This is a genomic window from Streptomyces sp. NPDC048434, assembly GCF_043200375.1.
Lineage (GTDB): Bacteria > Actinomycetota > Actinomycetes > Streptomycetales > Streptomycetaceae > Streptomyces.
The window spans coordinates 115,344-173,014 of the sequence record NZ_JBICXQ010000001.1 but is presented as its reverse complement, the minus strand read 5'-3'; the positions used below and the strand labels follow the sequence as shown (position 1 = coordinate 173,014).

The following is a 57,671-nucleotide window of genomic DNA, read 5'->3' as shown; positions in this document are numbered from 1 at the left end:
CCGCATGGGCCGTCGGCAGCTGGAGCAGTGGCAGGCCGCCGTCGACCGCGCCCGCGCGCTGGCCGAGAGCGAGCTGCCGCAGCCCGGCCAGCCGCTCAACGGCCCGCCGCCGCCCCGCGCTTGGGCCGACAAGGACCCGGACGCCGCGGCCCGGCTGTCGGCCGCCCGCGCGGCGGTCACCGCGCTCGCCGAGAACCTGAATCTCCCGCAGGAGAACTTGATCACCCCGGACACGGTGCGCCGGCTGTGCTGGGAGCCGCCGGCCGAGCCGACCCTGGAATCGGTCGCCCAGGTGCTGACGGGTCACGGCGCCCGCCCCTGGCAGATCGAGCAGGTCGCGCCGATCCTCACCGAGGCGCTGCGGACCGACGCCGGCTGACACCGGCGGCGCGGGTTCCGTACGCCGCGCCGCCCGCCCCGTCCCCTCCGCGCACCCGTGTCGCGGCAAGCGACCGCCGTGGCGGCGGGATGCGTTTCCCGCCGCCACGGCGCGGCACGAACAGGGCACGGAGCGGTGCCCTGCCCGGGGGTGGACGGCCGGTACGGCCCGTAAGTCGGGCCCCGGGGCGCGCCTTGTGGATCAGCCCTGACTGACGTGCATCCAAAGGATCTTGCGGTTGGTCGCGTCGATCTCGTACAGCGTCTGTTGCCAGTTGTCGGTGGTCACGACGCCTACGGTCCAGGCCACCGTGTCGCCCGCGTGGTCGGCGTTGCCCAGTCCGATGGTGGTGACGGTGCCCTTCGTCTTGTCGGTGGCCGTCTGTGCGGCCTGCTGGGCCGTGACCTTGGCCTTGGACAGCCGGGCGGCCAGCTCCTGTTTGTCGTTGGGGTCGTCGGACTCGGTGTGCGGCTGCTCCGCCTTTCCGGAGACCGCGTCGACGCGGACGGCATGCACCGTCCCGTCGGACGTGGCGACCGCGGTGTTCCAGTAGGGGCTGTCGGGCGAGCCCTTGAGCTCCGCGGCGATCGCCTCGGAGGAGGGGACGGCCGCGACCGCCGCCTTCAGCGCCTGCTCATAGCCCACCTTGGCCTTGGGGATCAGGGCCTTTCGCTGGGCCTGGTCCGCGCTGAGCGAGCTGCTCGGGGAGGCGGGGGCGGAGGCGGGCACCGCCCGCGGGGGGCTCTTCTTCTGGGCGCCGGCCGTGTCGCTGTTCCCGCAGCCCGACAACAGCGCACCCGCTGCGGCGACGGCGCAGACCAGACCGATCGCGCGCGGCCCCGCCGGACGCCCGTACCGGGTCACGACACCACTCCTATTCATATCCATATGGGCACTTTAAGTGTGTGATGGGATGAATTGCGCCAAGACCCGACGGCATTCGGTCGTTTTCGATCCGCTGTTTCCGTCGCTTGCCGGGTAGTCGCCCGGCGAGCGACCCCTCCGCCCGGTGTGACGTTCACCGCTCCGGGCGGTGGGGGTGTGCAGCTTGGTTACCCGTAAGTAGCATGTCGGTGTGAAGCGTCCCCCGGGGCGCCCCGCAGCAGTGCCATCCCGCACATGGAGGAGAGCCAACGTGCCTCGTACCGCTAGGGACGTCGTCTTCGTCGACGGCGTCCGCACCCCGTTCGGCAAGGCGGGCCCGAAGGGCATCTACCACGAGACCCGCGCCGACGATCTCGTCGTGAAGGCCATCCGGGAGCTGCTGCGCCGCAACCCGGCCCTGGACCCCGCGAAGATCGACGAGGTCGCCATCGCCGCCACCACCCAGATCGGTGACCAGGGTCTGACCCTCGGCCGGACCGCCGGCATCCTCGCCGGCCTCCCGCAGTCCGTGCCGGGTTACTCCATCGACCGCATGTGCGCCGGTGCGCTGACCGCCGTGACCGCCACCGCCGGCTCCATCGCCTTCGGTGCGTACGACGCCGTCATCGCCGGCGGTGTCGAGCACATGGGGCGCCACCCCATGGGCGAGGCCGTCGACCCCAACCCGCGTTTCGTGAGCGAGAAGCTCGTCGACGAGTCCGCCCTGTTCATGGGCATGACCGCGGAGAACCTGCACGACCGCTACCCGCACATCACCAAGCAGCGCGCCGACGAGTACGCCGTGCGCTCGCAGGAGAAGGCGGCGAAGGCGTACGCGAACGGCAAGATCCAGCAGGATCTGGTGCCGATCTCGGTGCGCAACACCAACGCGGAGGTCGGCGAGACCGGCTGGGGCCTGGTGACCGCCGACGAGCCGATGCGCCCGGGGACGACCCTGGAGAGCCTCGCCGGCCTGAAGACGCCGTTCCGTACGCACGGCCGCGTCACCGCCGGCAACGCCGCGGGGCTCAACGACGGCGCCACCGCCTCGCTCATCGCCTCCGAGGACTTCGCCCGGGAGCACGACCTCCCGGTCAAGATGCGCCTGGTCTCCTACGCCTTCGCGGGCGTCGAGCCCGAGGTCATGGGTTACGGCCCGATCCCGGCCACCGAGAAGGCCCTTGCCAAGGCGGGCCTCGGCATCGGTGACATCGACCTGTTCGAGGTCAACGAGGCGTTCGCCGTGCAGGTGCTCGCCTTCCTCGACCACTACGGCATCGCCGACGACGACGCGCGCGTCAACCAGTACGGCGGCGCCATCGCCTTCGGCCACCCGCTGGCCTCCTCCGGCGTCCGGCTGATGACCCAGCTGGCCCGGCAGTTCGAGGAGCAGCCGCAGGTCCGCTACGGCCTGACCACCATGTGCGTCGGCTTCGGCATGGGCGCGACGGTCATCTGGGAGAACCCGCACTTCGAGTCCGACGGAGGCAGCAAGTGAGCACCACCACCACCGCCGAGCTTCTGAAGGGTGCGGCCGAGCTGTTCCCGGACGAGGTCGTCACCCAGGCGCACGTCCGCCACCTCGATCTGCCGTACGGCGCGGGCAAGTTCGCGCTGATCACGCTGGACAACGGCTTCGACCACACCAAGCCGACCACCTTCGGTCCCGGCTCGCTCGCGAATCTCAGCGCCGCGATCGACCAGGTCGAGAAGGAGGCCGCGGACGGCGGCATCGTCGGCGTCGGCATCACCGGCAAGCCGTTCATCTTCGCCGTCGGCGCCGACCTCAAGGGCGTCGAGCTGCTCAAGCAGCACGAGGACGCGCTGGCCATCGGCAAGGGCGGCCACGAGGTCTTCAAGCGGCTCTCGGAGCTCGCCGTACCGACCTTCGCGTACTACAACGGTGCCGCGATGGGCGGTGGCGTCGAGGTCGGTCTGCACTGCTCCTACCGCACCGTCTCCAAGGCGCTCCCGGCCTTCTCGCTGCCCGAGGTCTTCCTCGGTCTCGTCCCGGGCTGGGGCGGCTGTGCGCTGCTGCCGAACCTCATCGGCGCGGACAAGGCCGTCTCGGTCATCATCGAGAACTCGCTCAACCAGAACAAGCAGCTCAAGGGCAAGCAGGTCTTCGACCTCGGCATCGCGGACGCGATCTTCGAGGGCGCGGACTTCCTGGAGCAGTCGCTGATCTGGACCGCGAACGTCCTCAAGGGCGACGTGACCGTCGAGCGCGCCGAGATCGACCGCGGTGAGGCCTGGGACCAGGCCGTCGCCAAGGGCAAGTTCATCGCCGACGGCAAGGTGCACGGCGCCGCCCCGGCCGCCTACCGGGCGCTGGAGATCATCGCCGCGGCCAAGAGCGGCGACCTGCAGGCCGGTTTCGACGCCGAGGACCAGGCGCTCGCCGACCTGATCATGGGCAGCGAACTCCGCGCCGGCATCTACTCGTTCAACCTGGTGCAGAAGCGTGCCAAGCGGCCCGCCGGTGCGCCGGACAAGAACCTGGCGCGTCCGGTCAGCAAGGTCGGCGTCGTCGGCGCCGGTCTGATGGCCTCGCAGCTGGCTCTGCTGTTCCTGCGCCGTCTGGAGGTGCCGGTCGTGCTGACCGACATCGACCAGGAGCGCGTCGACAAGGGTGTGGGCTACGTCCAGGCCGAGATCGACAAGCTGCTCGGCAAGGGCCGGATCAACCAGGACAAGGCCAACCGCCTCAAGGCCCTGGTCTCCGGTGTCCTCGACAAGGCCGAGGGCTTCTCCGACGCCGACTTCATCATCGAGGCCGTCTTCGAGGAGATCGGCGTCAAGCAGCAGGTGTTCGCGGAGGTGGAGGCCGTCGCTCCGGCGCACGCGATCCTCGCCACCAACACCTCCTCGCTGTCCGTCTCCGAGATGGCGTCGAAGCTCAAGCACCCCGAGCGGGTCGTCGGCTTCCACTTCTTCAACCCGGTCGCGATCCTGCCGCTGCTGGAGATCGTCCGCGGCGAGAAGACCGACGACGCCTCGCTGGCCACGGCCTTCGGTGTCGCCAAGAAGCTGAAGAAGACCGCGGTGCTGGTGAAGGACGCCCCGGCGTTCGTCGTCAACCGCATCCTGACCCGCTTCATGGGCGAGATCCAGAACGTCATCGACGAGGGCACCCCGGTCGAGACCGCCGAGAAGGCCATCGAGCCGCTCGGGCTGCCGATGTCGCCGCTGGTGCTGCTGGAGCTGGTCGGCCCGGCGATCGGTCTGCATGTCTCCGAGACCCTCAACGGCGCCTTCCCGGACCGCTTCAAGGTCTCCCCGAACCTCAAGGCCGTCGTCGAGGCCGGCAAGCGCGGCTTCTACGTCTACGACTCCGGCAAGCCGGAGCTGGACCCCGAGGTCGCCGCGCTCCTCAAGCAGGGCGACTCGGTGCTGACGGAGGAGCAGGTCCGCGACCGCGTCCTGGACGCGGTGGCGCAGGAGATCGGCCTGATGCTGGACGAGGGTGTGGTCGCCGAGGCGCAGGACATCGACCTGTGCCTGATCACCGGCGCCGGCTGGCCCTTCCACCTGGGCGGCATCACGCCGTACCTGGACCGTGCGGGTGTCTCCGAGCGCGTGACCGGCAAGAAGTTCCTGGCTCCGGGCATCGCGAGCGTGCCCGCGTAAGGGGTGCACCACTGATATGGAAGGCGCGGGCCGGCTCGGCGGAGCCGGCCCGCGCCTTCGTGTGCCGGGAGCTGTCCCGTCCGTGGGACAGTGGCGGCATGGACTCCATGGTCATTGTCGATGCCGCCAATGTCGTCGGCTCGGTGCCCGACGGCTGGTGGCGGGACCGGCACGGCGCGGCGGAGCGGTTGCGCGACGCCCTGTCCGAGTACACCGACAAGGGGCTGCCGGGGCTGGTCGAGCCGCCCGTGGAGCTGGTCCTGGTGGTAGAGGGCGCGGCGCGCGGGGTCGAGCCCGTCGAGGGCGTACGGGTGGTGCCGGCGAGCGGCAGCGGCGACGACCGGATCGTGCAGCTGGTGGCGGAGGAGTGCGGCGACCGGGACTGCCTGGTGGTCACCGCGGACCGCGAGCTGCGCGAACGGGTCCAGGCGCTGGGGGCCCGGGTGACGGGGCCGCGGGCGGTGCGGGGCCGGGGACGCGGCGAGGCATAGCCGGGTCCTCGGCGGCAAGGACAAGCCCCGTACACCGCGGCGAGGCGGCATACGAGGCTGTCGGCCCGGACCGGGGCGGACGTGCGGCCGGGCGTCAGCCCTTGCCGGACTGCCGGTTGCGGATGCCGAGGCGGCTGTGCGACCGCCCGTACAGGAAGTAGACGCCGAACCCGACGACCATCCAGATCGCGAACCGGACCCAGGTCTCCGCGGGCAGATTGAGCATCAGCCACAGCGAGGCGAGCACCGACAGCACCGGCACCACCGGCACCCACGGGGTACGGAAGGAGCGGTGCAGATCGGGCCGGGAGCGGCGGAGCAGAACGACGCCGATGGCGACCACGACGAACGCGAACAGGGTGCCGATGTTGACCAGTTCGGCGAGTTCGTCGATCGAGGTGAAGCCGGAGACGACGGCGACGACGACGCCCAGCAGGATGGTGGCCCGGTAGGGGGTACCGAAGCGGGGGTGGGCCAGGGAGAAGACCCGCGGCAGCAGCCCGTCCCGGCTCATCGCGAAGAACACCCGGCTCTGGCCGAGCAGCAGGATCATGCTGACCGAGGTCAGGCCCACGGCGGCGCCGAAGCTGATCACGTCGGCGAAGAAGGGGTGTCCGAGGTCCTTGAAGGCATCGGCGAGCGGGGCGTCGGTGGAGAGCTTGCTGTACTTCTCCATGCCGGTGACGACGACCGACACGGCCACGTAGAGGACCGTGCAGATGGCCAGCGAGCCGAGGATGCCGCGGGGCACGTCGCGCTGCGGGTTGCGGGTCTCCTCGGCGGCGGTGGCCACGATGTCGAAGCCGATGAAGGCGAAGAAGACCACGGCCGCCGCGGCGAAGATCCCCATCACCCCGAAGTTGGTCGGGGCGAATCCGAACAGCAGCTGCGCCAGCGGCTCGCCCAGTCCGACGCCGGTCTCGCTGGGCTTGCTGGGCGGGATGAACGGCGTGTAGTTGGCGCCGCTGATGAGGAAGGCTCCGGCGATGATGACCAGCAGGACGACGGTGACCTTGATCCCGACGACCACCACCGTCACCCGCGAGGACAGCTTCATTCCGAGCACCAGGATGCCGGTCAGCACCAGCACGAGAATCGTGGCGAGCAGATCGAAGCCGAAGTGCCCCTCATGGGTGCCGGAGAGCCCCGGGGGCAGATGCAGTCCGACGCTGTCCAGCAGGGAGCGCACATAGCCGGACCAGCCGACGGCGACCACCGCACAGCCCAGGGCGAGTTCCAGGATCAGGTCCCAGCCGATGATCCAGGCCGGCAGCTCGCCGAGTGAGGCGTAGGAGAAGGTGTAGGCCGAGCCGGCGACCGGCACGGTGGAGGCGAACTCCGCGTAACACAGCGCCGCCAGCGCACAGACCACGCCCGCGACGACAAAAGACAGTGCCACGGCAGGCCCGGCCTGCTCCTTGGCGATTTTTCCGGTCAGGACGAAAATGCCGGTGCCGATGACGACACCGACACCGAAGACGGTCAGATCGAGCGCCGACAGGGACTTTTTGAGCGTGTGCTCCGGCTCCTCGGTGTCCAGGATCGACTGCTCTACAGTCTTCGTCCGGAACATGCCGCGATTGCGGCGCGAATCGTGTGGTGTGCCGTGCTGTGTGCTCATGGGCGAACCTCCGCCTGGACGACCCTCGCAACTCTCCTGAACTGACCGAGTCTCCGCAATGACGGGAAGCAGTCAGCTTCGGCGGGCCCCCGGACGGCCGGGATTCACCCGATGGAGTGTTACTGCGCCCATGCCGATGGGCCGGGCGGAACATCCGTACGGATGACCGGCCGGCCCATCGCTGGCGGCTGCGGAATCAGTCGCGGGCGGCCTCGGCCCGCTCGGCCATGCCGTTGGCCCCCGCGGACCCGGCGTCGTCGATGGCGGTCTCCCCGGTCGCAGGCAGCTGAGACTGGGGGAGGCCGTCAATCTTGGAGACCAGACCGGTCACCTGGCGGGCGATGTCCGGCGCGGTGAGCCCGATCTCCGCCATGACCTCCTTGCGGGAGGCGTGGTCGAGGAACCGCTCGGGGATGCCGAAGTCGCGCAGCGGGACGTCCACACCGGCGTCCCGCATGGCCTGGGCAACGGCCGAACCGACGCCGCCGGAGCGGACGTTGTCCTCGACGGTGACCACGACCCGGTGCCGGGCGGCGAGACCCGGCAGCGCCTCGTCGACCGGCTTGACCCAGCGCGGGTCGACGACGGTGGTGGAGATGCCCTGCTTGTCGAGGAGGTCGGCGATCTCCAGGCACATCGGGGCGAGCGCGCCCACGGAGACCAGCAGGACATCCGGGCGCTTGACCGCCTCGGCGGGCTTGCGCAGCACGTCCATGCCGCCCACCCGGCCGATGGCCTCGACGGCCGGGCCGACCGCGCCCTTGGAGTAACGCACCACGGTGGGCGCGTCATCGACCTCGACGGCCTCGCGCAGCTGGGCGCGCACCTGGTCGGCGTCGCGCGGCGCGGCGATCCGCAGACCGGGGACGACCTGCAGGATCGACATGTCCCACATGCCGTTGTGCGAGGCGCCGTCGGTGCCGGTGACACCGGCCCGGTCCAGCACGAAGGTGACGCCGCACTTGTGCAGCGCCACATCCATCAGCACCTGGTCGAAGGCCCGGTTGAGGAAGGTGGCGTAGACCGCGAAGACCGGGTGCAGGCCACCGGTGGCCATGCCCGCCGCGGAGACCGCGGCGTGCTGCTCGGCGATGCCGACGTCGTAGACGCGGTCGGGGAAGGCCTTGGCGAACTTCTCCAGTCCGACGGGCTGGAGCATGGCCGCCGTGATGGCGACGATGTCCCCCCGCTCCTTGCCGAGCTCGACCATCTCGTCGCCGAAGACGGACGTCCAGTCCTTGCCGCCCGAAGAGATGGGCAGGCCGGTGTCGGGGTGGATCTTGCCGACGGCGTGGAAGCGGTCCGCCTCGTCCTGGAGGGCGGGCTGGTAGCCGCGGCCCTTCTCGGTGAGGCAGTGGACGATGACCGGACCGCCGAAGCGCTTGGCGCGCGTCAGGGCCGATTCCAGCGCCTCGATGTCATGACCGTCGATCGGGCCTACGTACTTGAGCCCCAGGTCCTCGAACATGCCCTGCGGGGCGATGAAGTCCTTCAGGCCCTTCTTGGCGCCGTGCAGGGTCTCGTAGAGCGGCCTGCCGACGACCGGCGTCCGCTCCAGCAGGTCCTTGCCGCGGGCCAGGAAACGCTCGTAGCCGTCCGTGGTGCGCAGCGTCGCCAGGTGATTGGCGAGGCCGCCGATGGTCGGCGCGTAGGAGCGCTCGTTGTCGTTGACGACGATGACGAGCGGGCGGTCCTTGGCGGCGGCGATGTTGTTGAGCGCCTCCCAGGCCATGCCACCGGTCAGCGCGCCGTCACCGATGACCGCGGCGACCCGGTTGTCCGATCCGCGTACCTCGTTGGCCTTGGCGATGCCCTCGGCCCAGCCCAGGACCGTGGAGGCGTGGCTGTTCTCGATGACGTCGTGCTCGGACTCGGCGCGGGAGGGGTAGCCGGACAGGCCGCCCTTCGCCTTGAGCTTGGTGAAGTCCTGACGGCCGGTGAGCAGCTTGTGGACGTAGGACTGGTGCCCGGTGTCGAAGAGGACCTTGTCCTTCGGGGAGTGGAAGACACGGTGCAGGGCGATGGTCAGCTCGACCACGCCGAGGTTCGGCCCGAGGTGGCCACCGGTCTTGGACACCGCGTCGACAAGGAAGGTACGGATCTCCCCCGCCAGCTGCTCGAGCTGCTCCGGGCCCAGTCGGTCCAGATCGCGCGGTCCCCTGATACGGGAAAGCAACGCCACCCCTGCCTCCTTGCTGCTTGCTGCCGTGGATCGAGCTTGCCGATCAGATGAGTCTAATGTCGCGTCCGCCGGGCCGACGCCCGGGCCTTGCGATGTATGTCACTCGGGTGAAACGGACTTCGGCGCGCCGCATGGGGTGCGGCGCCGCACGCGGAACGGCCCCCACCGGATCATGCCCGGTGGGGGCCGGTGCCGCCGTGCGACAGGCGCGGTCAGGTGCGTCCGGCTGTCTTCTGCGTCCGACGGGAGACCGAGTCGATCACCACGGCGGCGAGCAGCACCGCGCCGGTGATCATGTACTGGATCTCACTCGCCATGCCCAGCAGGTTCAGGCCCTGCTGGATCGACTGGATGACCAGCATGCCCAGCAGCGCGGACCAGATCTTGCCACGGCCGCCGAAGAGGCTGGTGCCGCCGATGACGGCCGCCGCGATGACGTTCATCAGGGTGTTGCCGGAGCCCAGGTTCTTGGTGGCACCACCGGAGAGGCTGGCGATGAACAGTCCGCCGAAGGCCGCGAGCATGCCGGAGATGGCGAAGACGCTGATCCGGATCTTGTTCACATTGATGCCGGCCCGGCGCGCCGCCTCGGCGTTGCCGCCGACCGCGAAGATCTGCCGTCCGTAGGGGGTGCGGCGCACCACGAAGTCGGCGATGACCAGGACCGCGAGGAACAGCACCAGGGCCAGCGGCAGACCGCGGGCGCCGGCCGGCTCGTTCAGGACATAGGCGACGACGAAGGCGATCACCGCGACCACGCCCGTGCGCAGCAGGATCTCGCTGAGCGGCCGGGAGGGCAGCGCGGCGGCCTTGCGGCGCTTGCTGTCCAGCAGCAGCGATCCGGCGTAGGCGAGGACCGCGATCAGCGCGAGACCGTAGGCCGCGCCCTTGTCCTCGAAGTAGTAACCGGTGAGGTTCTCCACCACGCTGCCGCTCGGCGTGTTGATGGAGCCTTCCTTGCCCATCATCCAGATCTGCAGCCCGCTCCAGCCGAGGAAACCGGCCAGGGTGACGACGAAGGCCGGCACGCCGATCTTGGCGAAAAAGAACCCGTGCAGGGCGCCGATGACCACACCGGCCACGACGGCGATCAGGACGGCGAGCCAGTCGTTGACACCGTGGGTGACGCTCAGCACGGCCCATACGGCCGCGCCGACGCCCGCCACCGAGCCGACGGACAGATCGATCTCGCCGAGCAGCAGCACGAAGACGATGCCGACGGCCATGATGCCGAGGCCGGAGGTGTAGACACCGATGTTCGCGAGGCTGTCGGCGGACAGGAAGCTGCTGTTCTTGAGCTGGAAGACGACCGCAATGACGACCAGGCCGATGACGACCGGCAGTGAGCCCAGCTCACCACCGCGCACCCGGCGCTTGAAGTCGTTGAGGTAGCCGGCGAAGCCCTGCTCGCGGACGAGCAGGCGGGGGTCGATGGCGGCCGGCTGGGGGGTGTCGACGGCCGGGGCGGCCGCGGTCGCCTCGTCCTCACCCGCGGCAGGCTGCTTGGTGAGATCACTCATGCGCCGACCTCCTTCTTCACCTGGTCCGTACGCGCCTTACGGCGGGTCACGGCGTTGTCCGAGGCGCCGGTGATGGCGGCGATGATCTCTTCGTGGGAGGTGCCCTCGACATCGAAGACCCCGTTGTTGCGCCCCAGCCGAAGCACCGCGACCCGGTCCGCGACGGCCTGCACATCGGCCATGTTGTGGCTGATGAGGATGACGCCGAGCTCGCGCTCGCGCAGCCGCTCGACGAGGTCGAGGACCTGGGCGGTCTGCTCGACACCGAGGGCGGCGGTGGGCTCGTCGAGGATGACGACCTTCGGGTCGCCGATCAGCGCGCGGGCGATCGCGACGACCTGCCGCTGACCGCCGGAGAGCGCGGCGACGGGGATGCGGACGCTCGGGATGCGGATGGACAGGGTGTCCAGCAGCTCCTTGGCGCGCTTCTCCATCGCGATCTCGTCGAGGACACCTACGGTGCGGATCTCGTTGCCGAGGTAGAGGTTGGCGACCACATCGAGGTTGTCGCAGAGCGCGAGGTCCTGGTAGACGGTGGCGACGCCGAGTTCCTGGGCGTCGTGCGGCTTGTTGATGCGTACCGCCTTGCCCTCCCATTCGATGGCGCCGTCGTCGACCGGGTGGACGCCCGAGATGGTCTTGACGAGGGTGGACTTGCCGGCGCCGTTGTCGCCGACAAGGGCGACCACCTCACCGGGGTGGATCTCCAGGGTGACGTCCGTGAGTGCTTGGACGGCGCCGAACCGCTTGGAGACTCCGCGCAACGCCAGCACAGGCGTAGCGGACACGTGAATCATCTCCTTCGCCGCCGTCACAACGGCGGGGATGGTGGTGCGTGGAGCGGGGGGGCTTGCGAGGAACGGTCCGGCGTCCGCGCCCGGGACGGGATGTCGCCGGGCGGGGTACGGACCGGGTCGGGGGCCGCGGGCGGTGCCGCGCGGCCCCGCCTGACCGGGGGCCCGGGGCCCGAGGGCCCCGGGGTGGAGAGGTGTGCCGGTGGGCGTGGCCGGGGAGCCGTGGCCGACGGGCCGGGGCCTACTTGATGCCGGCCGCCTCGCAGGCTTTCTTGACGTCGCCGGTGCAGATCTGGCTCGCCTTGTAGACCTTGTCCTTGATGATCGTGGAGGCGATGTTGTCCTTGGTCACGATCTGCGCGTCGTACAGCTTGGCCGGGATGCCCTTGACCTCGCCGCTGAGGCTGTCGACCTTGGTGTCCGTCAGGGAGCCGATCTTGCCGCCCTTGAGCAGCTTGACCGCGATCTCGGCGGTGGAGTCCGCCTGCGGCTTGATCTGCTTGTAGATCGTGAAGGCCTGCTCGCCCTTGAGGATCCGCTGCAGACCCGCGAGCTCGGCGTCCTGGCCGCCGACCGGGACCTTGACGCCCTTCTGCTTGAGGGCGGTGATGATGCCGCCGGCCATGCCGTCGTTGCCGGAGTAGACGCCCTGGAAGCCGTCCTTGCCGAGCGAGTCGAGGGCCGCGCCCATCTTCTTGTTGGCCTCGTCGGGCGACCAGTCGGGGATGTCCTGCTCGTACGCGACCTTCTTGACCTGCTTGTCGAGGACGCTGTGGGCGCCCTTCTTGAAGAACGGCATGTTCGGGTCGGTCGGCGAGCCGTTGATCATGACGACATTGCTGTCCTTGGCCTTGCCGCCGAGCGCCTTGACCAGCGCCTGGCCCTGCAGGCGGCCGATCTTCTCGTTGTCGTAGGACACGTAGGCGGAGAGCTTGCCCTCGGCCAGCCGGTCGTAGGCGACGACCTTGACACCCTTCTTGGCGGCCTGGTTCACCCAGGACTTGGTCGCCTTGTAGTCGACGGAGTCCAGAATGATCACCTTGACGCCCTGGGTGATCAGCGCGTCGAACTGCTTCTTCTGGTTCTCGGTCTCCTGCGCCGCGTTGTTGTACTTGACCGTGCAGTCGCTGCACAGTTTGTGGATCTTCGCCTCGATCAGCGGACGGTCGAAGGTCTCGTAACGCGTGGTCTTGTTCTCCGGCAGGAGAAGACCGATGGTCTTGTTGTCGCCACCGCCACCCTTGGCGTTGTCGCCGGCCTTACCGCACGCGGCCACGGAGAGCGCCATCGAGACGGCGGCGGTGCCTATGACGACGCGACGCGTCCAAACGTTCATTGGGGTTGCCTCCCTGACGAGGCCGCGTCGTTGCGGCCGAGGTGGCTGGAAGTCAACTCGGCCGCCAGCCGACCGTCAAGGAGTAAATCCTTAACGAGATGACAACGGTGCCATGCGTTAGCTGTGTGAACTCAGCGCTTTCACGCTAGGGCCGGCGCGCCCGCGGGCTGCGCGCCGTCGAGCAGGGTCGAATCGCCCATCTCGCTCAGCACCAGCGCCAGCGCGCCCAGTACCTCCGCACGGCCCCCGAGCGTGCCGGGGACGATCCCCAACTGCCGTGCGGCACTGGGGATCGCGTACCGCGACACCGATTCACGGATTGGCGCCAGGACCAGCTCACCGGCCTCGGCGAGATCACCGCCGAGCACCACCCTGCTGGGATTGAGCAGATTGCACAGGTTCGCCACACCACTCCCGATATGACGGCCTACGTCCGCAATCACCCGCCGGCAGCCCGGGTCGCCCTCGCGGGCCAGCTGCACCACCCGCGCCATGGTCAGATCGAGGCCGTGGCTCGGCTGCAGCAGCGGGAGGACGTAGCGGGCCGCGGTGAAGGTCTCCAGGCAGCCGCGGTTGCCGCAGCGGCACACCGGGCCGGACTCGTCCAGCGTGATGTGCCCGATCTCGCCCGCCGTGCCGCCCGGCCCCCGGTAGATCTGCCCGCTGATCACCAGGCCGGCGCCGACACCGCTGGCGACCTTGATGTACGCCAGATCGGTGGCCCCCCGGCCGCCGCCCCACACCAGCTCGCCCAGCGCGCCGAGGTTGGCGTCGTTGTCGACGTAGACGGGCACGCCGAGACGCCCGGACAGCTCCTGGCTGGGGTTGGTCCCCGACCAGCCCGGCAGGATCGCCGTCGAGCCCAGCGTCCCGGACTCGACGTCGATGGGTCCCGGTACGCCCAGGCCGACGCCGATGACCTTGCCCGCGTCGAGTCCGGTGGCCGTGATCAGCCGGTTGACCAGCTCTTCCGCCCGGTCGAAGCCCTCGGCAGCGGATGCGTCCACATCGATCGGCTCGGCCTCCTCGGCAAGCACCTGGTGGGCGAGGTTGCCGACCGCCACCCGCAGATGGGAATGCCCGAAATCGACCCCTACGACGATGCCCGCATCGCCGGAGAGGGAGACGCTGCGCGCCCGCCGCCCGCCCGCCGAGGTCGGGGTCACCTCAACGGTCCCGCCGTCCTTCAACTCACGAACGATGTTGGAAACGGTGGCCGCGGACAGCCCCGTGCTCCGGGCGATCTCCGCCTGCGTGAGTGAGCCCGCCATACGCACCGCGCGTACGACCCGCTCCAGATTGGCCCGGTGCAGCGAGGACTGCGACCCCGGAGTCTCCATCGAGTCATCCACTCCCGTCTGGGGCCGGGGGTACCTCCCAGTGGTGACTGGGGGAGGTACATCGACCACCCGCCGGCCGAACCCACACCCTTGTGGGACGGCCCTCGATTCAACATGTGAACTCTAAGCAGAACTCCAGCCGGGAAGTCCCGTCAAGGCGTTGAGCCCACACATGATCAGGGGCGGTCCCTCCGGGAAGCCCGCGAGGGCGGCTCCGCCGCGGCGGAGCCGCCCCGGAGCGCGCACCCGGCGGTGCGCAAACCTGGCGCAAATCCATCGCCACCCGTCGGCGGCGTACCGCTCCCCGGCCCGCTCCCCTACTTCAGTGCGCCCGCGGTCAGACCGGCCACCACCTGCCGCTGGAAGATGATGTACGCGGCGAGCACCGGCAGCATCGCGATCGTCAGCCCCGCGAACAGACCGGACCAGTCCCCCTTGTAGCCCTGGCTCACCGCCAGCGCCACCAGTCCCTGGGTCAGCATCTTCTTGTCCGGATCCCCGACGTTGAGCACCGTCGGCAGCAGGTACTGATTCCACTGCCCGAGGAAGTTGAAGATCCCGACGCTGATCAGGCCGGGCTTGGCCATCGGCAGCATCACCTGGAAGAAGGTGCGGGTGTGCGAGGCGCCGTCGATGAGCGCCGCCTCGGCCACCGAGGTGGGCAGCGTCCTGAAGAATCCGCTGAGGAAGAAGACCGTGAACGGCAGTGAGTAGGCGATATAGACCAGGATCAGACCTTGGTAGGTGTCCAGCAGCGCCATGTTCTTCATGACGAAGAACAGCGGGACCAGCGCCAGGATGACCGGGAAGCCCATCCCGCCCACGAACAGGAAGTACACGAAGCGGTTGCCCGGGAAGTCGAAACGGGCCAGCACATACGCCGCCATCGCCCCCAGCAGCATCGTGCCGATCAGCGAACCGCCCACGACGATCAGCGAGTTGAGGAAGTACTGGCCCATGTTCGCCTTGTCCCAGGCGCGTGACCAGTTGTCGAAGTGCAGGACCGAGGGCAGCCCCCAGGGCGAGCCGAAGATCTCGGTGTCGTCCTTGAAGGAGCTCACCACCGCCCACAGCAGCGGCATGGTGACCAAGAGGCCCCAGATCACCAGGACTCCGTGCGAGAAGACGTTGAGGACCTTGCCCTCTCTTCTCCCGCCACCGGAGCGGGCGCCGCCCTTCCCGCCCTGACCATCGCGCGGCCCGGGCAGTCGCGAGGTACCCGGCTGCGGTTCCTGCTCCTTCGTCACACCGGGGAGGTCCGCCGGATCCGTCTGCGCACTCATCAGAACTCCAGTCGCTCGCGTCGTCCCAGCCGCATCACGATGGCCGAGAAGATGAGGGTCACGATCAGCAGGGAAACGCCGATGGCCGTCGCATATCCGGCCTGACCGTCGCGGAAGGTCTTCTGGTACACGTACAGCGGAAGGACCTCGGTCGAATAGTCGGGACCGCCCGGACCGACACTCATGATCTGCACGAACGCGAAGGCCGAAACATCCAGGGCGAGGATGCCCATATAGATCCAGCCGGTCTGGACCGTGTCCCACAGCAGCGGCAGGGTGATCCGGAAGAACGTGTTGAAGCGGTTCGCGCCGTCCAGCAGCGCGGCCTCGTAGAAGTCCTTCGGAATGGAGCTCATACCGGCGGAGAAGAGCACCACATAGAAGCCGACATTGGCCCATACCATCGCGGCCATGACGCACCACAGCGCGATCTGCGGATCGCCCAGCCAGTCCGGCTGCAGATTGTCGAGCCCGATCGCCTGGAAGAAGGCGTTGAGCGCACCGCTCTCCGGGTTGTAGGCGAACTGGAACAGCAGCGCGACGATCGGGACCGACAGCACCTGCGGGAAGAAGTAGAGAATTTTGTAGGTGCCCGAGCCGCGCACACCGCCGATGACCGCCTTCTTCCGGCGGCGGCCACCGACGTTGAGCATAAAGGCGAAGAAGAGCCCGAGCGAGAGCGTCACCACCGGCAGGAGCAGCAACAACGTCACGCTGTTGCCCACGGCGGACCAGAAGACATCGTCCGTGAAGAGGCGCGCATAGTTGTCGAAGCCGACCATCTTCATGTCCGGACTCAGTCCGGTCCAGTCCGTGAAGGAGTAGTAGATGGCCTGCACGAACGGCGAGATCACGAAGATCGCGTAAATCGCCAGCGGGAGGACCAAGAACCCCGCGATGAAACGGTACTTACCGTGTTTCATGACTACCGATCCCGTTCTCTCCCTGCGTTTGCCGCCTCCGGTGACGCGCCCTCAGCTCACGCTGGGCGGTGCCCCCACACGCTTGTCGGTCAGCGCTTGTACTTCTTGACGCTGGAGTCGTCGCGGGTGTCATCCGCGTACTTCTGGATCTTCTTGATGGCCTCGTCGGGCGTCATCCGGCCGGCCATCATCTCGCCCAGCGCACCGACACCGATCCGCTCCTTCTGGAGCGCCACATACCAGTCCTGCAACCGCGGATTGACGATGTTCTGGCCGGCCTTCTGCAGTGCGGCCTGCGCCGATGCCAGACCGGGCGGGAGCGTCAGCCCCTCGGTGCCGCCGTTGAGCGAGGTGAGCGAGGAGACCTGCTTGATGAAGTTCTGCGAGGACTTCTTGCTGAGCATGATGCGCAGCAGCTCCATACCGCCCTCGGCGTTGCGGGCCTTCCGCGGAACGATGTACGGCTCGCCGCCGGAGGCCCAGAGGGTGCCGTACGGCATCTTGTCCGAGGTGGACAGGCTGGACGGGGCGCCGACCGCGAGATCGAAGTGCGGGTTCTTCGCGATCTGTTTGGCCGACTCGTTCTCCACCCAGGAACCGTTGGGGATGAACAGCGCCTTCCCCTCGGCCCACGCCTTCTGCGACTGCAGGTGGTCCAGGCCGGGCGAGCCCTTGAGGACATAGCCCTTCTTGTAGAGCTCGTAATAGGCGTCGAAGGCCGCCTTGACCGCCGGGTCCTTCCAGGCGTTCGGCTCCAGGTTGTCGATCTTCCGCAGGACCTCTTCACCGCCGATCTTGGCGATGAACGGGTAGAGGCTGAAGGGGAAGTAGTACGGGTATTTGCCCGGGTAGGTCCAGCCCGCGACACCCTTCTTCTTGGCCTTCGCGCACAGGGCCAGCATGTCGTCCCAGGTCTCCGGGTATTCCGCGTCCAGCTTCTGCAGATTGCCCTTGGAGTACCAGACGCCGTAGACCGTGTACGCGTAGTAGAGGATCCAGGTTTCCTTGCCGCCGAACTGGCCCATTTCGACGACACCGGGGCGCAGCGTGTCGCGCACCTTCTTGTTCGGATCGTCGAAGGAGGGGGCGTCGAGGAGGGCCGTGAGGTCGGTCAGCTGGTCCTTGGCCACCAGCGTGCCGAAATCCATCTGTTCCGCACCCGAGTTGTCCACGAGGTCCGGAGGGTTTCCGCCGTTGAAGCGCGGCTGCAGCGTCGACTGGATCTTCTGGGTCGACGAGAGCTTGACCTTGCCATCGGCCTTCGGGAAGGACTTGACGTACTCGCCCTGTGCGTCCTTGGCGTACTTGTCGCCGAAACCGCCGTCGAAGATGACCACATCGAGGCCGGCCGACTCATTGACCGCGAGCGGATTCTTGGCCGACTTCTTGCCCTTTTCGACCTTGTTATCTTCCTCGCCACCGCTGCCGGCGCACGCCGACAGCACTCCCATGGACGGTACGGCGATGATCCCCAGGGCCGCGGCTCGCTTGACCAGATCGCGACGGTTGAATTCAGAGGTGGATCCCATGCTCAAGTCCTCGCCTTCTTCAGGACTCAGGCGGTGTACCGGAGCCACCCCGGCACCGCGGGTCAGATGAAGCTGAGTTGTACGGGATGTGCACCGGGCGCGCTAGAGAAATGCGGGGCAGTCATCCGTTCCCGCCTTCCCCCCGGATCCACGGCCGTGGTCGTACGGCCGGTCGGACGCCGACAGGTATAGTCCACTTCCGGCCGCAGGGGCAAGATCGAATGCAGGGTTGGACGGCAGTCTTTCCCTAGTTGAGACCTCCCCGACATGCACGGGATTCGCCCGGACATCACTCTGCCGGACCGCTCGGCGACCGAGCGGCCCACCGATCTCAGCAACACCCTTGACACCAAAGTCCCCACGCACCTTACTTATCTCTGTTTATCTTGGCGTCATGTAACTGACAACGATGTCAATCTCGTTGAGAGGGCTCGCGTGCGGCTCAGATACCGGCACCGTCCACTGCGGGGGATCGCCCGCCCCGCCGCCCTCGCGGCGGCCGCTCTACTCGTCATCACCGTGCACGGCCCGGCTCAGGCCGCGCCGCCCCGAAAGCCCCAGGGGGCAACGGAGTTCCGCTCCTCCTTCGAACCCGGCGAACCGCAGCCGGACTGGACCGACAGCGTCGACACCGGCCCCGACGGAAAACCCAGGGCCTCCGGCGTCAGCCCGCAGACCGCCCCCGCGGCGCCCGGCATGAACACCGGGACCGACACCGGACCCGGCGACTCCCCCACCGCCAAGACGCACGCCGGCTTCAGCGGCACCCATGCGCTGCGCTACTCCGGCACCCACACCGCCGACGGCCGTGGCTACGCGTACAACAAGATCTTTGACGTCGATCTCCCCGTCACCGCGGCCACTTCGCTCTCGTACAAGCTCTTTCCCGAGATGGCGAAGAGCGATCCGGCCTATCCGGCGACCCACACCGCCGTGGATCTGGCCTTCACCGACGGCACCTACCTCAGCGATCTGGCCACCGTCGACCAGCACGGCGCGCCGCTGACGCCGCAGGGCCAGGCGGCCTCCAAGACGCTCTACGTCAACCAGTGGAACAACCGGGAGTCGCGGATCGGCGCGGTCGCCGCCGGCAAGACCGTCGACCGGATCCTGGTCGGCTACGACGCGCCCGAGGCACCCCGGACCGCACCGGCCTTCCGCGGCTGGGTCGATGACCTCACCCTCGGCCCCAAAGCCGCGGAGAAGCCGCTCGCGCACCTCTCCGACTACGCCGTCACCACCCGCGGCACGCTCTCCAGCGGCAGCTTCTCGCGCGGCAACACCTTCCCCGCCACGGCCGTCCCCAACGGGTTCAACTTCTGGACCCCGGTCACCAACGCGGGCTCCGCGGACTGGCTCTACGAATACGCGCGGAAGAACAACGCCGACAACCTCCCCACCCTCCAGGGCTTCAGCGCCAGCCATGAGCCGAGCCCGTGGATGGGAGACCGGCAGACGTTCCAGGTCATGCCGTCCGCCGTGGCCGGCACCCCGGATGCCTCGCGCAGCGGCCGTGCGCTGCCGTTCCACCACTCCAACGAGACCGCGAAGCCGCACTACTACGGCGTGACCTTCGACAACGGTCTCAAGACGGAGATCACCCCGACCGACCACGCCGCGCTGATGCGCTTCACCTTCCCCGGCGACCGGGCGAGCCTGATCTTCGACAACGTCAACAACAAGGGCGGGCTGAGCCTGGACACCGAGCGCGGGATCGTCACCGGCTTCTCGGACGTCAGGAGCGGACTGTCCGTCGGCGCCACCCGGCTCTTCGTCTACGGCGTCTTCGACGCCCCGGTCACCGGCGGCGGCAAGCTCGACGGCGGGGGCGGCAAGGACGTCACCGGCTACCTCCGCTTCCAGCCCGGGGCGGACCGCACCGTGACCATGCGGATCGCCACCTCGCTGATCAGCGTGGACCAGGCGAAGGCGAATCTGACCCGGGAGATCCCGGCCGACGCGACCTTCGCCGGCGTTAAGGACCGGGCGCAGTCGCAGTGGGACGACCTCCTCGGCCGGATCGAGGTCCAGGGCGCGAGCCGCGACCAGCTCACCACCCTCTACTCCAACCTCTACCGGCTGTACCTCTACCCCAACTCCGGCTTCGAGACGGTCGGTTCACGCAGCCGCTACGCCAGCCCCTTCTCGCCGCAGACCGGGCCGGACACCCCGACCCATACCGGCTCGAAGATCGTCGACGGTGAGGTGTACGTCAACAACGGCTTCTGGGACACCTACCGGACCACCTGGCCCGCCTACTCCCTGCTCACCCCGAAACGGGCCGGGAAAATGGTCGACGGCTTCGTCCAGCAGTTCAAGGACGGCGGCTGGATCTCCCGCTGGTCCTCGCCCGGCTATGCGGACCTGATGACCGGTACGAGTTCCGATGTGGCCTTCGCCGACGCCTACGCCAAGGGGGTGAAATTCGACGCCGAGGCGGCCTATGCCGCGGCCGTCAAGAATGCCACCGTCGCCCCGCCGGACCCCGGCGTCGGCCGTAAGGGCATGAACACCGCGCCCTTCCTGGGCTACACCAGCACCGACACCCGCGAGGGCATGTCCTGGGCGCTGGAGGGCTATCTCAACGACTTCGGCATCGCCCGTATGGGCAAGGCGCTGTACGAGAAGACCAAGAAACCCCGCTACAAGGAAGAATCCGCCTATTTCCTGGGCCGCGCCCAGAACTACGTCAAGCTCTTCGACGACAAGGTCGGCTTCTTCCAGGGCAAGGACGCCCAGGGCAACTGGCGGCTGCCGCCGGGCACGTTCGACCCCCGGGTCTGGGGCAACGACTACACCGAGACCAACGCCTGGACCTTCGCCTTCACCGCGCCGCAGGACACCCGGGGCCTGGCCAACCTCTACGGCGGCCGCTCCGGCCTGGCCAAGAAGCTGGATGCCTACTTCTCCACCCCGGAGACCGCGTCCAAGGAATTCGCCGGCTCGTACGGCGATGTGATCCACGAAATGACCGAGGCCCGCGACACCCGTATGGGCATGTACGGTCACAGCAATCAGCCCTCGCACCACATCGGCTACCTGTACGACGCGGCCGGGCAGCCCTGGAAGACCCAGGAAAAGGTCCGCGAGGCGATGTCCCGGCTCTACCTCGGCAGTGAGATCGGCCAGGGGTATCCGGGCGACGAGGACAACGGCGAGATGTCCGCCTGGTACGTCTTCAGCTCACTCGGCTTCTATCCGCTGGTGATGGGCCAGGGCGAATACGCGGTGGGCTCCCCCCTGTTCACCAAGGCCACGGTCCATCTGGAAAACGGCCGTGATCTCACCATCAAGGCACCGCGCAACAACGCGCGCAATGTCTATGTCCAAAGCCTCCGGGTGAACGGCAAGCCCTGGAAGTCCACCGCCCTGCCACACCGGCTCCTCGCCCGCGGCGGCACCCTGGACTTCACCATGGGCGACCGGCCGTCCGCCTGGGGCACCGGAGCGCAGGCCGCCCCGACGTCGATCACCCAGGACGACAAGATCCCCTCCCCGCCCCGGGACGTGACCGGTCCCGACGGCGGTCCGCTCTTCGACAACACCTCCGACAGTGCGGCCGAACTGACCGGCGCCCCGGTGGACCTCACCCGGCCCACCCGGGTCACGTCGTACACGCTCACCTCGTCGGACCGCACCACGGCGCCGGCCGGCTGGATGCTGGAGGGCTCCCAGGACGGAAAGCGGTGGACGCCACTGGACCACCGCAAGGGCGAGTCCTTCACCTGGGACCGCCAGACCCGTGTCTTCGCCATGAGCCGGCCCGGCAGCTATCGGCACTACCGGCTGGTGCCCGACGGCAAGGGCACGCTCGCCGAGATCGAGCTACTCGGGACGCCCTAACCCCCGTTGACCGGTGAACTCCCAGTGGAGCTCCCGAAAGCGGACGGGCCGCACCCCCTCGACCGAGGGAGTGCGGCCCGTCCGGTACCGCCGGTCAGCTGCCGGCGGCCCTGCTCACTTACGGATCAGCGAGCGCAGCACGTACTGCATGATGCCGCCGTTGCGGTAGTAGTCCGCCTCGCCGGGGGTGTCGATGCGGACGACCGAGTCGAACTCGACACCGCTGTCGGTGGTGACCTTGACGGTGCGCGGCGTGGTGCCGTCGTTCAGCTCGGTCACACCGGAGAAGGAGAAGGTCTCCTCGCCGGTCAGGCCGAGCGACTCGGCGGACGCGCCCTCCGGGAACTGCAGCGGCAGGACGCCCATGCCGATGAGGTTCGAGCGGTGGATGCGCTCGTAGGACTCGGCGATGACGGCCTTGACGCCGAGCAGCGCGGTGCCCTTGGCGGCCCAGTCGCGGGACGAGCCGGAGCCGTACTCCTTGCCGGCCAGGATGACCAGCGGGGTGCCGGCGGCCTGGTAGTTCTGCGAGGCGTCGTAGATGAACGAGACCGGCGCGCCGTCCTGCGTGAAGTCGCGGGTGTAGCCGCCCTCCGTACCCGGCGCGATCTGGTTGCGCAGGCGGATGTTGGCGAAGGTGCCGCGGATCATGACCTCGTGGTTACCACGGCGCGAGCCGTAGGAGTTGAAGTCACGACGCTCCACGCCGTGCTCGGTGAGGTACTGGCCGGCCGGGGTGTCGGCCTTGATCGCACCGGCCGGGGAGATGTGGTCGGTGGTGACCGAGTCGCCCAGCTTTGCCAGCACCCGGGCGCCGGAGATGTCGGAGACCGGGGTGGTCTCCATCGTCATGCCCTCGAAGTACGGGGGCTTGCGCACGTAGGTGGACTGCGGGTCCCACTCGAAGGTGTTGCCGGTCGGAATCGGCAGCGCCTGCCACTGGGCGTCACCCGCGAAGACGTCCTGGTAGGACTTGTTGAACATGTCCTCGCCGATGGCGTTGGCCACGACGTCGTTGACCTCGGCCTCGGTCGGCCAGATGTCCTTCAGGTGGACCGGGTTGCCCTCGGTGTCGGTGCCGAGCGCGTCCTTGGTGATGTCCACCTTCATCGAACCGGCGAGGGCGTAAGCGACGACCAGCGGCGGGGACGCCAGGTAGTTCATCTTGACGTCGGGGTTGATCCGGCCCTCGAAGTTACGGTTCCCGGAGAGCACCGAGGTGACGGCGAGGTCGTGGTCGTTGACGGCCTTGGAGACCTCCTCCGGCAGCGGGCCGGAGTTGCCGATGCAGGTGGTGCAGCCGTAGCCGACGAGGTTGAAGCCGACCTTGTCGAGGTACGGGGTGAGCCCGGCCTTGTCGAAGTAGTCGGTGACGACCTTGGAACCCGGCGCCAGGGTGGTCTTGACCCACGGCTTGCGGGTCAGGCCCTTCTCGACCGCCTTCTTCGCGACGAGCGCGGCGGCGACCATGACGTACGGGTTGGAGGTGTTGGTGCAGGAGGTGATCGCCGCGACGGTGACCGCGCCGTGGTCGATCTCGTACGTCGAGCCGTCGGGGGCGGTGACCGTGGTCGGGTTCGACGGGCCGCCGTTGGGGTGGAGCGCGGGGGCGTCGGAGGCCGGGAAGGACTCGATGCCGGCCTCGTCCACGTTGTCCACGTAGTTGCGGAGGTCCTGGGAGAACTGCTGGGCGGCGTTGGCCAGGACGATGCGGTCCTGCGGGCGCTTCGGGCCGGCGATCGACGGGACGACCGTCGACAGGTCCAGCTCCAGCTTCTCGGAGAAGTCGGGCTCGGCGGCCGGGTCGAGCCAGAGGCCCTGCTCCTTGGCGTACGCCTCGACGAGCGCGACCTGCTGCTCGTCGCGGCCGGTCAGGCGCAGGTACTTCAGGGTCTCGTCGTCGATCGGGAAGATCGCGGCGGTGGAGCCGAACTCCGGCGACATGTTGCCGATGGTGGCGCGGTTGGCGAGCGAGGTGGCGGCGACGCCCTCGCCGTAGAACTCGACGAACTTGCCGACGACACCGTGCTTGCGCAGCATCTCGGTGATGGTCAGCACGAGGTCGGTGGCGGTGGTGCCCGCCTTCAGCTCACCGGTCAGCTTGAAGCCGACGACGCGCGGGATGAGCATGGAGACCGGCTGGCCGAGCATCGCGGCCTCGGCCTCGATGCCGCCGACGCCCCAGCCCAGCACACCGAGGCCGTTGACCATGGTGGTGTGCGAGTCGGTGCCGACCAGGGTGTCGGGGTAGGCCTGGCCGTTGCGGACCATGACCGTGCGCGCCAGGTGCTCGATGTTGACCTGGTGGACGATGCCGGTGCCGGGCGGGACGACCTTGAACTCGTCGAAGGCGGTCTGGCCCCAGCGCAGGAACTGGTAGCGCTCCTTGTTGCGGCCGTACTCCAGCTCGACGTTCTGGCCGAAGGCGTCCTTCGTGCCGAACTTGTCGGCGATGACGGAGTGGTCGATGACCAGCTCGGCCGGCGCCAGCGGGTTGATCTTCGCCGGGTCGCCGCCCAGCTCCTTCACGGCCTCACGCATGGTCGCGAGGTCCACGACACACGGCACACCGGTGAAGTCCTGCATGATCACGCGGGCCGGCGTGAACTGGATCTCCTGGCTGGGCTGGGCCTGCGAGTCCCAGCCGCCGAGCGCCCGGATGTGATCGGCGGTGATGTTCGCGCCGTCCTCGGTGCGGAGCAGGTTCTCCAGCAGAATCTTCAGGCTGTAGGGAAGACGCGCGGCGCCTTCGACCTTGTCCAGCCGGAAGATCTCGTACGACTCGTCGCCCACCTGCAGCGTGCTGTGGGCGTCGAAGCTGTTCGCCGACACGACAGTCTCCTTCATGCATGAATTCGCGCGTACCGCCGCAATGCTGCCGTCACAGCCTCTTGCCCCATTCGCTAAGGTAAGCCTAAGTTAGGCACGCCTTACTGGCGCGGCAGCGGTACGCCTCTCGGCAGATATCTCGATGTCGAGATAACTCTAGTACATCGTCGCGGCCAGGTCATGCCCTGACCGGTGCGGAGCGCACCCGGAGCACGTCACGACGGGCCGCTGACCGCTCTCCAGGGCGGGATGCGGCCGGGGACCGGCTGGCGACGCTTCCCGTGCTGTTCCATCGGCTCCGGCTCCAAACCCGACGCGGTACCCCGACGCGGCCGCCCGACACGTCGCGTGATGTCGGCGTACCGGTGAACGTGCCTCATCACGTCACGCACGTCTCATCCGACGTGACAAGTCATCCGACGTGACATGCACCGAACTCGGTGGACAGAGGATGCCGGGTGATCTCGCGGCCCGTCCCCGCTTGACCTTGACACGGTGACAAGGCCTTCGCTGTGTCCAGGAGGTGGTCCCGATGACCATGCCGAAACAGGACACGGACACGATCCGAGCTCTCCAGGGGCTGGCGGACAGCCGCTCGTCAGTGCGACTGCGGGCAGCGCTGGCGGCCGGCACGACCCCTGACCCGCGGTTCATCGACAAGCTCATCGAACGATGCGCGAGCGAGCCCGAATTCTCCGTGCGCGAAATGCTGACATGGGCGCTCACCCGCCACTCGGCATCCATGACGGTCCCAGTGCTTCTCAACGAAGTCCGCTCGGAGCGTGCGCAGGCACGCAGCCAGGCGTTACACACGCTGTCCAAGATCGGGGATCGGCAGGCGTGGCCGGCGATCACACGGGAGCTTCTGTCCGACGCCGACGACGAGGTGGTGCGGAGCGCCTGGCGAGCAGCGGTCGTGCTCGTGCCCGAAGGTGAAGAACCCGCGTTGGCGGGAGTGTTGGCGACACAGCTCGGACGCGGCGCACGTGAGACGCAGCTGAGCCTCAGCCGGGCGCTGATCGGGCTCGGTGAGGCGATCATGCCGACCCTGCGCGCCGCGATGGCGGATCTCGACCCTCGTGTGCGTCGGCACGCGGTCGCCACGGAACGGCTGTTGCGCAATCCGGATGACGGATTCGAGTTCGCGATCGAGGAGGCGAAACGCATCATGGCCCTCGGCACGACCAGCCAGGAGGGGTGACAGGCAGTGTTGATCGGTGATGTGGCACGACGGTCCGGGGTCAGCGCCCGCATGCTCAGGCATTACGACTCGCTCGGCCTGGTGCGGCCAACGGGTCGTACCAAGGCCGGCTATCGAGAGTACGGCGGCGAGGACATCCGGCGAATCTTCCATATCGAGAGCCTGCGGTCATTGGGGCTGTCGCTGCGTGAAGTCGGGTGCGCGCTGGATGACCCCGGCTTCACACCCTCGGAGCTCGTCGACGACCTCATCCACCAGACGCGAGAACGCATCGCGGCTGAGACGGCGCTGCTCACGCGACTGCGTCGGATCGGTGCCGCGGAACCCGCCGGCTGGGAGGACGTCCTCCAGATCGTGGCACTCCTCCAGGCCTTGGGGTCGGAGAGCGCCGGCAAGCGTCAGCGCGCTGCCTTGTCCTCGGTGGAAGAGATTCCGGTACCGGTGGAAGCCCTGGTCGAGGCAGCGTTGAGCGAGACGGACCCGAACGTCGCCGGAGCCCTTCGATGGGCTTTGGCGCAAGGGGGCGAGGGCGGCTTGGCGCTGCTCGCGGAGGGCCTCGGCTCACCGGTGGCCGAGGTGCGGAAACGTGCCGTCCAGTCCATCGCCGAGATGCCGAACGCTGAGGCGACCGCACTGCTGCGGGACGCCCTCACGAACTCCGACCTCGTGGTCCGCAGGTGTGCCGCTCTGGCGCTCGGGGCACGGGGAGTAGCCGACGCGGTCCCGACGCTCATCGACATGATCGTCGAGGAGACGAATGACGTCGATGCAGCCGATGCACTGAGCGTGCTGGCGAGTGATCCCGCGTGGGCGGATCAGATCGCCACCGGGCTCGTTGACTGCCTCGCCCACGGCACAGCTGCCTCGTCTGCACGTCGGCGGCTGACACAGGCGCTCGCGGACATCCCGGGGAGCACGGCGTCACGTGCCCTCGCAGATCTGTCACATGACGAAGACCGTGCCGTTGCGCTTACCGCGACATACATTCTCGGGATACGCCAGACGCGATAACGGATCTTTCCCGGGGTGCTGTGTGTACCACCGGCCGCTCCCGTGATCATCGCGACGGCCCTTTCGACGTCGGCCCGCAGCCCCGGCCACCTTGCCGGTCTCCGCCTCCAGGTTGCTCCCCGGCTTCCCGGTGTCACATCCGGCCCATGGCATCCGTCAATACTGCGACGGACCTCGACGGCGGAGGCATGACACCCATGAACGACCACGAGTGGCTGGCGGAGCGGTTCGAGGAGAACCGGAGGCATCTGCGGGCCGTGGCCTATCGCATGCTCGGCTCGGTGAGCGAGGCAGACGACGCCGTCCAGGAAGCATGGCTGCGGCTGAGCCGGTCCGGTGCGAACGGTGTGGAGAACCTGGGCGGCTGGCTGACGACGGTCGTCGGGCGGGGGTGCCTGGACCAGTTGCGGATGCGCAAGGCGCGCCGTGAGGACCCGCTCGATGTCCATGTCCCCGAGCCGGTCGTGAGCCCGCTGGACAACATCGACCCGGAACACGAGGCGCTGCTGGCCGACTCGGTCGGGCTCGCGCTGCTCGTCGTGCTGGAAACCCTCACCCCTGTCGAGCGGCTGGCCTTCGTGCTGCACGACATGTTCGCGGTGCCCTTCGCCGACATCGCGCCCCTCGTCGACCGCACTCCCGCCGCCGCCCGGCAGCTCGCCAGCCGCGCCCGGCGCCGCGTCCAGGGCACTGCTCCGGCCCCCGACACCGATCTCGCCCGTCAGCGCGAAGTGGTCGACGCCTTCCTCGCCGCCTCGCGCGGCGGCGACTTCGAGGCGCTGCTCGCGGTCCTCGACCCGGACGTGGTGCTGCGCGCCGACGCCGGTGACACCCCCGAAGGCGTATCGAAGCTGGTCCGCGGAGCGCGCGCGGTCGTCGAGCAGGCGCTCACCTTCTCCCGGTTCGCCACGTTCGCCCGGCCGGCACTGGTCAACGGTGCGCCGGGACTCGTCACGGCACGGGGCGGGCGGCCGTTCTCCGTCATGGGCTTCACCGTCGCGCACGGGAAGATCGTCGAGATCAATATCCTCGCCGACCTCGCTCGGCTGAGCCGGCTGGATCTGACGATCCTCGACGACTGACGACGCCGGCGGGGGCGGGGGCGGCCCGGTGGGCCGCCCTTCGCCAGCGCCCGCAGGGCCTGGACCGCGCTGTTGAGGGTGGTGACGGGGACCAGCCGCAGGCCGTCCGGGGCGGGCCGCACCTGCGCGCACTCCGCCTTCGGCACGAGGAAGACACCCACCCCGTCACGCTTGGCCGCCTGCGTCTTCAGCGCCGCCCCGCCCACCGCACCCACCGTGCCGTCGGCGTCGATCGTTCCCGTACCGGCGATGGTGCGGCCGCCGGTGAGATCGCCGCCGCTGCCGTCGCCGGCCAGCTTGTCGACGATGCCGAGCGAGAACATCAGTCCGGCGCTGGGCCCGCCCACGTCGTTGAGCTTCAGCCGCACCTTCACCTGGCCCGGGTCCTTCTTCAGCAGGCCGAGCGCGGCCGTGGACGCGGCCCGTTGCGAGGACTTCATGTCCGCGGTGTTGTGCTTCGCGATCTCGGCATCGGACATTCCCAAAGGAAAGACAGCATTCGTGGGCATCACCGAACGATCCGCACGGAACCACCCCTCGATCACGTCACCCACGCGGATATCGGCGCGGGGCGCGGTCGCCTGGATCGCCACCATCCGCAGCTGCCCGGTGGTCCAGCGGACCGGAGCGCCGCCGATCGAGATGACCTCGCCACCGCCATGGGTCCCCAGCACATCCGTGGTCTGCCCCGGCCGCGCCACCGAGTACGGCAGCGGCGCGAACCCCGCGACGGCCAGCAGCGCCACCCCGGGTACGGCGCTGAGCGCGAGGACACGGGGACGCGAGAGGGTGCGGGGACGGGTCGGTGCTCCGGTGCGGGAGGGGCGCATGATCACGCCGCAAATCCAGGTGAGGGCACATGTCCGACTTCACCCGCCCCGGCCCCGCCACCCGCCCGCCTCACCGCCCCGTCAGCCCCGTACGCACCACCGTCACGATCTCCTCGTCGGAGAGTCCCAGGTTGCGGGCCTCGGCGATCAGCCGCTGGGCGGCCTCGCCGAGGCGGGCGCGGGCCGGGGATGCGGCGCCGGTGACCACCGCACCGCGGCCGCGCCGGAGCTCGATCAGGCCCTCCTCCTTGAGGCGTTGATAGCCGCGCAGCACGGTATGGACGTTCACGCCGAGCGAGGCGGCGAGCGCGCGGGCGGCCGGCAGCCGCTCCCCGGCGTCCACCGTGCCGTCGGCGATCGCGCCGCGGACCGAGGCGGCGATCTGGTCGCCGAGCGGGACGGACGAGCCGGGGTCCACCCGGAAGAGCACCTCAGCCTCCTTGCCGCGCCCGTGCGCGGTCCGTGTACGTATTGAGCAGCGCAACGGCGGTCGCGGCATCGTCGACCGTCACCACGAACTCCTTGCCATTGGTCAGCCGTACCACGATGCCCTCGCCCGAGCGCAGTACGAGGCCGCTGCCGCCGGCCCGGATGCGGTAGCCCCAGCCGCCGAACTCGGCGAAGCAGGAGATCCGGCGACTGTCGGCCTCCGCGATGCGGTCCAGGGGGATATGGCGGAAACGGAAACGACCGGGCAGCAAGGCCGGCGACAGGGCCAGCCCGCGCCGGTCGACGGTCACCCGTACCGAGGCCAGGGGGAGAACCGCGGCACCACCGAGCAGCAGTCCGGCGCCGCTGAGCCAGCCGGCGAGGAGGCCCACGACGAGCCCGGCGCCGAGCATCACGACACCCAGCACGACCAGCGGGGACGAGCTGATGGTGCGTGACCAGCCGGCCGTCGTGCCGTCGGGGAGGTCGAGCCGGGGCGTTGCGCCTCGCGCCCGCCGTGGTGGCGGGGGTGCCGCCCCGGCGAGCAGCCGCCCCAGCGCGCCGGCGAGCAGCGCCACACCGAGGTCCACGGCCGGCTGCCACTGCGGTATCCGGACGGCGGCGGCGTCGGCGGCATCGACGTTGGCGAGCAGCGTCCGGCACATGGCGTAGCCGAGCGCGGCGGCAGTGGCGTAGGAACCGGCGATCAGCCACGGCACCTCGGGGGTGTGTGCCCGCAGCTGAACGAACAGGCCGCATCCGACGCCCAGGACGAGGAGCACGGCGAGGCATCCGGCCAGAAAGCCGGGCACCGAGGAGAAGCCGTCGGCGCGGCCGCCGGCGAAATGGGAGGCGAGCGGATCCGGCAGCCGCCCGGCCGCCCCCGCATAGAGAGCGCCGAGCGCCATGATCACGACAACAAAGGGGAGGACGGCAATCCAGGTCCGCCGATGGCCGGCCGACGATGATAGGGAACGCGGTGCACTCGTCATGACTACCTCTCAGTTGTTCGGATAGTACTAGAACAACTCGGCAGATCTCAATTGCGCATCCATCTCATATCTGAGATACGGTCACCCCATGGCAGACGACTACCTCGTACGCATCGGCAGGCTCATCCGTGACGCCCGGCAGCACCGTGGCTGGACGCAGACGCAGCTCGCCGAGGCTCTCGGCACCAGCCAGAGTGCGGTCAACCGCATCGAGCGCGGGAATCAGAACATCAGCCTTGAGATGATCGCCCGTATCGGCGAGGCACTCGACAGTGAAATCGTCTCGCTCGGCTACGCCGGGCCGATGCATCTGCGGGTCGTCGGCGGCCGCCGGCTGTCCGGCAGCATCGACGTGAAGACGAGCAAGAACGCCTGTGTGGCGCTGCTGTGCGCCACGCTCCTGAACGCGGGCCGCACAACTCTGCGCCGGGTGGCCCGTATTGAGGAGGTCTACCGCATCCTCGAAGTGCTGGGCAGCATCGGCGTGCGGACCCGGTGGATCAACGACGGCAACGACCTGGAGGTCATCCCGCCCGCGGAGCTCGACCTCGACTCGATGGACACCGAGGCGGCCCGCCGCACCCGCAGTGTCATCATGTTCCTCGGCCCGCTGCTGCACCGGATGGACCACTTCAAGCTGCCGTACGCGGGCGGTTGCGATCTCGGCACCCGGACCGTGACGCCGCACATGACGGCGCTGCGCCACTTCGGGCTGGAGATCACCGCGACCGACGGCACCTACATCGCCGAGGTGGACCGCAGTGTCGCCCCCAAGCGCGCGATCGTTCTGACCGAGCGCGGCGACACCGTCACGGAGAACGCGCTGCTGGCCGCCGCCCGGCACGACGGCGTCACCGTCATCCGCAACGCCTCGTCCAACTACATGGTCCAGGATCTCTGCTTCTTCCTGGAGGAGTTGGGCGTCCGCGTCGACGGCATCGGCACCACCACGCTCACCGTCCACGGCACCGCACACATCGAACGCGATGTGGACTTCGCACCGTCCGAGGACCCGGTCGAGGCCATGAGCCTGCTGGCGGCGGCAGTGGTCACCGAGTCGGAGCTGACCATCCGCCGCGTCCCGGTCGAGTTCCTGGAGATCGAACTGGCGGTCCTGGAGGAGATGGGCCTGGACCACGAGCGCAGCACGGAGTACGCGGCCGACAACGGCCGTACCCGGCTCATCGATCTCACGGTCCGCCCCTCCAAGCTCCAGGCCCCGCTGGACAAGATCCACCCGATGCCCTTCCCGGGCCTCAACATCGACAATGTCCCCTTCTTCGCGGCCATCGCGGCCAGCGCCCAGGGGCAGACCCTCATTCACGACTGGGTCTACGACAACCGCGCCATCTATCTGACGGACCTCAACCGCCTCGGCGCCCAGGTCAAACTGCTCGACCCGCACCGGGTCCTGGTGGACGGCACGACCCGCTGGCGCTCCGCGGAAATGATGTGCCCCCCGGCCCTGCGCCCGGCCGTCGTCATCCTGCTGGCCATGATGGCCGCCGAGGGCACCTCCGTCCTGCGCAACGTCTATGTCATCAACCGCGGTTACGAGGACCTGGCCGAGCGCCTCAACTCGATCGGGGCGCAGATCGAGATCTTCCGGGATATCTGACCCCCACGCGCCACCGCACCCCGTTTGACCTGCACGAATGCGGATCTGGACGGGGTGCGGAGGCAGTCGTGGGACTTCTTCGGGACGTCACGCCTGAGGGCGGGAGGCCGACCGATGGCTCGGGCCCGCCGCTATCCCGCCGACGGGCCGAAGAACTCCAGCTCGGCGATGGCTACTTGCTTGGCGTTCGTGGTGCCGTATGCGGTGTGCAGCACCAGCCGTACGGTCATCGCGCCCCGTACGTGCACATCGATCTTCTGCGCCCCGCCGTCGTTGAGCCGGTAGTGCGAGAGGTGCTGCTTGCCCGCGGAGTCCGTCAGCGGGCGGGGTCGGCGGCCTGCGGGCTGCGTGCGGAGGCACCGGGCGTGATCACCATGTTCAGCAGATCGGTGGGCTGGCCGAATCCGGCCTCCAGGTACTGGCCGTCGGAGGCACCCGAATAGCCCGTCCCCCACCAGGTGTTGGAGTAGCCGTCGAAGGCGAGCTTCGGACCGTGCTCGGGCCCGGAGTGCGATGCCTTCCAGGTGGCGGCGGGCACCTGGACGCGCTTGGCGAAGTGGTCCTGGACGGCCCGTGCGGCCGGCGGCCCCCCGATGATGCCCCCGACCACGACGGCGGCGATCAGGGCCCCCACCACAGCACGGGTGATCCACCGGGTGCGGTCGCGGTGCAGCCGCGGGCGCTCTCCGGCGTACGGGCCTCCGGCCTCCGTGCGGACGGTGTCGGTGAGGGGGGTGGCACAGCTGCGGCAGAAGTGGCGACGTGGCGCGTTGGGCGTGGCACAGCTCGGGCAGGGCATTCCGTTCTCGGGCTCGGGGGCGGCCTGCGGGTTACGGACCCGGGGCCGGGCCGCATCGGGCCGGCCGGGCAGCACACCGCCGGGTGCCTCCGGGGGCGCGGTGGGCGAGGCGTCCGGCACGGGGACCAGAAGGGCGCGGATGCCGGTTTCGGAGATGTTCCCCTCGCCGGGCGGACGAGGCGTCGGAGTGCCCTGGCCATGGGGGTGGTCCGGACGCTCCGGGCTGTTGGGTGCGGGCCGGGACGGCCCGTCGTCGGCGGCGGCTGTTGGGGGCGGGGTGGTCGGATCCTCGCCGCTGCCCTGGTGCGGAGCAGCCGCCGCGTCGGTGGCGCCCCCAGCAGTGGGGGCAGTTGGGCCCGTCCGCGGGGCGGCGGCGTCGGTCCGTGCGGCGTCGTCCGGATCGCCGGGGCGGCCGGGGGTGTCGTCCGGTCCGCTCGTCGCAGGGTGTGTACGCGCCGCGTCCGGCGGGGACGCGGGCGGCGGAGTCGCGGACGGCGGCACCGACGAAGAGGACGCAGGCGGCGGGGACGTCGACGCCGCAGGGCGGTCCCAGCGCAGAAAACCCCCGCAGGAGTCGCAGAACGACTGTCCCGTCTGGGTAGCCGGAGCGCCGCAGTCCGGGCAGGTGGTGATATCGGTGGCCATGGATCAGGTTCCTTCAGAGGTGGCGTCAGGCGTGGCTTCGGTGCGGACTTCGGAGGCGAGTGGCGTGGTCACCTCGACCGTGAAGGGGAGGTGCGCGGGGCGGGCCGCCGCGACGACGGCGTGCAGCCGGTGCGGGTCGGTGGCGGCGGGGTCGTGGACCCGCAGGCCGGGGCGTGGGGAGCACGGTCGGGCCGTTCACCGAACTCCGCTGTGAACTGGTCCCGTTGGCCGTACGCGGCCGATGGCGCGCCAAAGCGGCGGTCGCCGTCGACAACCTCGGCAACCAGCCGCTGACGGTCTCTCTGTCCGGCCGGGAGAACGGAGACGCCCTCACCGTCGAGGCCCAGCCGAGCTCGGTGCAGGTCGCCCCGGGACGCGCCGCCTTCGCCCGGCTCCATATCCGCCCCGGTACGGTCAGTTGGGTCGGCGGCACCAACAAGCACCCCTTCACCGTCTCCGCGCTGCGCGCCGGCGTGCCAGAGCCGGCCGAACTGCGCGGCACCTACCTTCAGCTGTCCGTGCTGCCGCGCTGGGCGATGATGGTGTGCTCGCTGCTGGTGGCGGCGCTGGCGTTCGTGGCGCTGTGGTTCAAGGCCCAGCCCACGGTGGCCACCAGCGCGAAGGAGAAGGCCGGCTCGACCGGTCGCCCGATCCCGGCTCCCAAGAAACCGGCGCCCGCGCCGCCGTCCGAGAAGCCGTCCGAGCCCGCGGCTCCCTCGGAAGAGCCGAAGGCGCCCGAGGGCGGCGACGACAAGAAGGACGAGGGCCCGGCGCAGCAGACCATCCGGGACGCCGCCAACGGCGGCTGGTACCTGCAGGTCAACCAGGGCGGTCAGGAGGACGGCACACAGGTCGGCCAGAACCCCCGGTGGACGGCCGACGAGTTCGGCCGCAATCAGTGGTGGATCATTCATCACTACCCCGAGAACAACACGGTCGCCCTGGAGGAGTCGGGCAAACTCTCCCCGCAGCAGAAGTGGCGGCTGGTGGAGGCGGCCGACGGCCGCACCCGCATCGTCAACACGGCCAACAACGAGTGCCTGACCGATATGCAGAACGACAAGGGTGCGATCACCTGGCAGTGCACCGACGAGCCCGACGAACGGCAGGACTGGAAGATCTCCGACGGGCCGTGAGCGCCGGACAGGACCGTTCTGGACCGGCCGGGGCCGCCGGAGCCGGACGGCGGATCGCCCGTCCGGCCTCGGCGGTACCGTCCCCGGCCGGCCGGTCACCCGCACCGGGGCCGGCGGGTGCGGCGGCGCAGGAGTGTGACCGAGGTCAGGAGCTCGTGAGGATGACGAGTTGCCGGGTCGCGCGGGTCATCGCGACATAGCGGTCGACGGCTCCTTCGATGCCCTTGCCGAATGTCTCCGGGTCGACGAGGACGACCAGATCGAACTCGAGCCCCTTCGACACCTCCGGCGTCAGCGACCGGACGCGGGAGGTCGCCCCGAACATGCCGGCCTCGGTGTCACCAGCGCCGATGACGCAGGCGATGCCGTCGGCATGTGCAGCGAGCCAGGTGTCGAGGATCGAGTCCAGCTCCGCAACAGCTCCATGGACGACGGGGATGCCGCCGCTGCGGATGGAGGTCGGCACATTGGCGTCCGGGAGCACAGCGCGGATGACCAGCTCGGCTTCCGCCATGACCTCTTCCGGCGTGCGGTAGTTGATGCTGAGGGAGGCCACGGTGATCCGGTCGAGCCCGACCCGCTCCAGCCGTTCCTGCCACGAGTCCGTGAACCCGTGCCTGGCCTGGGCGCGGTCCCCGACAATGGTGAAGCTCCGGGACGGGCAGCGCAGCAGCAGCATCTGCCACTCGGCGTCGGTCAGTTCCTGCGCCTCGTCCACGATGATGTGCGCGAACGGGCCGGCGAGCAGGTCCGGTTCGGTGCCGGGCAGTGCGCTCTCGTCGATCAGGGTGTCCTGCAGGTCCTGTCCGCGCAGCATCCCCACCGCGCCTTCGCTCTCGTCGATCTCGGTGTCTTGCAGGATGCCGTCGATGACGTCGGCCCTGCGCGCACGTTCGGCGGCGACCGAGGCGTCGTGCCGGCGCTTGCGTACGGACGCCTCCGGATCGCCGAGCCGCTGCCGTGCCGCGTCCAGGAGCGGCAGGTCGGACACCGTCCAGGCCTGGGCGTCCGTGCGCTGCAGTCTGCGCACCTCATCGGGGCCGAGCCAGGGAGCGCACTTGCGCAGGTAGGCGGGTACCGACCAGAGATCTCCGACGAGGTCACTCGCTTCGAGCATCGGCCACGCACGGTTGAGGGTCCTGCTCAGCTCCCGGTCCTGCCCCAGCGACCTCCTCAGCAGCTCGGGCGGGGCGTCACTGTCGTCCTTGTCCATCAGGATCGTGAGCAGCTCCTCCCGGATCTGGTCGCGCGCCTCGTTGTGCGGAGTACCTGGTTCCACCGCTTCGAAGGCCGCCGCCCAATCGTCGGCGCTCAGCCAGATGTCGGACCAGTGGCTCGAAACCGTCATCCCCTCGGTGGGCGGCTCCTCGTAGATGCCGACGGCCGGCTCGATCGCCTTCACCAGGTCCGCTGACGACTTCAGCAGGGCCACGCCCGGGTCGGTCTCGATCGCCGCGCCGGCCCCCTCGGTGACGAGGTCGCGCAGGGTGCAGGTCTGCACGCCCTCCTCGCCGAGGCTGGGCAGGACATCGGCGACGTAGGCCAGGTAGGGCCGGCTCGGACCGACGAACAGGACGCCGCCGCGACGGTGACCGAGGCGAGGGTCGGAGTAGAGGAGGTGGGCGGCGCGGTGCAGCGCGACGACGGTCTTGCCCGTACCCGGACCGCCGTCGACGACGAGCGCGCCGCGGGATCCCGCCCGGATGACGGCGTCCTGGTCGGACTGGATGGTGGCGAGCACGTCGCGCATCCGGGCCGACCGGTTGCCGCCCAGGCTGGCGATGAACGCGGACTGGTCGTCGAGCGCGGCGTGCCCCTCCAGCCCGTCGGCGGTGAACACCTCGTCCCAGTAGTCACTGACCCGGCCGCTGGTCCAGCGGTATCTGCGGCGGCTCGCCACGCCCAACGGGTTGGCGTGGGTCGCCGCGAAGAACGGCTCGGCCGCGGGCGAGCGCCAGTCGAGCAGCAGCCGGCGCCCCGTGCTGTCGGTGAGGCCGAGGCGTCCGATGTACACGGGCTCGGCGTGGTCGGCAGGGACGAAGTGGCCCAGGCACAGGTCCAGACCGAAGCGACGCAACGCGCGCAGGCGGCCGGTCAGGCGGTGGATCTCCGTGTCCCGGTCCATCGCCTGCCGGCCGATGCCGCCGGGTGCCCTGCGCTCGGCATCGAGCCGGTCGGACAGTTCGGCGATCGACTGATCAAGGCTCTCCGCGATGGCCGCGAAGTGCTGCTCGTCGGCGTCGATCAGCGCCGGGTCGGCCTTGGGGGAGAGACGGTCGGGAAGGTCGAACGCACTCGTGGTCAGGGGGTTCATGTCCTCAGCTCCGGTCCGAGGTCGCTGCCGCGACGGCCTGCGGCACGCACACCCGCGTCTCGGTGCCGGGTGCGCGCACCCGCAGGGCCCGCCCCCGCAGCGCGCGTCCCACCACCGGCTCGACGTCACCGCACGACCCATAAACCGACAACATCACACGCACTTCGTGAATCTCCCATTTCCGCAGGTTCTGGCCTCGGCCCGCGATTTTGCCGCACGACCGGGGCCTTGCCGCAAGCCCCCTGGTGCGCTATATGTTGAGAGTGGCAAGGAGTGGGTAATCCTCTTGCCTTCCTCGTCCGCTCAGGACGGACAAGCCCTCCGCACATCGGCGACGCACCCCGTACAGCGGTTTCGTCGGCTCAGGAGGATCTGCCGTGGGCCGACCCTCTGCAGTCGCGGATCGTCACAGGTCAGCGGCCCGCTGACCTCGTCACACAAGGTCAGCGGGCCGACCGCAGCCAGTTCAGTGCAGTGCGGGAGAAGGTCCGACTCCCGAAACCCGAGTCGCTCCACCCCCGTGGCTCAGTCCCACAAGGGCGACGCGTCCGGCATCAGCCGCCCCATCTTGCGGTACTCGCGCCGCGCTCCGGCCCGTATGTCCTCGGCCGACACCGGCTCGCCACGGCCCGCGGCGAGATATCCGGCGGTCACCGCGGCCGACCGGATCGCCCCGCCGGACAGCTCGAACTCCTTCGCGCAGACGTCCAGTCCGAGGCCGTCCGCACAGGGCGCGTCCGTCAGACACGAACGCCACAGCGCGATCCGCTGCTCGGCGTCCGGGAACGGGAAGTCGACCACCAGATCCAGCCGCCGGGTGAACGCGTCGTCGATATTGGCCCGCAGGTTGGTGGTGAGCACGGCCATCCCGTCGAACGCCTCCAGCCGCTGCAGCAGATAGGCGCTCTCCAGGTTCGCATAGCGGTCGTGGGAGCTCTTGACCTCCGAGCGCTTGCCGAAGACGGCGTCGGCCTCGTCGAAGAGCAGCAAGGCGTCCGTGTGGTCCGCCTCGGAGAAGATCCGCTCCAGGTTCTTCTCCGTCTCCCCCACGTATTTGTCGACCACCGCGGACAGCTCCACCACATAGAGGTCCAGGCCCAGTTCACCGGCCACGACCTCGGCGGAGAGCGTCTTTCCGGTGCCGGACTCCCCGGCGAACAGGGCCACCACGCCCCTGCCGCGCCCGCCGCCGGTACGCAGCCGCCACTCGCCGAGCACCTTCTCCCGGTGCCGGGCACGCTGCACCAGTTCGTGCAGCAGAGCCAGCGGTTCGGCCGGCAGGACCAGCCCGTCGAAGCCGACGGCGGGCCTCACGCGCCGGGCGTGCCGGTCCAGCAGCGGGGCGGACTGCTGGCGCGCGCTGCGCTGGACATGGGCGGCGGTCAGCGGCGTCCCGTCGAAGGCGGCGAGGGCGGTGGCCGCACGGGCCGCCCGGCGGATCTGCCCGGCGGCCAGCCGGTACGGCGCCACGGCCGCGCCGAGATCGAAGTCGTCGTCCGTGGCACCGAGTTCGGTACGCCATACCTCGTCCGCCGCCGCCCCGCCGTCCGGCGCGTCCAGCGCGAGCAGCCCCGCGTCGGGGGCCCACCCGGGGTCGTACGGCTCGCCCCCGAAGAACACCACCGGCACCTCCTGACCCGCCAGCGCCCGTACGAGCTCACCGGGCCGTTCCGGCAGCGGCCCCACGACGATCGCCGCCCGCCGCAGCCGTGCCTCCCGCAACAGCGCGCCCGCCGGCCCCGCGCCGTCGCCCTGGCAGCCGTCCGGCCGGTAGCGCAGCACGGGCAGACCGGTGCCCCGCAGCACATCGGTCAACGGCCCGGCGGCGGCACCGGGCCGGCGCTCCCGCAGATGTACGGCGATCGGCCGCTCATCCGCGAGGGCGGCCAGCCGCCGAAGAACGCCCGCTCGTCGCCGTCCGTGCACTTCACGACGGGAACGTGTCTGGGCGACGATGTGCCGATCGAGGTCTTCTCGGCGGTCGACAGGCAGACTCCGGGCTTCGTCGCATGGCAGGAAACCCAGTGGTTCTTCCACTGCGGTGACGGTGCCGCATTCCTGGGCCGTGCCGGGGCCGCCGAACTCGCCGCTCACCCCGAGGTGCTGGAGATGCTGCGGCAGGAGGCGAGCGCTGGGGGCCGGCCGCCGGAGCAGGTCGAGCGCTACCTCGGCTCGCTGGACAAAGACGGCCGCCCGACGGCGTATCTCTTCCGCTGCCGGGTCTGCGCGGCTCACCTCGCGTACTCCGACTTCCCATAGACCGTGAGACGGTTCGAACGCCGTCCGGACGATGTCCCTCACCTGGGAGAAGCGCTCACTATCGCCGCACGCTCACAGCGTCCCCTGCGGGGTGAGCACCACGAACTCCGCGCCGAACGGGTCCGTGCAGACGGCGAGGCGGCCGACGCCCTCGGCGGTTTCCGGGCCCATGGACAGCGTGCCGCCGTTGCCCGTCACCATCCCGACGGTGGCATCGCAGTCCTTGGATGCGAACACCGGGTGCCAGTACGGCTTCCCGCCGGGGCCGAGCAGATCGGCCGGGACCTCCATGAGGCCGCCGAGCATCCGCTCCGCGCCGCGGTCCGCGGGAGTGAGGAGGGTGTAGGTGCCGCCACCGCCGGGGAGCGGCATGTCCTGGGTGCGCCAGCCGAAGACCGTCGTGTAGAAGGTCCGGGCGGCGGCCGCATCGGTGGTGTACAGCTCCGTCCAGCACAGCTTTCCCGGGCCGTCCGCGGCTTCGAGGCCCGGGTATCGCACCGGCTGCCAGAGGGCGAACTCCGCGCCCTGCGGGTCCGCGAGCCGGGCGAACCGGCCGTCGTCCGCACCGACCAGGGTCGGTGCGGAGCGGACCGAGCCGCCGGCCTGCTCCACCGCCTTGACCGTGGCATCCGCGTCCGGGGTGTGGAAGTAGATCGTCCAGGCGGCGCGGGCGCCCTCCTCCGGGAGCGGGCCGACCGCGCCGACGGCCTTTCCGTCGAGCCGGAAGAGCGTATATCCGCCCGCGTCCTGGTCGCCGTACGGTTCGGACCGCCAGCCGAACACGGCCCGGTAGAAGGCCGCTGCGACCTCGACATCGGGCGCACCGAGATCGAGCCAGCACGGGGAGCCGGCGACGAAGTCAGTAGTGATCATGACGATTCCCTTCGCGGATCCTCTGAATTCAGCCTGCCATCCGGCACTGACAACCGCCCGTCGGCCGGGATTCGGCGCCTGCGCCCCGGCTTGCTAGCCTGACGCGCGCTCGTCAAGCAGTGGCGGCGAGCGCATCGCCAATCGGCTGCGCGTATGGGTATGGGTGCGCGTACACAGCGGGCGTCGACGGTGGCGGCCGCCACCACGGGGGAGAAAACACCATGAAGTTTCGCCATGTTCGCGCTGTTGCCGCCTGCGCACTGGTGGTCGTCGCGCTGACCGGCGCACGGCATTCGCACGGCGGCGGCTGCGGCAGCAGCCACAGCTCCGGCACCAGCGGCGGCAGCTCCGGCTACAGCAGCTCCGGGAGCAGCGGCTACAGCAGCTCCGGGAGCACCACCAGCGGGAGCAGCGTCGGTTCGCCGACCGCCGGGTCCACCACGCCGCCCGAGTCGGACATCCGCATCACCGACTGTCAGGTCGACAGCGCGGCCGGCACGCTGAGCGCCAAGCTGAGCGTGACCAACGGCAACTCCCAGAGCGCGGCGACCTACAACGGCACCGTGCAGTTCACCGACGAGACCGGCGCCGCCTTCGGTTCCGCGCAGATTTCCGTCGCCGCGGTGGCGGCCGGCTCCACCCGGCCCGCCTCGGTCTCCGGCACCTTCCTCAAGGGCCCCGACGGGCAGGGTCCGAGGTCGGGCAAGTGCAAGCTGGGCCAGGTCTGGAAGGCCAACAGCTGAGACCGACAGCGGCCCTGCCCCGCACGGGAGTTCAGGGCCGCTCCCGGTACAGCTCCTTGGCGATGATCGAGCGCTGCACCTCCGTGGCGCCCTCGTAGATACGCGGCGCACGGACCTCTCGGTAGAGGTGTTCCAGAAGGTGGCCGCGGCGCAGCGCGCGGGCGCCGTGGATCTGGACGGCGGCGTCGACGACGTACTGGGCGGTCTCGGTCGCCAGCAGCTTGGCCATGGCCGAGCGGCGGGCGATGTCCGGGGCCCCGGTGTCGTAGGCGGATGCGGCCGCGTACACCAGGAGGCGGGCGGACTCGACCCGGGTGGCCATCTCGGCGAGCTGGTGGCCGACGGACTGCAGGTCCTTGAGGGGGCCGCCGAACGCGGTGCGCGCGCCCGCGTGCGTCAGTGCCGCGTCCAGCGCGGCCTGCGCCATGCCGACCGCGAAGGCGCCGACGCTCGGCCGGAAGAGATTCAGGGTGGCCATCGCGACGGCGAATCCGCCGTCCACCTCACCCAGCACATCCGCCCTGGTCACGGGCGTGCCGTCGCAGACCAGAGTGCCGATCGGGTGCGGGCTGAGCATGTCCAGGTGCGCGCCGGTCAGGCCCGGCCGGTCGGCGGGCACGAGGAAGGCGGTGACGCCGCGCGCGCCCGCCCCGCCTCCCGTACGGGCGAAGACGGTGGCGAAGTCGGCCTCGGGGGCGTTGGAGATCCAGCACTTCTCACCGGTGAGCCGCCAGCCGTCGGGGCCGTCCGGCTCGGCGGCCAGGGACAGCGCGGCGGCGTCCGAGCCCGCGCCCGGCTCGCTCAGCGCGAACGACGCGACCGCGCGGCCGGCGGCCACCTCCGGCAGCCAGCGGACACGCTGGGCCTCGGTCCCGGACTGCACGATCGGATAGGTCCCCAGGCCCTGGAGCGCCAGTGCGGTCTCCGCCTCCGTGCACTCCTGGGCGAGGGATTCCCGCAGCAGGCACAGGTCAAGGGCGCGCAGGGGCCCGTCGGCGGGGAACAGGCGGCGCAGCAGGCCCAGTTCACCGAGGGCGGCGACCAGCGGGCGGTTGACCCTGCCCTCCTCTCCCTTCTCCGCCAGCGGGCTCAGCCGTTCGGCGGTCAGCGCGCGCAGTTCGGCGCACCATTCCAGCTCATCCGGTCCCAGCGCGAATACGGTCACGAGGCGGCTCCCTGGTAGCGGTCCTCTATCGCGGTCTGTTGACTGCCGTCACGAACACGTTACGCTGACGACGGATCCGAACGGCAGTACTTGACCCGTGGAACGAGCGGCCAACCGCGCCATCCCGACCGGTTACCGCACCGGCCTCCACATGCGCCCCTCCCCCGGCCGCTCGTCGGCCACCCCCTCGCGAGCCCGCCATGATCCGTAAGACACGCCCTAGGGGGCATACGCCATGGAGCTTCGGCCCTCGGCCCACGCCGACACCTTCGCGCGCGACCGGCTGCCGCCCCACGACCAGTGGCCGCACCTCACCGATCTGGGCTACCCCGACCGGCTGAACTGCGGCGCCGAGCTGCTGGACGGCACGATCGCGCGGCTCGGCGCCGACCGGCCCGCGATCCGTGACGCGAGCGGGCCGGTCTGGACGTACGGGCAGCTGCGTGCCCAGGTCGATGCGATCGCCCATGCGCTCACCGGCCCGCTGGGGGTGCTGCCGGGCAACCGCGTCCTGCTGCGCGGGCCCACCACGCCCTGGCTGGCCGCCTGCTGGCTCGCCGTGATGAAGGCGGGGGCGGTCGCAGTGACCGTACTGGCCGCGCAGCGACCCGAGGAGCTGGCCACGATCGCGGAGATCGCGCAGGTGCGGCACGCGCTGTGCGATGTCCGCTCGGTCGACGATCTCGCCAAGGCCGAGGTGCCGGGGCTGCAGATCACCACGTTCGGCGGGGACGGGCCGGGCGATCTGCGGCAGCTCGCCCGGCCGGGCGGTGCGCCGTATCCGGCCGTGGCGACCTCCGCCGACGATGTCGCGCTGATCGCCTTCACCTCCGGCACCACCGGCCGCCCCAAGGGCTGTATGCACTTCCACCGCGATGTGCTCGCCATTGCGGACACCTTCTCGGCGCAGGTGCTGCGTCCGGAACCGGACGATGTGTTCGCCGGCAGCCCGCCGCTCGGCTTCACCTTCGGTCTCGGCGGGCTGGTGATCTTCCCGCTGCGGGCCGGCGCCTCGGCGTTTCTCGCCGACTGGGGCGGGCCGGAGCGGCTGCTCGGCGATATCGCGGCGCACCGGATCTCGGTGCTGTTCACCGCGCCGACCGCCTACCGCGCGATGCTGCCCAAGCTCGCCGGGCACGACGTCTCCTCGCTGCGCCGGTGCGTGTCGGCCGGTGAGAATCTGCCCGCCGCCACCTGGCAGGCCTGGCACGAGGCGACCGGTCTGCGGATCATCAACGGCATCGGCGCCACGGAGCTGCTGCACATCTTCATCTCGGCCGCCGACGGGGCGGTCCGCCCCGGTACGACGGGACTGCCGGTCCCCGGTTTCCAGGCGCGGGTGGTGGACGCGGACGGCACACCGCTGCCGGACGGCGAGCCGGGACTGCTCGCCGTCCGCGGGCCGACCGGGTGCCGCTACCTCGCGGACGTCCGGCAGTTGGCGTACGTACGGGACGGCTGGAACCTCACCGGCGACACCTATGTCCGCGAGCCGGACGGCTACTTCCGCTATGTGGCCCGCGCGGACGACATGATCATCTCGGCCGGCTACAACATCGCGGGCCCCGAGGTGGAGGACGCGCTGCTCCGGCACCCCGATGTGACCGAGGCGGCGGTGGTCGGGCGGGCCGACGAGGACCGCGGGCAGGTGGTCGTCGCCCATGTCGTGCTGCGGCCCGGCGTCTCCCGGGGGGACGACACCATCGCCGCGCTCCGCGCCTTCACCAAGACCCGGATCGCGCCCTACAAGTGCCCGCGCGAGATCGTCTTCCACACCTCTCTGCCGCGCACCCCGACCGGTAAGCTCCAGCGCTTCCGGCTGCGGGGACCCCATCTAGAGTGACCCGGTGAACGACCAGCAAACGCAGCGCACCCCACGGTCCCTGATCGTCACGTTCTACGGTGCCTACGGGCGCGGCGGGGCCGGGTCCGCGGGCGGCACGACCGCTCCGGTGCCGGTCGCCGCCCTGATCCGGCTGCTCGGTGCGCTCGGGGTGGATCCGCCGTCGGTGCGCTCCGCGGTCTCCCGCCTCAAGCGGCGCGAGCTGCTGGTGCCCGCGCGTACGGCCACCGGGGCGGCCGCGTACGGGCTGTCCGACGCGGCCCGCCAGCTGCTGGAGGACGGCGACCGGCGGATCTTCGGCCGCCCGGCCGCCCAGCTGTCCGACGGCTGGGTGCTGGCGGTCTTCTCCGTCCCCGAGGAGGAGCGGCACAAGCGGCATCTGCTGCGCTCCCGGCTGGCGCGGCTCGGTTTCGGTACCGCGGCGCCGGGTGTGTGGATCGCCCCCGCGCAGCTCTACGAGGAGACCCGGCACACCCTGGAGCGGCTGCAACTGGCCCCGTACGTCGATCTGTTCACCGGTGAGCACGCCGGTTTCGCCCCCACGGCGGAGGCGGTGGGGCGCTGGTGGGACCTGGACGCCCTCGCCGCGCGGCACCGCGCCTTCCTCGAAGAGCAGGAGCCCGTCCTCCGCCGGTGGTCGCGGCGCCGCTCGGTACCCCCCGAGGCGGCCTACCGCGACTATCTGCTGGCGCTGGACGCCTGGCGTCAGCTGCCCTACGCGGATCCCGGACTGCCCTCTCCCCTCCTGCCGGAGGGCTGGCCGGGGGGCCGCGCGGCGGAAGTGTTCGGACGCCTGCACAGCACGCTGCAGGCCGCCGGGGCCCGCTACGCGCGGGAGGTGACGACCGGGGCGTAGCGGCCGCGCCGTCATCCCCGCCTCAGCGACGGCGCCGCTGGACCCCCACCGCGACGCCCTGCCGCGGCCTGGCGGCGGCGATCACGGAGACCACGTCCTTGAACGAGCTGCACATCCGGGTGCCGGCGACCGCGGCGAGCTCGCCGAACGTGCCGACCCCGTAGGTCACCGCGACCGGCTCCATGCGCGCGGTGACCGCCATCCTCATGTCCCCCACGGTGTCCCCCACATACGCGCTCTGCCAGGCCGCGACACCGAGCCGCCCAGCCGCCCGCAGCACCATCTCCGGGTGCGGCTTACCCCGCCGGACCATGTCCTGGCCGATGACCGGGCCGACCAGATCGCGGATGCCCATGACGTCGAGCAGCGCCTCGGCACTGCGGGTGGTCTTGGACGTGGCGACGGCCAGCTCCACGCCGTGGGCGCGCAGCGCGGACAGTCCCGCCGTCACGCCGGGGAAGAGCAGCTGCGGTCCCTGGCACAGGACTTCGTAGGCGAACAGTTCGCGGTAGCGGGAGATGGCCGCCTGCACCCGGCCGTCGTCCTCGGGTTTGCCCAGCAGCCGGCCGAAGGCGGGGCCGGGCGGCTTGCCGATGGCGGAGGCCGCCTGCCGGGCGGTCACCGAGCACCCCTGTTCCGAGGCCACCTTGACCAGCAGCTTGCTGATCGGGGGCAGGGTGTTGGCGAGGGTGCCGTCCAGGTCGAAGACGGCGGCCTTGATCGTCTCGCCGCCGGCGCCCCGCGCACCTCTCACGGGACGTTCGACTTCCGTTGCTACGCGCATGGCTGGAGACCTTTCCGGATTCCGATGGGGGTGCAGGGGCTCGGGTGAACGTTGCCGGCTCGGCTCGTGGGCGGCCTGCCGTCGAGGACTGGTGTAGCCAGAGCGGTCTCGCCAGAGCGCACCGCTGTCCAACGGCGGCACGCGACCGTCAAGGCAGCTTGCAACGGAAAGAGATCGTCCCGTTTACCGCCTTCGGAGATTTAAAAACCGTCTGCGCTGTTTGTCAATGGACCCCCACCACCCCTGACGGGTCGACAACACCCTTGTCGAGAGCCAGACTGGGGGCATGGCGCGGCAAAATCCGCCCGGACTCCGAACGAGCGGCCGATCGCCACCTTCGCGTCAGGGCACGCCAGTTCCGGCCAATCCTGGTGAGCATACAGAACCGCATGGTTGGTTTTCTATGTAGACTGCATTGAGCTCGCAGCCGTACTAGAGACGGGACGGACACCGTGCCCACCCAGCATCGCGCCATCCAGAGCCGCCAGGCACTCATCCGCTCGGCCGCAGAGACCTTCCTGGAGAAAGGGGTACCTGCAGCGGGCATGGTCGAGATCAGCCGGCGGGCCCGGCTGAGCAAAGGCGCGCTCTACTTCCACTTCACTTCCAAGGACGACCTCACGCTGGCGGTGCGGGACGCGGCGCTGGAGACCCTGCAGGAGATCGAGGGCGCCTTCACCCGCTCCGAGGAGCCACTGGCCGCCGCTGTGAGGGATTTCACCGTCGAGCTGTTCGGCCGGGTCGAGTCGGACGCCGTGCTGCGCGCCGGACTGCGACTGCGGCCGGAGACCGCGCCGGGGCTCGGCATCTACGCCCTGGAGCAGCGCTGGTACGCCCTCTTCCTCGACAAGGCGGTGACCTGCGGGACCGGCGGACCGGCCGGACCGCATGCGTCGGACACCGAACCGCGGCGCACCGCCCAGCTGTTGACCTCGGTCGTGGTGGGCCTGCTGCATCTGGGCAGCGAGGAGCGGACATGGTGGAACCAGGAGGCCATCGTCGGCCTGTGGGCGCTGCTGCCGGCCGCACCGGGACGGGTCCCCGCCGCCGGCATCCCGGCGCCGACACAGATCCCGGCGGCCGGCTGACCCGGCTCCGGCCCGCACCGCCCGTCCCCGTCTTCACACCCCCGTCTCACAACTCGACCAGCACGGCTCCGATATGACGCCCCTGCGTGAGTTCGCACAGCGCCCGCGGCGCCTGCTCGATCCCCTTCAGAAGGGCGTGCGGGAAGACCAGGGAGCCCTCCCGCAGGCCCTGGCCGAACTCCTTTGTCCACTCCTGCGGCAGATCCGGGTGCGCATGCAGACCGAAGCCGCGCAGCGCCACCCGTCGCGTGATGATCAGCCCCGCATCCAGCTCCACCGGAGCGACGCTGCCGTCGCCCCCGCCCAGCTGACTGGAGAGCGCGCCGACCAGCGCGAACCGCGCATCCGGGCGGGCCAGCGCGAGCGCCGCCGTGAGCTGCTCGCCGCCTACGGTGTCCAGCAGCACATCGATGCCGTCCGGCGCCGCCCGGCGCAGCTGCTGTTCCATCGGCCCGGCGCCGCGCACGACCGTGTCGTCGTACCCCAGCTCGGCACGTAGCCGGACGGCCTTGCGCTCCGAGCCGGTGCTGCCGACGACCCGGCCGGCACCCAGCCGCCGCGCCAGCTGCCCGGCCAGACTGCCCACGCCGCCCGCCGCGCCGGTGACGAAAACGGTGTCCCCGGGCCGCACCTCGGCCGCCCGGCGCAGCGCACCCCAGGCCGTCGCGCCCTGCGACAGATGCGCCGCGGGAGTCGGCAGCTCGTCCGGGTCGAGCCGCCGTACGCGCGACTCCTCGACGGCCGCGAACTCCCGCCAGCCGTACGGATGACGGACCAGCTCGCCGGGTGTGAAGCCGCCGCCGGGGGCCGCCACCACCTCGCCCACCGCGGAGCCCCACAGCGCCTCACCCGGCACAAATGAGGCCATTGGCAGCCGCATTCCGGCCATCTGCGTCCGCATGGCCGCGGTCACCGCCATCACGCGGGTGCGCACCAGCACGTGGCCCGGCCCCGGTTCCGGCACCGGGACCTCGACGACGTTGAAGTGACGTACCGTCAGTTGGCCTTCGGCCCGGTCGGCGAGCCGGACCTCGCGGTGCATGGCAGGTATGGCGGGCACGACGGTGGGGGACATCGGACAGCTCCTCGCGCTCGTAGCACTCGACGACGCCGCACCGGTGCGCGACGCCGGATCATGCCCGTCGGGCCCCCCGCCGGGTCCCCGCAATTCAATACCGCATGGTTGGCTTCTTTATGATGCGGAAATAGACTGCGCGGCCACGGGCAGCGGGTCGCACCCAGGCACAACAACTCCAAGAGAGCATACGGAGGATGATCGGTGGTCAAGCAGGAACGCGCAGTGCGCACCCGACGCGCCGTCCTCGAAGCAGCGGCTCACGTCATCGGCACGCGCGGGTACCAGGCCGCCACGATGGCCGAGATCATCCAGCGCGCCGGAGTCACCAAGGGAGCCGTGTACTTCCACTTCACGTCCAAGGACGCACTGGCCCGTGCGGTCATAACGGAGCAGACCGATCCGTTTCTGCCACAAGTCAGCGAATCGCGGCTGCAGGACGCCATCGACTTCACCCACCAGGTGGCGCTGGCCCTGCGCAGCGACCCGTTGCTGCAGGCCGGCACCCGCATCGCGGTCGAGACGACCTTCAGCGAGGACCCGCTCGTGCCGTACCAGGCCTGGACGGACATCATCACCACGATGTTCACCGAGGCCCGGGAGAACGGCGAATTACTGCCCGGCGTGGCACCGGACCGGGCGGCCGAGTTCTTTGTCGCCGCCTACATGGGAGTGCAGTTGTTCTCCCGGGCCGCGACCAACCGCGCCGATCTCCCGGAGCGCGTCACGGCCCTGTGGAAACACACTCTTCCGGGTCTCGCGTCGCCCGGCGCGCTGGGTCATCTGGACCCGCACGGCCGCTGTGTGAAGATCCCGGTCTGACATCTTTCGCCACCGCCCCGACGGAGTCGCGGCCCCCGCTCAGGCATGCAAAACAAACCACATGGTCCGTATCTTAATCCGCAGGGCCGTCACCGAGGCTCAGCCCGTCAGGGCACTGAGAGCCGCACAGCAGAAAGGAAACACCTATGGCCGGCGCCACGCTCACGCCGTACTTGCGCGATCAGCGTCCCGACATCGGAGGCCGGTTCGCCGACGGAAACAGACCGTCGGTGCTCACCACGACCGTGCCGCGCGAGTACGTCCACCGCGCCGCCGTGGCCGAGGTCTTCCTGACCAACTGGCGACGCGACGACGTCGGCTGGGTGGTCAGCGCCCAGTGGCCGCGCGCCCACACCTTCTACGGTCCCGTGCACGGGCTGCACGACCCGCTGCTGCTGATAGAGACCATGCGACAGGCCGGGATATTACTCAGCCATGTCGCGTATCGCGTGCCGCTCGACCACCCGATCATGTGGCAGCGGGTCCGTTACGACCTCGCACCGCAGGCGCTGCGCGCCGCGGAGGAACCGGCCGAGGTCGAACTGCACATCACCGCCCATGACATGGTCCACCGCGGCACCCGGCTGGTCAGCGCCCGCCAGGATTTCCGGATCGTGTGCGACGGCCGCGACCTGGCCTCCGCGTCCCTCCTCTTCTCCTGCCACAGTCCGGCCGTCTACCGCCGGCTGCGCGGCGAATACAGCGATGTGGCCCTCGCCAACTCCCGGAAACTGCCGTTGCCGGAGGCCGTCGCCCCGCAGCTGGTCGCCCGGGAACACGACCGCGATGTGGTGCTCTCCCCCACCGACCGCCCCGACCGCTGGCAGCTGCGGGTGGACACCTCGCACCCGGTGCTCTTCGACCACCCCGTGGATCACGCGCCCGGCATGCTGATGGTCGAGGCCGCCCGGCAGGCCGCGCAGGCCGCAACGCCCGGCTTCACCGTGCCGGCGTCGATCGACTGTTCCTTCGAGCGCTACGCCGAACTCGATGCGCCTTCCTGGGTGCAGGCGCGGACCACGGGCCACACCGACGGCGACCGCCGGCAGGTCGAGGTCGCCGTCGAACAGCACGGCAAGCCGGTCGTCTCGGCGCAGATCGCCTGCGTACCGACCTCCTGACCGGCCCCTTCCCGGGCCCGCCGGCTCCCCCGACCGACCGCTTCGCCGTCCCGCCGCACGCCCCTGCCGGGCCGGCCACGGAACGGCCCCGCCCCGCTGCCCGTGCCTCCCCGTCACCGCAGCGTGAGGCGGGGCTTCGGCGCATCGGTACGTCCGGCGGGCGGGGTGCGGCTGCCCGCCTGATAGGGCAGCGGCCAGGGGGCGCCCGGCCCCGCGTACCCCTGCTCCGCGGCGGCGTGCAGCGTCCAGTGCGGGTCGTACAGATGCGGTCTGGCCAGTGCGCACAGGTCGGCGCGCCCGGCCAGTACCAGGGAGTTGACGTCGTCCCAGGAGGAGATGGCGCCGACCGCGATGACCGGCACACCGAGGGTGTTGCGGATCCGGTCGGCGAACGGGGTCTGGTACGAGCGGCCGTAGTCGGGGCGTTCGTCGGGGACGACCTGTCCGGTGGACACGTCGATGCCATCGGCGCCGTGCTCGGCGAAGGCCCGAGCGATCGCCACCGCGTCGTCCGCGGTGGTGCCGCCGTCGGCCCAGTCGGTCGCGGAGATTCGGACCGTCATCGGACGCCCGGCCGGCCAGACGGCGCGGACCGCGTCGAAGACCTCCAGCGGGAAGCGCAGCCGGCCGGTGAGATCGCCGCCGTAGGCGTCGGTGCGGTGGTTGGTGAGCGGCGAGAGGAAGCCGGAGAGCAAGTAGCCGTGGGCGCAGTGGAGTTCGAGGAGGTCGAAGCCCGCGCGGGCGGCGGACTCGGCGGAGCGGACGAACTGCTCCCGCACGGTGCCCAGTTCGGCCTCGGACAAGGCATGCGGGATCTGGTTGACGCCGGCGCGGTAGGGCAGCTCGGAGGGCGCCACGACCGGCCAGTTGCCGTCCTGGAGGGGCTGGTCGATGCCCTCCCACATCAGCCGGGTCGAGCCCTTGCGGCCCGAGTGGCCGAGCTGGACACCGATGGCGGTGCCGGGTGCGGAGGTGTGGACGAAGTCGGTGACCCGGCGCCAGGCCGTCTCGTGCTCCGGCGCATACAGCCCCGTACAGCCCGGGGTGATCCGGCCCTCGGGGCTGACACACACCATCTCCGTCATCACCAGCCCGGCGCCGCCCAGCGCTCGGGCCCCGAGGTGGACGAGGTGGAAGTCACCGGGGGTGCCGTCGCCGTCGCCGGCGGAGTACATGTCCATCGGCGAGACCACGACCCGGTTGCGCAGCGTCAGCTCCCCCAGCCGGAACGGCGTGAACATGGGGGGCGTGGCGGACGGGGTGCCCGCCTCGCTCTCGACGGCCGCGACGAATCCGGGGTCGCGCAGCCGCAGATTGTCGTGGGTGACGCGGCGGCTGCGGGTGAGGAGGTTGAAGGCGAACTGGTGGGGCGGCTGGTCGAGGTAGGTGGCCAGCTCCTCGAACCAGGCGAGGCTGGCGCGGGCGGCGCGCTGCGTGGAGGCGACGACCGGGCGGCGCTCCTCCTCGTACGCGGCCAGGGCACCGGCGGTGTCGGGCTGCTCCTGGAGGCAGGCGGCCAGCGCGAGGGCATCCTCGACGGCGAGCTTGGTGCCGGAGCCGATGGAGAAGTGCGCGGTGTGCGCGGCATCGCCGAGCAGCACCGTGTTGCCGTACGACCAGCGCTCGTTGACGACCGTACGGAAGGCGATCCAGCTGGAGTTGTTGGAACGCAGCGACCGGCCGCGCAGGGCGTCGGTGAAGACCTTGGCGCACCATTCCGCCGACTCGCGCTCATCGCAGCGGTCGAGACCGGCCGCCTGCCAGACCTCCTCGCGCATCTCGACGATGACCGTGCTGGCTCCGAGGTTGCCCGCCGGCTCGGAGGGCGGCACCGCGGGGCGCGGGTCGGGCGACGGGCCGGCGAAGGGGTAGGCGTGGAGCTGTACGACGCCGTGCTCGGTCTCGGCGATCTCGAAGCGGAAGGCGTCGAAGGCGAAGTCGGCGGCGAGCCAGATGTAGCGGCAGCAGTGGTTGGTCAGCCGTGGGCGGAAGGCGTCGGCATGTGCGGTGCGGGTCGCGCTGTGCACCCCGTCGGCGGCGATCACCAGGTCGTACGAGCGGGCGAGTTCGGCGGCGGGCGGGGCCTCGGTGCGGAAGCGCAGCGCGATGCCGAGGTCGCGGCAGCGCCGGTGGAGCACGGCCAGCAGCCGGCGCCGCCCCAGCGCTGCGAAGCCGTGCCCGCCGGAGGTCAGGGTGCGGCCGCGGTGCACGATGTCGATGTCGTCCCAGCGGACGAACTCGGCCTGGAGGGCGCGGTAGACCTCCGGGTCGGCGTGCTCGATACCCCCCAGGGTCTCGTCGGAGAGCACCACACCGAAGCCGAAAGTGTCGTCGGGCGCGTTGCGCTCCCAGACCGTGATCTCACGGGTGGGGTCGAGGCGTTTGAGGAGGACCGCGGCGTACAGCCCGCCCGGCCCACCGCCGATGACGGCGACCCGCATGGCTATTTCCCCTGCCACTTGGGCGCCCGCTTCTCCGTGAACGCGGCATGGAATTCCGCGTAGTCGGCGCTGTTCATCAGCAGCGCCTGGGTGGCGGCGTCCATCTCGACGGCGGCGGCCAGCGGCATGTCGAGCTCAGCGGTGAGCAGCGCCTTGGTCTGGGCGTGCGCCAGCGCGGGCCCCTCGGCGAGCCGCCGGGCGAGCGCCGCGGCCGCCTCGTCGGCCCGGCCCTCCTCGGCCAACTCGCTGATCAGACCGAGCCGTTCGGCCTCCGGTGCCCGGACGGCATCACCGAGCATCAGCAGCCGGGTGGCATGACCGAGGCCGATCACACGGGGCAGCAGATAGGCCGCGCCCATGTCACCGCCGGAGAGGCCGACCTTGGTGAAGAGGAAGGCGAAGCGGGCGGACGAGTCGGCGACGCGGAAGTCCGCGGCCAGTGCGAGCACCGCGCCCGCGCCCGCCGCGACCCCGTGGACGGCCGCAATGACCGGGAACGGGCACTCCCGTACCGCCCGTACGACCTGCCCGGTCATCCGGTTGAAGTCCAGCAGCTGTGCGGTGTCCATGCCCAGGGTGGCGCCGATGATCTCCTCGACATCGCCGCCGGAGCAGAAGCCGCGCCCCTCCCCCGCGAGCACCAGGGCACGCACGGAACGCTCCCTGGACAGCTCAGCGAGCAGGTCACGCAGGTCGGCGTAGGCCTCGAAGGTGAGCGCATTGAGCTTGTCCGGGCGTGCCAGCGTGACGGTGGCGATCCCGTCCTTCCTGGTCACGCGGATGTGTTGCCAGGTGTCTGTACTGCGGGCTGATCCTGCGAACGGGCTCATCGGGCTGCCTGCCCCCTTTGGCCGAGTGGCCGGGTGGATGCTCTTCCGGATGCCCTGTCGAAGTTATCACTGGTTCATGACTGTCGTCACGAGGACGCGATAACGGCGCGGCGCGTGGCGGGGTGCTGGAGGGGTGGGAGAGAGGGGCGGGCTGTGGGAGCGGCAGTTGGGTGGCGAGCCGCGGGGCGGGCGGCGTGGGGCGGGGGCGTGGGCCGGTCGAAGGTCCCGGCCGCCTCATGACTTAGGTCATGCCCTTCCTGGTCGCTCGCCCCTGATCCGAGCGCCCCGCGCTTCCTACCGTGGACGTATCCCATCTGATCTCAGGTATCCGACCCGGCCTTTTGCGAACGGAACGCACAGCGCATGCTGGAACCGCCCGCTCCCTCGATCTGGCGCATCACGCTGCCGCGCAGCGCAACCGCCGTCCCGATCGCCCGTGCCATGGTCAGAACGGCCATGCAGGACCTCCGGGCCACGGCCGACCGCACCACCGCGCAGCTGCTGACCGCCGAACTCGTCGCCAATGCCCTCAAGCACACCCGCGATACGGACCCCATCGAGCTGGCGGTGGAACTGCGCCCGACGGGCTGCCGGATCGAGGTGCACGACCGCGATCCCCGGCTCGTCCAGGGACTCGGCAGCCCGCTCCCCCTGCCGGATCCGGACGCTCCGGTGCTGGTGGGGGCACCGGCCGGTCCCGCGTCATTCGTCGCGGGGGACGGCCGCGGCACGGGGGACGGTCAGCCGTCGGGGGACGGGTACGACTTGGGGGACGGTCAGCCGTCGGGGCGCGGGTACGACTCGGGGGACGGTCAGCCCCGGGCGCACGGTCACGACTCGGGGGACGGCGATCGCGCGGGGGACGGTCACCCGACCGGCGACGGTCACCTCCCGGTGCAGCGCACGGAGTGCAGCGGGTGGGCCGGGCACCGCGAAGGGACGGACGGAAGTGAGTCTGCGGGGCGCAGCGAGGAGGGCCACGACGGGACCGATGACGCCGGCGGGACGGATGCCGCCGAGCGCGACGGCGCTGCCGATGTCGATGCTGACGTCACCGTCGATGCTGACGCCAATACCGATACTGACGCCGATGCCGATCTCGATGCTGACGTCGTGGTCGATGCCGACGGCACCCCCGACCCCCACCGCATCGACAGTTCCGCCCCGAGCTGCCACGACCAGGGCCGTGACCACCGTCGTGGCCTGCTGCTGATCCGGTCCCTCAGCGTCGCCTCCGGCTGCCGCCCCACGCCGCGCGGCAAGGCGGTCTGGTTCACCCTTCCCGAGCTGAAGCGCCCACGCCGGCGCTGACGCCCACACCGGCGGCAGTGGCGGTGGCGGTGGCACCCCCGCCGGACTCGTCCGCGGGCGCCTGCGGCACCGAACCGAGCCGCGAGCGGCGGCGCCCGTAGCACGCGTAGACCAGCGCGCCGACCACCAGGAACCCGGCGAACTGGAGCCAGGTAGCCGGCCCCGTCCCGTAGATCAGATAGAGGCAGAAGCCGATCCCGAGGACCGGGCTGACCGGGAAGAGCGGGACGCGGAAGCGGCGCGGCAGATCGGGGCGGGTGCGGCGGAGCACCATCACGCTCAGGTTCACCACCGCCATGATCGCCAGCGTCCCGATGGTGGTCAGGTTCATCACCACGTCCAGCGGGACGACCGCGGCCGGCACGGCGAAGACGAGCGCGACGATCCAGGTGTTGGCGACCGGAGTGGACGTACGGGGCGAGATCCGCTCGAAGATCCGCGGGATCAGACCGTCCCGCGACATTGACATCAGGATGCGGGTCTGGCCGTACATGACCGCCAGGACGACCGAGGCGATGGCGACGACGGCACCGAACGCGATCACTCCGCCGCCGAGCGTCGAGTGCGTGACGCGGTTGACGATCAGCGACAGCGCCGCGGGCCGGCCGGCGACCTGGTCGGAGGAGAGGGCGCCGATGGCGGAGACCGCGACCAGGCAGTACAGCACGGTGACCACACCGATGCAGACCATGATCGCGACGGGGATGTTGCGCCGCGGGTTCCTGACCTCCTCACCGGCCGTGGTGATCGCGTCGAAGCCGATGTACGAGAAGAACGCGACCGAGGCGCCGGAGGTGATGCCGGCGACGCTCTCCGGGGCGAACGGCGAGAGGTTGCCGGCCCGGAAGGCGCTGAAGCCGATCACACAGAACAGGACCAGGACCGCCAGCTTCAGGACGGCCATCATGGGGGCGGTTCTCTCTCTGGTGGTGCGATGCGCGTGGCAGGGGTGGGTCACGCACGGAGCGGGGCCCGGACCGGTGGGTCCGGGCCCCGCGAGCGGATCGATGGTAACCGCTTTGCCTGCATGATCGCCCATATGCCCGTATGGCTATGCAGTGTGACGTTTCCTGCGGTGCACAGACAGGCGGCGGGCCTGCGAGCCGCCGCTACCGGGCGAGGGTCGCGACCAGCACCGCCTTGATCGTGTGCATCCGGTTCTCCGCCTCGTCGAAGACGACGGAGTGCGCGGACTCGAAGACCTCGTCGGTGACCTCCAGCGACGACAGCCCGTGCCGGGCGTGGATCTCCCGGCCGACGGCGGTACCGAGGTCGTGATACGCGGGCAGACAGTGCAGGAACTTCACCTCCGGCTTGCCGGTCGCGCGCAGCACCTCCATCGTGACCGCATACGGGGCGAGCAGCGCGATCCGCTCGTCCCACACCTCCTTCGGCTCACCCATGGAGACCCAGACGTCGGTCGTCACGAAGTCCGCACCGCGCACGCCCTCGGCGACGTCCTCGGTGAGCGTGATGCGGGCGCCGCTGGTCTCGGCGAGCGACTTCGCGCGGGCGACCACCGCCCCGTCGGGCCAGAGCTGCCGGGGCGCGACGATCCGTACGTCCATGCCGAGCAGGGCGCCGGTGACGAGGTAGGAGTTGCCCATGTTGTTGCGGGCGTCGCCGAGGTAGGCAAAGGCGGTCTCGGTCAGGGGACGGCCCTGGCCGTGCTCGACCATGGTCAGCACGTCGGCGAGCATCTGGGTGGGGTGCCAGTCGTCGGTCAGTCCGTTGAAGACGGGCACTCCGGCGTGGGCCGCCAGCTCCTCGACGTCGGACTGCCGGCTACCGCGGAACTCGATACCGTCAAACATCCGGCCGAGGACCCGGGCGGTGTCCTTCACCGACTCCTTGTGCCCGATCTGCGAGCCGGACGGGTCCAGGTAGGTGGTCGAGGCCCCCTGGTCCGCGGCGGCGACCTCGAACGAGCAGCGGGTCCGGGTCGAGGTCTTCTCGAAGATCAGGGCGATGTTCCTGCCCCGGAGGCGGGGGACCTCGGTGCCGGCGCGCTTGGCCGCTTTGAGCTCGGCCGCCAGGTCGATCAGTCGGCGGAATTCCTCGGCGCTGAAGTCCAGCTCCTTGAGGAAGTGGCGGCCCGTGAGGTCTATCGCCATGGGTGGGCTCCTGGTTCGCGGCAGTCGGGACGGACTCAGACCCCGGAAGTGTATACGCACTCACGTATCCCTATGCGGAGCTGTCACCTGCACGGCCCGTACCTCCCCTACGGACGGAACGGGATCACGCTCCATGGACCGGATACCCGGATACGGGGTCACGCTCCCCGGACGGATCCGGCGCCGGGCTGTCCGGACGGATCCGGGGTCATGCTCAGGCTGCCCCCGTCACCGCATCCCTCGCCACCGGGCAGCTCATACAGCGCGGCCCGCCGCGTCCACGCCCCAGCTCACTCCCCGGAATCGTGATCACCTCGATGCCGCGCTTGCGCAGAAAGGTGTTCGTGGTGACATTGCGCTCGTACGCCACCACCACACCCGGCTCCACCGCCAGCACATTGCACCCGTCGTCCCACTGCTCACGCTCGGCCGAGTGCACATCCTGGGTCGCGGTCAGCACCCGGATGTCGGAAAGACCCAGCGCGGCCGCTATGGCGCGGTGCATATGCTCCGGCGGATGATCGGTGACCTTGAGGTCCTGGTCACCCGAGCCCGGCTCGATGGTGTACGAGCGGAGCATCCCCAGCCCCTCGTACTGGGTGAAGGCATCCCCGTCGATCATGGTCATGACGGTGTCGAGATGCATGAACGCCCGGCGCTTGGGCATGTCGAGCGCCACGATCGTGCGCGCGGAACCCGCCGCGAACAGCCCCCGCGCAAGCAGCTCCACGGCCTGCGGAGTGGTCCGTTCGCTCATCCCGATCAGCACCGCGCCACTGCCCATCACCAGGACGTCGCCGCCCTCGATGGTCGAGGGGAAATCCGCCTGGCCCTCCGACCAGACGTGGAAGTCCTGGTCACGGAAGAGCGGGTGGTGGCGGTAGATCGCCTCGTAGTGCACGGTCTCGCGCTGCCGGGCCGGCCAGCGCATCGAGTTGATCGAGACCCCGTCGTAGATCCAGGCGGAGGTATCGCGGGTGAAGAGGTGGTTGGGCAACGGGCCCAGCAGGAAGTCGTCGAGATCCATCACATGGAAGCGGACCGAGGTCGGCTCGGCATGACGTTCCAGGAACTCACGCTTGGTCATGCCGCCGACCAGCGCTTCCACCAGCTCGGGCACCGGCAGCTCGTCGAAGGCGGCCCGCAGATGGTCGGTGGCCAGCGGCCCGTACTCCTTCTCGTCGAAGACCCGGTCGAGAACCAGTCGCCGTGCCTCGGGGATCTGCAGGCTCTCGCCCAGCAGATCCCCGAAGAGGTGCACCTCCACCCCCCGGTCGCGGAGCACATCCGCGAACCCGTCGTGCTCGGCCCGCGCCCGGCGCACCCACAGCACGTCGTCGAAGAGCAAGGCGTCCTTGTTCGAGGGCGTGAGCCGCTTCAGCTCCAGATCGGGGCGGTGCAGGATGACCCGGCGCAGCCGCCCGGCCTCGGAGTCGACTTGGAATCCCATCCACCCATCTTGGCCGCTAGGACGCCTCGGCGGAGGGAGTCGGAGGATGTCGGGTCGCACGGGGTGGGCGCCGGCCGGTCCGGTGCGGCCGGGGTGGGTCCGCATCGGGCGCCGTCGGCTGGGGATCGGGAGGGCGCTGACCCACGCCGGGCGGGGGTGGCCGCCGGGCCTGCGGAGGGGCGGAGCGGGGCGGGGCGCGCCGGGCCGGGCGGCGTACGGGCCGAGGGCTCCTATCCCACGGCCCGTACGCCACTTCGGCCTTCACTCCACTCCGG

Annotated in this window: 40 protein-coding genes and 5 pseudogenes (1 of these 45 only partly in view); 18 read left to right on the top strand and 27 right to left on the bottom strand. The window is 70.1% G+C overall.

Annotation, left to right across the window (positions count from 1 at the left end):
• Positions 1–379, top strand: the end of a protein-coding gene (locus tag ACGFWI_RS00665; RefSeq protein WP_393903697.1) for an HRDC domain-containing protein. It extends 896 nt beyond the left edge of the window; only the last 379 of its 1,275 coding nucleotides appear in the window; its start codon lies off the left edge, out of view; it ends in the stop codon at positions 377–379.
• A 201-nt stretch (positions 380–580) separates the two neighbouring features.
• Here the strand turns inward: ACGFWI_RS00665 and ACGFWI_RS00660 are convergent, their stop codons facing one another.
• Complete coding sequence (locus tag ACGFWI_RS00660; RefSeq protein WP_393903696.1) at positions 581–1,243, bottom strand: PepSY domain-containing protein; 663 nt, start codon at positions 1,241–1,243, stop codon at positions 581–583.
• A 271-nt stretch (positions 1,244–1,514) separates the two neighbouring features.
• On the opposite strand from ACGFWI_RS00660, the gene ACGFWI_RS00655 reads away from it, so the two are divergent.
• The 3 genes from ACGFWI_RS00655 (at position 1,515) to ACGFWI_RS00645 (ending at position 5,364) form a co-directional block, all read left to right on the top strand.
• Entirely contained in the window at positions 1,515–2,741 is a 1,227-nt protein-coding gene (locus ACGFWI_RS00655; protein WP_393903695.1) for a thiolase family protein, read from the top strand.
• Positions 2,738–4,873, top strand: a complete 2,136-nt coding sequence (locus ACGFWI_RS00650) for a 3-hydroxyacyl-CoA dehydrogenase NAD-binding domain-containing protein (RefSeq protein WP_393903694.1) — start codon at positions 2,738–2,740, stop codon at positions 4,871–4,873. The genes ACGFWI_RS00655 and ACGFWI_RS00650 overlap by 4 nt, the downstream gene beginning before the upstream one ends.
• Before the next feature lie 98 nt (positions 4,874–4,971).
• Entirely contained in the window at positions 4,972–5,364 is a 393-nt protein-coding gene (locus ACGFWI_RS00645) for an NTP pyrophosphohydrolase (protein WP_393903693.1), read from the top strand.
• 94 nt (positions 5,365–5,458) lie between these two features.
• On the opposite strand, the gene ACGFWI_RS00640 is transcribed toward ACGFWI_RS00645, so the two are convergent.
• The 9 genes from ACGFWI_RS00640 to ngcE form a co-directional block, all read right to left on the bottom strand.
• On the bottom strand, positions 5,459–6,985 hold the full coding sequence (locus ACGFWI_RS00640; RefSeq protein WP_393903692.1) for an amino acid permease: 1,527 nt from the start codon (positions 6,983–6,985) through the stop codon (positions 5,459–5,461).
• A 196-nt stretch (positions 6,986–7,181) separates the two neighbouring features.
• Positions 7,182–9,167 (bottom strand): 1-deoxy-D-xylulose-5-phosphate synthase, encoded by a 1,986-nt coding sequence (gene dxs, locus ACGFWI_RS00635; RefSeq protein WP_393903691.1) that lies wholly within the window; start codon positions 9,165–9,167, stop codon positions 7,182–7,184.
• A gap of 212 nt (positions 9,168–9,379) precedes the next feature.
• Positions 9,380–10,687: a sugar ABC transporter permease gene (locus tag ACGFWI_RS00630; RefSeq protein WP_393903690.1), complete on the bottom strand. Its 1,308-nt coding sequence runs from the start codon at positions 10,685–10,687 to the stop codon at positions 9,380–9,382.
• Entirely contained in the window at positions 10,684–11,484 is an 801-nt protein-coding gene (locus tag ACGFWI_RS00625; RefSeq protein ID WP_393903689.1) for an ATP-binding cassette domain-containing protein, read from the bottom strand. Before ACGFWI_RS00625 ends, ACGFWI_RS00630 begins: the two co-directional genes overlap by 4 nt.
• A gap of 238 nt (positions 11,485–11,722) precedes the next feature.
• Positions 11,723–12,817: a sugar ABC transporter substrate-binding protein gene (locus ACGFWI_RS00620; RefSeq protein ID WP_393903688.1), complete on the bottom strand. Its 1,095-nt coding sequence runs from the start codon at positions 12,815–12,817 to the stop codon at positions 11,723–11,725.
• A gap of 140 nt (positions 12,818–12,957) precedes the next feature.
• A complete protein-coding gene (locus ACGFWI_RS00615) occupies positions 12,958–14,157 on the bottom strand; it encodes an ROK family protein (RefSeq protein ID WP_393903687.1) in 1,200 nt (399 codons plus the stop codon).
• 317 nt (positions 14,158–14,474) lie between these two features.
• Positions 14,475–15,440, bottom strand: a complete 966-nt coding sequence (locus ACGFWI_RS00610) for a carbohydrate ABC transporter permease (RefSeq protein WP_393903686.1) — start codon at positions 15,438–15,440, stop codon at positions 14,475–14,477.
• The gene (locus ACGFWI_RS00605; protein ID WP_393903685.1) at positions 15,440–16,363 is read right to left on the bottom strand and encodes a carbohydrate ABC transporter permease; all 924 of its coding nucleotides are present in this window, start codon (positions 16,361–16,363) and stop codon (positions 15,440–15,442) included. The genes ACGFWI_RS00610 and ACGFWI_RS00605 overlap by 1 nt, the downstream gene beginning before the upstream one ends.
• Before the next feature lie 89 nt (positions 16,364–16,452).
• Entirely contained in the window at positions 16,453–17,892 is a 1,440-nt protein-coding gene (ngcE, locus tag ACGFWI_RS00600; protein ID WP_393903684.1) for an N-acetylglucosamine/diacetylchitobiose ABC transporter substrate-binding protein, read from the bottom strand.
• A 435-nt stretch (positions 17,893–18,327) separates the two neighbouring features.
• On the opposite strand from ngcE, the gene ACGFWI_RS00595 reads away from it, so the two are divergent.
• On the top strand, positions 18,328–21,735 hold the full coding sequence (locus ACGFWI_RS00595; protein ID WP_393903683.1) for a GH92 family glycosyl hydrolase: 3,408 nt from the start codon (positions 18,328–18,330) through the stop codon (positions 21,733–21,735).
• A 114-nt stretch (positions 21,736–21,849) separates the two neighbouring features.
• On the opposite strand, the gene acnA is transcribed toward ACGFWI_RS00595, so the two are convergent.
• Entirely contained in the window at positions 21,850–24,567 is a 2,718-nt protein-coding gene (gene acnA, locus ACGFWI_RS00590; protein WP_393903682.1) for an aconitate hydratase AcnA, read from the bottom strand.
• 529 nt (positions 24,568–25,096) lie between these two features.
• Between acnA and ACGFWI_RS00585 the strand changes: the two genes are divergently transcribed.
• The 3 genes from ACGFWI_RS00585 (at position 25,097) to sigJ (ending at position 27,858) form a co-directional block, all read left to right on the top strand.
• Complete coding sequence (locus ACGFWI_RS00585; RefSeq protein ID WP_393903681.1) at positions 25,097–25,765, top strand: HEAT repeat domain-containing protein; 669 nt, start codon at positions 25,097–25,099, stop codon at positions 25,763–25,765.
• A gap of 6 nt (positions 25,766–25,771) precedes the next feature.
• Positions 25,772–26,776, top strand: coding sequence for a HEAT repeat domain-containing protein (locus tag ACGFWI_RS00580; RefSeq protein ID WP_393903680.1), 1,005 nt, complete (start codon positions 25,772–25,774; stop codon positions 26,774–26,776).
• Positions 26,777–26,973: 197 nt separating this feature from the next.
• The gene (gene sigJ, locus ACGFWI_RS00575; RefSeq protein WP_393903989.1) at positions 26,974–27,858 is read left to right on the top strand and encodes an RNA polymerase sigma factor SigJ; all 885 of its coding nucleotides are present in this window, start codon (positions 26,974–26,976) and stop codon (positions 27,856–27,858) included.
• Between the two features lie 32 nt (positions 27,859–27,890).
• On the opposite strand, the pseudogene ACGFWI_RS00570 reads toward sigJ, so the two are convergent.
• The 3 genes and pseudogenes from ACGFWI_RS00570 to ACGFWI_RS00560 form a co-directional block, all read right to left on the bottom strand.
• A pseudogene (locus tag ACGFWI_RS00570) lies at positions 27,891–28,688 on the bottom strand (S16 family serine protease); the annotation flags it as partial.
• Between the two features lie 70 nt (positions 28,689–28,758).
• The gene (locus ACGFWI_RS00565; RefSeq protein ID WP_393903679.1) at positions 28,759–29,118 is read right to left on the bottom strand and encodes a GntR family transcriptional regulator; all 360 of its coding nucleotides are present in this window, start codon (positions 29,116–29,118) and stop codon (positions 28,759–28,761) included.
• Between the two features lies 1 nt (position 29,119).
• Positions 29,120–30,025 (bottom strand): DUF1648 domain-containing protein, encoded by a 906-nt coding sequence (locus ACGFWI_RS00560; protein ID WP_393903678.1) that lies wholly within the window; start codon positions 30,023–30,025, stop codon positions 29,120–29,122.
• Positions 30,026–30,197: 172 nt separating this feature from the next.
• Between ACGFWI_RS00560 and ACGFWI_RS00555 the strand changes: the two genes are divergently transcribed.
• Positions 30,198–31,727, top strand: coding sequence for a helix-turn-helix domain-containing protein (locus tag ACGFWI_RS00555; RefSeq protein ID WP_393903677.1), 1,530 nt, complete (start codon positions 30,198–30,200; stop codon positions 31,725–31,727).
• Between the two features lie 316 nt (positions 31,728–32,043).
• On the opposite strand, the gene ACGFWI_RS00550 is transcribed toward ACGFWI_RS00555, so the two are convergent.
• Both ACGFWI_RS00550 and ACGFWI_RS00545 read right to left on the bottom strand, forming a co-directional pair.
• Positions 32,044–33,171 (bottom strand): zinc ribbon domain-containing protein, encoded by a 1,128-nt coding sequence (locus ACGFWI_RS00550; protein ID WP_393903676.1) that lies wholly within the window; start codon positions 33,169–33,171, stop codon positions 32,044–32,046.
• Between the two features lie 3 nt (positions 33,172–33,174).
• A pseudogene (locus ACGFWI_RS00545) lies at positions 33,175–33,366 on the bottom strand (hypothetical protein); the annotation flags it as partial.
• A 341-nt stretch (positions 33,367–33,707) separates the two neighbouring features.
• Here ACGFWI_RS00545 and ACGFWI_RS00540 point away from each other — a divergent pair.
• Complete coding sequence (locus tag ACGFWI_RS00540) at positions 33,708–34,307, top strand: RICIN domain-containing protein (RefSeq protein ID WP_393903988.1); 600 nt, start codon at positions 33,708–33,710, stop codon at positions 34,305–34,307.
• A gap of 145 nt (positions 34,308–34,452) precedes the next feature.
• Here ACGFWI_RS00540 and helR read toward each other — a convergent pair whose 3' ends face one another.
• Positions 34,453–36,621 (bottom strand): RNA polymerase recycling motor ATPase HelR, encoded by a 2,169-nt coding sequence (gene helR, locus ACGFWI_RS00535; RefSeq protein WP_393903675.1) that lies wholly within the window; start codon positions 36,619–36,621, stop codon positions 34,453–34,455.
• 525 nt (positions 36,622–37,146) lie between these two features.
• A pseudogene (locus ACGFWI_RS00530) lies at positions 37,147–38,517 on the bottom strand (ATP-binding protein); the annotation flags it as partial.
• Between the two features lie 24 nt (positions 38,518–38,541).
• Here ACGFWI_RS00530 and ACGFWI_RS00525 point away from each other — a divergent pair.
• Positions 38,542–38,880 carry a CbrC family protein gene (locus ACGFWI_RS00525; protein ID WP_393903674.1) on the top strand — a complete coding sequence of 113 codons (339 nt, stop codon included), beginning with the start codon at positions 38,542–38,544 and terminating at the stop codon, positions 38,878–38,880.
• 72 nt (positions 38,881–38,952) lie between these two features.
• Here the strand turns inward: ACGFWI_RS00525 and ACGFWI_RS00520 are convergent, their stop codons facing one another.
• Positions 38,953–39,753: a VOC family protein gene (locus ACGFWI_RS00520; protein WP_393903673.1), complete on the bottom strand. Its 801-nt coding sequence runs from the start codon at positions 39,751–39,753 to the stop codon at positions 38,953–38,955.
• A gap of 221 nt (positions 39,754–39,974) precedes the next feature.
• Here ACGFWI_RS00520 and ACGFWI_RS00515 point away from each other — a divergent pair, with 221 nt between their 5' ends.
• On the top strand, positions 39,975–40,496 hold the full coding sequence (locus ACGFWI_RS00515; RefSeq protein ID WP_393903672.1) for a hypothetical protein: 522 nt from the start codon (positions 39,975–39,977) through the stop codon (positions 40,494–40,496).
• 31 nt (positions 40,497–40,527) lie between these two features.
• Here the strand turns inward: ACGFWI_RS00515 and ACGFWI_RS00510 are convergent, their stop codons facing one another.
• Complete coding sequence (locus tag ACGFWI_RS00510; protein ID WP_393903671.1) at positions 40,528–41,661, bottom strand: acyl-CoA dehydrogenase family protein; 1,134 nt, start codon at positions 41,659–41,661, stop codon at positions 40,528–40,530.
• Between the two features lie 235 nt (positions 41,662–41,896).
• Here ACGFWI_RS00510 and ACGFWI_RS00505 point away from each other — a divergent pair, with 235 nt between their 5' ends.
• Positions 41,897–43,504 (top strand): AMP-binding protein, encoded by a 1,608-nt coding sequence (locus tag ACGFWI_RS00505; protein WP_393903670.1) that lies wholly within the window; start codon positions 41,897–41,899, stop codon positions 43,502–43,504.
• A 4-nt stretch (positions 43,505–43,508) separates the two neighbouring features.
• Positions 43,509–44,360, top strand: a complete 852-nt coding sequence (locus ACGFWI_RS00500; RefSeq protein ID WP_393903669.1) for a PaaX family transcriptional regulator C-terminal domain-containing protein — start codon at positions 43,509–43,511, stop codon at positions 44,358–44,360.
• Positions 44,361–44,382: 22 nt separating this feature from the next.
• On the opposite strand, the gene ACGFWI_RS00495 is transcribed toward ACGFWI_RS00500, so the two are convergent.
• A complete protein-coding gene (locus ACGFWI_RS00495; protein ID WP_393903668.1) occupies positions 44,383–45,144 on the bottom strand; it encodes an HAD family hydrolase in 762 nt (253 codons plus the stop codon).
• 452 nt (positions 45,145–45,596) lie between these two features.
• Here ACGFWI_RS00495 and ACGFWI_RS00490 point away from each other — a divergent pair, with 452 nt between their 5' ends.
• Complete coding sequence (locus tag ACGFWI_RS00490; RefSeq protein ID WP_393903667.1) at positions 45,597–46,232, top strand: TetR family transcriptional regulator; 636 nt, start codon at positions 45,597–45,599, stop codon at positions 46,230–46,232.
• 46 nt (positions 46,233–46,278) lie between these two features.
• Here ACGFWI_RS00490 and ACGFWI_RS00485 read toward each other — a convergent pair whose 3' ends face one another.
• Entirely contained in the window at positions 46,279–47,307 is a 1,029-nt protein-coding gene (locus ACGFWI_RS00485) for an MDR family NADP-dependent oxidoreductase (protein WP_393903666.1), read from the bottom strand.
• A gap of 204 nt (positions 47,308–47,511) precedes the next feature.
• Between ACGFWI_RS00485 and ACGFWI_RS00480 the strand changes: the two genes are divergently transcribed.
• Positions 47,512–48,129, top strand: coding sequence for a ScbR family autoregulator-binding transcription factor (locus ACGFWI_RS00480; RefSeq protein ID WP_393903665.1), 618 nt, complete (start codon positions 47,512–47,514; stop codon positions 48,127–48,129).
• A 146-nt stretch (positions 48,130–48,275) separates the two neighbouring features.
• Positions 48,276–49,250: a ScbA/BarX family gamma-butyrolactone biosynthesis protein gene (locus tag ACGFWI_RS00475; protein WP_393903664.1), complete on the top strand. Its 975-nt coding sequence runs from the start codon at positions 48,276–48,278 to the stop codon at positions 49,248–49,250.
• A gap of 113 nt (positions 49,251–49,363) precedes the next feature.
• Here ACGFWI_RS00475 and ACGFWI_RS00470 read toward each other — a convergent pair whose 3' ends face one another.
• Both ACGFWI_RS00470 and ACGFWI_RS00465 read right to left on the bottom strand, forming a co-directional pair.
• The gene (locus ACGFWI_RS00470; RefSeq protein WP_393903987.1) at positions 49,364–51,691 is read right to left on the bottom strand and encodes a bifunctional salicylyl-CoA 5-hydroxylase/oxidoreductase; all 2,328 of its coding nucleotides are present in this window, start codon (positions 51,689–51,691) and stop codon (positions 49,364–49,366) included.
• A gap of 2 nt (positions 51,692–51,693) precedes the next feature.
• Positions 51,694–52,521: an enoyl-CoA hydratase family protein gene (locus tag ACGFWI_RS00465; RefSeq protein ID WP_393903663.1), complete on the bottom strand. Its 828-nt coding sequence runs from the start codon at positions 52,519–52,521 to the stop codon at positions 51,694–51,696.
• 363 nt (positions 52,522–52,884) lie between these two features.
• Between ACGFWI_RS00465 and ACGFWI_RS00460 the strand changes: the two are divergent.
• Positions 52,885–53,172: pseudogene (locus tag ACGFWI_RS00460) on the top strand (ATP-binding protein); the annotation flags it as partial.
• A 622-nt stretch (positions 53,173–53,794) separates the two neighbouring features.
• Here ACGFWI_RS00460 and ACGFWI_RS00455 read toward each other — a convergent pair.
• The 3 genes and pseudogenes from ACGFWI_RS00455 to ACGFWI_RS00445 all read right to left on the bottom strand — a co-directional run.
• A pseudogene (locus tag ACGFWI_RS00455) lies at positions 53,795–54,751 on the bottom strand (APC family permease); the annotation flags it as partial.
• A 190-nt stretch (positions 54,752–54,941) separates the two neighbouring features.
• Complete coding sequence (gene argF, locus ACGFWI_RS00450; protein ID WP_393903662.1) at positions 54,942–55,946, bottom strand: ornithine carbamoyltransferase; 1,005 nt, start codon at positions 55,944–55,946, stop codon at positions 54,942–54,944.
• Positions 55,947–56,160: 214 nt separating this feature from the next.
• Entirely contained in the window at positions 56,161–57,396 is a 1,236-nt protein-coding gene (locus ACGFWI_RS00445; RefSeq protein WP_393903661.1) for an arginine deiminase, read from the bottom strand.
• Positions 57,397–57,671: the final 275 nt, after the last annotated feature.

What these genes read in the sequence shown, in the direction of transcription:
- ACGFWI_RS00585 (WP_393903681.1), top strand. Translation starts at nt 25,097, where the DNA reads ATGACCATGCCGAAACAGGACACGGACACGATCCGAGCTCTCCAGGGG.
- argF (WP_393903662.1), bottom strand. Translation starts at nt 55,946, where the DNA reads ATGGCGATAGACCTCACGGGCCGCCACTTCCTCAAGGAGCTGGACTTC.
- ACGFWI_RS00625 (WP_393903689.1), bottom strand. Translation starts at nt 11,484, where the DNA reads ATGATTCACGTGTCCGCTACGCCTGTGCTGGCGTTGCGCGGAGTCTCC.
- ACGFWI_RS00560 (WP_393903678.1), bottom strand. Translation starts at nt 30,025, where the DNA reads ATGGCGCTCGGCGCTCTCTATGCGGGGGCGGCCGGGCGGCTGCCGGAT.
- helR (WP_393903675.1), bottom strand. Translation starts at nt 36,621, where the DNA reads ATGAACCCCCTGACCACGAGTGCGTTCGACCTTCCCGACCGTCTCTCC.
- ACGFWI_RS00470 (WP_393903987.1), bottom strand. Translation starts at nt 51,691, where the DNA reads ATGCGGGTCGCCGTCATCGGCGGTGGGCCGGGCGGGCTGTACGCCGCG.
- ACGFWI_RS00645 (WP_393903693.1), top strand. Translation starts at nt 4,972, where the DNA reads ATGGACTCCATGGTCATTGTCGATGCCGCCAATGTCGTCGGCTCGGTG.
- ACGFWI_RS00475 (WP_393903664.1), top strand. Translation starts at nt 48,276, where the DNA reads ATGGCCGGCGCCACGCTCACGCCGTACTTGCGCGATCAGCGTCCCGAC.
- ngcE (WP_393903684.1), bottom strand. Translation starts at nt 17,892, where the DNA reads ATGGGATCCACCTCTGAATTCAACCGTCGCGATCTGGTCAAGCGAGCC.
- ACGFWI_RS00505 (WP_393903670.1), top strand. Translation starts at nt 41,897, where the DNA reads ATGGAGCTTCGGCCCTCGGCCCACGCCGACACCTTCGCGCGCGACCGG.
- ACGFWI_RS00610 (WP_393903686.1), bottom strand. Translation starts at nt 15,440, where the DNA reads ATGAGTGCGCAGACGGATCCGGCGGACCTCCCCGGTGTGACGAAGGAG.
- ACGFWI_RS00520 (WP_393903673.1), bottom strand. Translation starts at nt 39,753, where the DNA reads ATGATCACTACTGACTTCGTCGCCGGCTCCCCGTGCTGGCTCGATCTC.
- ACGFWI_RS00465 (WP_393903663.1), bottom strand. Translation starts at nt 52,521, where the DNA reads ATGAGCCCGTTCGCAGGATCAGCCCGCAGTACAGACACCTGGCAACAC.
- ACGFWI_RS00605 (WP_393903685.1), bottom strand. Translation starts at nt 16,363, where the DNA reads ATGAAACACGGTAAGTACCGTTTCATCGCGGGGTTCTTGGTCCTCCCG.
- ACGFWI_RS00630 (WP_393903690.1), bottom strand. Translation starts at nt 10,687, where the DNA reads ATGAGTGATCTCACCAAGCAGCCTGCCGCGGGTGAGGACGAGGCGACC.
- ACGFWI_RS00615 (WP_393903687.1), bottom strand. Translation starts at nt 14,157, where the DNA reads ATGGAGACTCCGGGGTCGCAGTCCTCGCTGCACCGGGCCAATCTGGAG.
- ACGFWI_RS00555 (WP_393903677.1), top strand. Translation starts at nt 30,198, where the DNA reads ATGGCAGACGACTACCTCGTACGCATCGGCAGGCTCATCCGTGACGCC.
- ACGFWI_RS00495 (WP_393903668.1), bottom strand. Translation starts at nt 45,144, where the DNA reads ATGCGCGTAGCAACGGAAGTCGAACGTCCCGTGAGAGGTGCGCGGGGC.
- ACGFWI_RS00550 (WP_393903676.1), bottom strand. Translation starts at nt 33,171, where the DNA reads ATGGCCACCGATATCACCACCTGCCCGGACTGCGGCGCTCCGGCTACC.
- ACGFWI_RS00540 (WP_393903988.1), top strand. Translation starts at nt 33,708, where the DNA reads ATGATGGTGTGCTCGCTGCTGGTGGCGGCGCTGGCGTTCGTGGCGCTG.
- ACGFWI_RS00640 (WP_393903692.1), bottom strand. Translation starts at nt 6,985, where the DNA reads ATGAGCACACAGCACGGCACACCACACGATTCGCGCCGCAATCGCGGC.
- ACGFWI_RS00445 (WP_393903661.1), bottom strand. Translation starts at nt 57,396, where the DNA reads ATGGGATTCCAAGTCGACTCCGAGGCCGGGCGGCTGCGCCGGGTCATC.
- ACGFWI_RS00515 (WP_393903672.1), top strand. Translation starts at nt 39,975, where the DNA reads ATGAAGTTTCGCCATGTTCGCGCTGTTGCCGCCTGCGCACTGGTGGTC.
- sigJ (WP_393903989.1), top strand. Translation starts at nt 26,974, where the DNA reads ATGAACGACCACGAGTGGCTGGCGGAGCGGTTCGAGGAGAACCGGAGG.
- ACGFWI_RS00485 (WP_393903666.1), bottom strand. Translation starts at nt 47,307, where the DNA reads ATGTCCCCCACCGTCGTGCCCGCCATACCTGCCATGCACCGCGAGGTC.
- ACGFWI_RS00620 (WP_393903688.1), bottom strand. Translation starts at nt 12,817, where the DNA reads ATGAACGTTTGGACGCGTCGCGTCGTCATAGGCACCGCCGCCGTCTCG.